43 protein-coding genes and 1 tRNA gene are annotated in these 49,737 nt (G+C 42.0%); 29 read left to right on the top strand and 15 right to left on the bottom strand.

The genetic code is table 11. From position 1 onward, the window contains the following. Positions 1–426 precede the first annotated feature (426 nt). From RMZ42_RS12080 to RMZ42_RS12115, 8 genes are all read left to right on the top strand, one after another. The gene (locus tag RMZ42_RS12080; protein WP_322671663.1) at positions 427–2,403 is read left to right on the top strand and encodes a CHASE3 domain-containing protein; all 1,977 of its coding nucleotides are present in this window, start codon (positions 427–429) and stop codon (positions 2,401–2,403) included. Beyond that, on the top strand, positions 2,372–3,919 hold the full coding sequence (locus tag RMZ42_RS12085; RefSeq protein ID WP_322671664.1) for a sensor histidine kinase: 1,548 nt from the start codon (positions 2,372–2,374) through the stop codon (positions 3,917–3,919). Before RMZ42_RS12080 ends, RMZ42_RS12085 begins: the two co-directional genes overlap by 32 nt. A gap of 198 nt (positions 3,920–4,117) precedes the next feature. Continuing rightward, positions 4,118–4,561: a response regulator gene (locus tag RMZ42_RS12090; protein ID WP_322671665.1), complete on the top strand. Its 444-nt coding sequence runs from the start codon at positions 4,118–4,120 to the stop codon at positions 4,559–4,561. Positions 4,562–4,625: 64 nt separating this feature from the next. Further along, positions 4,626–7,418, top strand: coding sequence for a response regulator (locus tag RMZ42_RS12095; protein WP_322671666.1), 2,793 nt, complete (start codon positions 4,626–4,628; stop codon positions 7,416–7,418). A gap of 251 nt (positions 7,419–7,669) precedes the next feature. Further along, the gene (locus RMZ42_RS12100) at positions 7,670–8,437 is read left to right on the top strand and encodes a class I SAM-dependent methyltransferase (RefSeq protein WP_322671667.1); all 768 of its coding nucleotides are present in this window, start codon (positions 7,670–7,672) and stop codon (positions 8,435–8,437) included. Between the two features lie 479 nt (positions 8,438–8,916). Next, positions 8,917–10,002, top strand: coding sequence for an ABC exporter membrane fusion protein (locus RMZ42_RS12105; protein WP_322671668.1), 1,086 nt, complete (start codon positions 8,917–8,919; stop codon positions 10,000–10,002). After that, positions 9,999–11,207, top strand: coding sequence for an FtsX-like permease family protein (locus tag RMZ42_RS12110; RefSeq protein WP_322671669.1), 1,209 nt, complete (start codon positions 9,999–10,001; stop codon positions 11,205–11,207). Before RMZ42_RS12105 ends, RMZ42_RS12110 begins: the two co-directional genes overlap by 4 nt. A gap of 26 nt (positions 11,208–11,233) precedes the next feature. Further along, positions 11,234–12,370, top strand: a complete 1,137-nt coding sequence (locus RMZ42_RS12115; protein ID WP_322671670.1) for an ATP-binding cassette domain-containing protein — start codon at positions 11,234–11,236, stop codon at positions 12,368–12,370. A gap of 41 nt (positions 12,371–12,411) precedes the next feature. On the opposite strand, the gene RMZ42_RS12120 is transcribed toward RMZ42_RS12115, so the two are convergent. Further along, on the bottom strand, positions 12,412–13,377 hold the full coding sequence (locus RMZ42_RS12120; protein WP_322671671.1) for a class I SAM-dependent methyltransferase: 966 nt from the start codon (positions 13,375–13,377) through the stop codon (positions 12,412–12,414). Between the two features lie 369 nt (positions 13,378–13,746). On the opposite strand from RMZ42_RS12120, the gene RMZ42_RS12125 reads away from it, so the two are divergent. Together RMZ42_RS12125 and RMZ42_RS12130 are read left to right on the top strand one after the other, a co-directional pair. Further along, the gene (locus RMZ42_RS12125; RefSeq protein ID WP_322671672.1) at positions 13,747–14,445 is read left to right on the top strand and encodes a glutathione binding-like protein; all 699 of its coding nucleotides are present in this window, start codon (positions 13,747–13,749) and stop codon (positions 14,443–14,445) included. Between the two features lie 59 nt (positions 14,446–14,504). Next, entirely contained in the window at positions 14,505–15,080 is a 576-nt protein-coding gene (locus tag RMZ42_RS12130; RefSeq protein WP_322671673.1) for a GNAT family protein, read from the top strand. A gap of 99 nt (positions 15,081–15,179) precedes the next feature. On the opposite strand, the gene RMZ42_RS12135 is transcribed toward RMZ42_RS12130, so the two are convergent. Together RMZ42_RS12135 and RMZ42_RS12140 are read right to left on the bottom strand one after the other, a co-directional pair. Further along, the gene (locus RMZ42_RS12135; RefSeq protein ID WP_322671674.1) at positions 15,180–16,532 is read right to left on the bottom strand and encodes a cytochrome P450; all 1,353 of its coding nucleotides are present in this window, start codon (positions 16,530–16,532) and stop codon (positions 15,180–15,182) included. Between the two features lie 108 nt (positions 16,533–16,640). Further along, entirely contained in the window at positions 16,641–17,537 is an 897-nt protein-coding gene (locus tag RMZ42_RS12140) for an AraC family transcriptional regulator (RefSeq protein WP_322671675.1), read from the bottom strand. A gap of 204 nt (positions 17,538–17,741) precedes the next feature. Here RMZ42_RS12140 and RMZ42_RS12145 point away from each other — a divergent pair, with 204 nt between their 5' ends. The 4 genes from RMZ42_RS12145 (at position 17,742) to RMZ42_RS12160 (ending at position 22,686) form a co-directional block, all read left to right on the top strand. Continuing rightward, positions 17,742–19,046, top strand: a complete 1,305-nt coding sequence (locus RMZ42_RS12145; RefSeq protein WP_322671676.1) for an O-acetylhomoserine aminocarboxypropyltransferase/cysteine synthase — start codon at positions 17,742–17,744, stop codon at positions 19,044–19,046. A 248-nt stretch (positions 19,047–19,294) separates the two neighbouring features. Then, complete coding sequence (gene metX, locus RMZ42_RS12150; protein WP_322671677.1) at positions 19,295–20,374, top strand: homoserine O-acetyltransferase MetX; 1,080 nt, start codon at positions 19,295–19,297, stop codon at positions 20,372–20,374. Between the two features lie 447 nt (positions 20,375–20,821). Continuing rightward, positions 20,822–21,397, top strand: coding sequence for a nuclear transport factor 2 family protein (locus RMZ42_RS12155; protein WP_322671678.1), 576 nt, complete (start codon positions 20,822–20,824; stop codon positions 21,395–21,397). A gap of 8 nt (positions 21,398–21,405) precedes the next feature. Continuing rightward, positions 21,406–22,686, top strand: a complete 1,281-nt coding sequence (locus RMZ42_RS12160; protein ID WP_322671679.1) for a glycosyltransferase family 2 protein — start codon at positions 21,406–21,408, stop codon at positions 22,684–22,686. Positions 22,687–22,885: 199 nt separating this feature from the next. Here the strand turns inward: RMZ42_RS12160 and glmM are convergent, their stop codons facing one another. Next, positions 22,886–24,358 carry a phosphoglucosamine mutase gene (gene glmM, locus RMZ42_RS12165; protein ID WP_322671680.1) on the bottom strand — a complete coding sequence of 491 codons (1,473 nt, stop codon included), beginning with the start codon at positions 24,356–24,358 and terminating at the stop codon, positions 22,886–22,888. Positions 24,359–24,929: 571 nt separating this feature from the next. Between glmM and RMZ42_RS12170 the strand changes: the two genes are divergently transcribed. From RMZ42_RS12170 to RMZ42_RS12195, 6 genes are all read left to right on the top strand, one after another. Continuing rightward, positions 24,930–25,646 carry a heme oxygenase (biliverdin-producing) gene (locus RMZ42_RS12170; protein WP_322667120.1) on the top strand — a complete coding sequence of 239 codons (717 nt, stop codon included), beginning with the start codon at positions 24,930–24,932 and terminating at the stop codon, positions 25,644–25,646. Between the two features lie 385 nt (positions 25,647–26,031). Beyond that, positions 26,032–26,205, top strand: coding sequence for a hypothetical protein (locus RMZ42_RS12175; protein WP_322671681.1), 174 nt, complete (start codon positions 26,032–26,034; stop codon positions 26,203–26,205). 114 nt (positions 26,206–26,319) lie between these two features. Next, positions 26,320–27,417 (top strand): dimethylsulfone monooxygenase SfnG, encoded by a 1,098-nt coding sequence (gene sfnG, locus RMZ42_RS12180; protein WP_322671682.1) that lies wholly within the window; start codon positions 26,320–26,322, stop codon positions 27,415–27,417. A gap of 151 nt (positions 27,418–27,568) precedes the next feature. Then, positions 27,569–28,777, top strand: coding sequence for an SfnB family sulfur acquisition oxidoreductase (locus RMZ42_RS12185; RefSeq protein ID WP_322671683.1), 1,209 nt, complete (start codon positions 27,569–27,571; stop codon positions 28,775–28,777). Between the two features lie 478 nt (positions 28,778–29,255). Then, positions 29,256–30,296 carry a cobalamin biosynthesis protein CobW gene (gene cobW, locus RMZ42_RS12190; RefSeq protein ID WP_322671684.1) on the top strand — a complete coding sequence of 347 codons (1,041 nt, stop codon included), beginning with the start codon at positions 29,256–29,258 and terminating at the stop codon, positions 30,294–30,296. 111 nt (positions 30,297–30,407) lie between these two features. Next, a complete protein-coding gene (locus RMZ42_RS12195; RefSeq protein WP_322671685.1) occupies positions 30,408–30,878 on the top strand; it encodes an ABA4-like family protein in 471 nt (156 codons plus the stop codon). A 68-nt stretch (positions 30,879–30,946) separates the two neighbouring features. Here the strand turns inward: RMZ42_RS12195 and RMZ42_RS12200 are convergent, their stop codons facing one another. The 3 genes from RMZ42_RS12200 to RMZ42_RS12210 all read right to left on the bottom strand — a co-directional run bounded on the left by RMZ42_RS12200 (position 30,947) and on the right by RMZ42_RS12210 (position 32,125). Beyond that, positions 30,947–31,162: an acetyltransferase gene (locus RMZ42_RS12200; protein ID WP_322671686.1), complete on the bottom strand. Its 216-nt coding sequence runs from the start codon at positions 31,160–31,162 to the stop codon at positions 30,947–30,949. Positions 31,163–31,439: 277 nt separating this feature from the next. Continuing rightward, positions 31,440–31,748 (bottom strand): DUF3181 family protein, encoded by a 309-nt coding sequence (locus RMZ42_RS12205; RefSeq protein WP_322667128.1) that lies wholly within the window; start codon positions 31,746–31,748, stop codon positions 31,440–31,442. A 119-nt stretch (positions 31,749–31,867) separates the two neighbouring features. Further along, positions 31,868–32,125, bottom strand: coding sequence for a hypothetical protein (locus RMZ42_RS12210; RefSeq protein ID WP_322667130.1), 258 nt, complete (start codon positions 32,123–32,125; stop codon positions 31,868–31,870). Between the two features lie 128 nt (positions 32,126–32,253). Here RMZ42_RS12210 and RMZ42_RS12215 point away from each other — a divergent pair, with 128 nt between their 5' ends. Continuing rightward, positions 32,254–32,925, top strand: coding sequence for a Uma2 family endonuclease (locus tag RMZ42_RS12215; RefSeq protein WP_322671687.1), 672 nt, complete (start codon positions 32,254–32,256; stop codon positions 32,923–32,925). 161 nt (positions 32,926–33,086) lie between these two features. Here RMZ42_RS12215 and moaC read toward each other — a convergent pair whose 3' ends face one another. Next, positions 33,087–33,593 carry a cyclic pyranopterin monophosphate synthase MoaC gene (gene moaC, locus RMZ42_RS12220; RefSeq protein WP_322671688.1) on the bottom strand — a complete coding sequence of 169 codons (507 nt, stop codon included), beginning with the start codon at positions 33,591–33,593 and terminating at the stop codon, positions 33,087–33,089. Positions 33,594–33,627: 34 nt separating this feature from the next. Between moaC and RMZ42_RS12225 the strand changes: the two genes are divergently transcribed. After that, positions 33,628–33,701, top strand: a tRNA-Arg gene (locus RMZ42_RS12225). A gap of 32 nt (positions 33,702–33,733) precedes the next feature. On the opposite strand, the gene RMZ42_RS12230 is transcribed toward RMZ42_RS12225, so the two are convergent. The 3 genes from RMZ42_RS12230 to RMZ42_RS12240 form a co-directional block, all read right to left on the bottom strand. Continuing rightward, positions 33,734–34,987, bottom strand: coding sequence for an MFS transporter (locus RMZ42_RS12230; protein WP_322671689.1), 1,254 nt, complete (start codon positions 34,985–34,987; stop codon positions 33,734–33,736). Positions 34,988–35,220: 233 nt separating this feature from the next. After that, positions 35,221–36,234 (bottom strand): glycosyltransferase family 2 protein, encoded by a 1,014-nt coding sequence (locus RMZ42_RS12235; protein WP_322671690.1) that lies wholly within the window; start codon positions 36,232–36,234, stop codon positions 35,221–35,223. Between the two features lie 14 nt (positions 36,235–36,248). Further along, positions 36,249–36,977, bottom strand: coding sequence for a C40 family peptidase (locus RMZ42_RS12240; protein ID WP_322671691.1), 729 nt, complete (start codon positions 36,975–36,977; stop codon positions 36,249–36,251). Positions 36,978–36,986: 9 nt separating this feature from the next. Here RMZ42_RS12240 and RMZ42_RS12245 point away from each other — a divergent pair, with 9 nt between their 5' ends. Beyond that, complete coding sequence (locus RMZ42_RS12245) at positions 36,987–37,919, top strand: serine hydrolase (RefSeq protein ID WP_322671692.1); 933 nt, start codon at positions 36,987–36,989, stop codon at positions 37,917–37,919. Between the two features lie 369 nt (positions 37,920–38,288). Here RMZ42_RS12245 and RMZ42_RS12250 read toward each other — a convergent pair whose 3' ends face one another. Beyond that, positions 38,289–39,929 (bottom strand): metallophosphoesterase family protein, encoded by a 1,641-nt coding sequence (locus RMZ42_RS12250; protein ID WP_322671693.1) that lies wholly within the window; start codon positions 39,927–39,929, stop codon positions 38,289–38,291. A gap of 162 nt (positions 39,930–40,091) precedes the next feature. Between RMZ42_RS12250 and RMZ42_RS12255 the strand changes: the two genes are divergently transcribed. The 4 genes from RMZ42_RS12255 to RMZ42_RS12270 are packed head-to-tail and all read left to right on the top strand — an operon-like array spanning position 40,092 to position 43,088. After that, entirely contained in the window at positions 40,092–40,238 is a 147-nt protein-coding gene (locus RMZ42_RS12255) for a hypothetical protein (RefSeq protein ID WP_322671694.1), read from the top strand. Continuing rightward, positions 40,208–40,960 carry a sterol desaturase family protein gene (locus RMZ42_RS12260; protein ID WP_322671695.1) on the top strand — a complete coding sequence of 251 codons (753 nt, stop codon included), beginning with the start codon at positions 40,208–40,210 and terminating at the stop codon, positions 40,958–40,960. The genes RMZ42_RS12255 and RMZ42_RS12260 overlap by 31 nt, the downstream gene beginning before the upstream one ends. After that, on the top strand, positions 40,957–41,565 hold the full coding sequence (locus RMZ42_RS12265) for an acyl transferase (protein ID WP_322671696.1): 609 nt from the start codon (positions 40,957–40,959) through the stop codon (positions 41,563–41,565). The genes RMZ42_RS12260 and RMZ42_RS12265 overlap by 4 nt, the downstream gene beginning before the upstream one ends. After that, positions 41,565–43,088, top strand: coding sequence for a GH3 family domain-containing protein (locus RMZ42_RS12270; protein ID WP_322671697.1), 1,524 nt, complete (start codon positions 41,565–41,567; stop codon positions 43,086–43,088). The genes RMZ42_RS12265 and RMZ42_RS12270 overlap by 1 nt, the downstream gene beginning before the upstream one ends. Before the next feature lie 114 nt (positions 43,089–43,202). On the opposite strand, the gene RMZ42_RS12275 is transcribed toward RMZ42_RS12270, so the two are convergent. Both RMZ42_RS12275 and RMZ42_RS12280 read right to left on the bottom strand, forming a co-directional pair. Further along, a complete protein-coding gene (locus RMZ42_RS12275) occupies positions 43,203–43,550 on the bottom strand; it encodes a hypothetical protein (RefSeq protein WP_322671698.1) in 348 nt (115 codons plus the stop codon). An 80-nt stretch (positions 43,551–43,630) separates the two neighbouring features. Beyond that, complete coding sequence (locus RMZ42_RS12280; protein ID WP_322671699.1) at positions 43,631–45,115, bottom strand: CIA30 family protein; 1,485 nt, start codon at positions 45,113–45,115, stop codon at positions 43,631–43,633. A gap of 238 nt (positions 45,116–45,353) precedes the next feature. On the opposite strand from RMZ42_RS12280, the gene RMZ42_RS12285 reads away from it, so the two are divergent. Continuing rightward, positions 45,354–46,154 carry an RMD1 family protein gene (locus RMZ42_RS12285; protein ID WP_322671700.1) on the top strand — a complete coding sequence of 267 codons (801 nt, stop codon included), beginning with the start codon at positions 45,354–45,356 and terminating at the stop codon, positions 46,152–46,154. Positions 46,155–46,357: 203 nt separating this feature from the next. Next, a complete protein-coding gene (locus tag RMZ42_RS12290; protein ID WP_322671701.1) occupies positions 46,358–46,879 on the top strand; it encodes a type IV pilin-like G/H family protein in 522 nt (173 codons plus the stop codon). A 283-nt stretch (positions 46,880–47,162) separates the two neighbouring features. Here the strand turns inward: RMZ42_RS12290 and RMZ42_RS12295 are convergent. Beyond that, positions 47,163–49,737 (bottom strand): ATP-binding protein (locus RMZ42_RS12295; protein ID WP_322671702.1); only part of this gene is annotated, 2,575 nt, incomplete at its 5' end.

Consider the following 49,737-nt stretch of genomic DNA (forward strand, 5'->3'; position numbering starts at 1 on the left):
TGGAGTACCTCAACACGACTTTGGAGTACCTCAACACGACTTTGGAGTACTTCAACACGACTTGGGAGTACCTCAACACGACTTCGAGGTATCTGTTGCTTATATAGCAATACAGTTCAGTTAAGCGTTTCTTCCTTCTCTTTGCGTTCTTTGCGTCCTTGGCGGTTCGTTAAAAAAATTGACTTTGGCAAAAAAGGATTTTAGCCTTAACCCAAGCGTATTGGCTTATATAGCAGTCCTAAATCATTCGTGAGAATTTGAGATCGTTTTAATCCCCCTGCCCTTAGTAAAAGGGGATGGTCTACCACTTCTTCTAAGATATAAAGTTAAGTTGAACGCAACACGAACAAGGATCGAATGTTGGGTTTCGTTCCTCAACCCAACGTACAGAATATTATAGTGTTTAACCTAACCTGATATAAGTTAATGCTGCAAATTACTCAAGTTGCATTCAGGCGTAGGCTGATAGGCGCGATCGCTCTGCCAATTATCCTGTTATTGTCATTGTCAGGAGTTTCAATCTGGCAAATTAACCGCCTGCTCAAGGCTATGCAATGGGTCGATCACACTAATCAAGTCATTGCCAGAGCAAATGGCTTACAAAAACTGTTACTGGATCTAGAGACAGGAGTACGTGGATACCAGATTACAAGTAAGCCAGAATTTCTTGAACCTTATCAGCAAGCTAACTCTACCATTAATAATACTTTTGATGAGTTGGGTGATTTAGTTTCAGATAATCCCCAACAAAATCAACGCTTAAGGCAAATCAAGGCAGAGGAAACAGGCTGGAAGAACTCTATTTCTCAAGCGATCGCCCGCAAACAAAGAGGTGAAGCTGAACCCCTATCAGCAATTGAGGTTCGCAAACAGCACATGGACGTGATGCGAAATCAAATTACCGATCTTATTGCTACTGAAGAGCAGCTACGGTATCAGCGCAACCAAGCAGTCCAACAGACTACTGAGCGAGTCATTTTTACTAGCATAATCCTGTCACTTGCTGCTGGTGGCATCCTTGCCTTTTATATTCGGCGGCAAATTTCCCATGTGTCTGACAATTATGAGAATGCTCTCAAAACTGCCCAAGTACAAACTGAAAATGTTCAGCTTTCTGCCCAAAGACTTGCTGCTTTACATAATATTGACCGGGCAATTCTAGCAGCTGAGTCGATCAAATCTCTAATCCGAAGTGCGCTGACACAAATGCGTCAGTTAGTACCCTATGAGCAAGCATTTGTTGCCTTGTTTAATTTTGAGGCAGGTACAGCTGAGATTGTCGCAGGCAGCAGCACTAGAGAATTACAACCGCTTGAAGGCACAAAGATGTCAGTATCAGACTTTGCGCCTGAGCAAAGCTTACGGCAAAACCTTAGTTATGTTAGAGACTTGACAAATGTTGAGCTTTACCCACCTGTTTTAGCACGGTTGCATTTGGCAGGAATGCGTTGTTGTCTGCGGATTCCGATGTTAGTTGAAGAAACGCTGCTAGGAGAACTCAACTTAGCGGCGACTCAGACAGCTGTTTTTGATGCTCAAGCACAAGATGTTGTGGTTGAGGTGGCGGCTCAGTTAGCGATCGCTATCCAACAATCTTTGCTACGGGAACAACTTCAAAATTACGCTTTGGAACTAGAACAGCGTGTTGCCGAGCGCACTGCACAGTTGCAAGAAACCAATCAAGAGCTAGAAGCCTTTACTTACACGATATCGCACGATTTACGCGCACCGTTACGTACTATGCAAGGCTTTGCTCAGGCATTGCAAGAAGATTACACAGACAAACTAGACTCGGTTGGGCAAGAATACATTCAATATATTACAGAGGGTGCAGTCCAAATGGACACCCTAATTTCCGATCTGCTGGCATACAGCCGCCTCAGCCGTTCCCAAATTCAAATACAAAAAGTTGATTTAACTAATGTTGTCGAAGAAGCTTTAAAACAACTCAGCAAACAACTTCAAGAACAGCTTGCACAAGTTACGGTGGCAAAACCTTTGCCGCTAGTGATGGCTCATCGCTTTACGCTTGTTCAGGTAGTAACCAATTTACTCAGCAATGCGATGAAATTTGTGCAGCCTGGAATACACCCAAAAGTACATATCTATGCACAGGAACAGCAAGATTCGATCCAATTATCGATTGTGGACAATGGTATTGGCATTGCGCCAGAACATCAAGAGCGCATTTTTCGGGTGTTTGAACGACTACATGGCGTTGAAATCTATCCAGGTACTGGTATTGGTTTAGCGATCGTCCGCAAAGGATTAGAGCGAATGAACGGTCGAGCCGGAGTAGAATCGCAATTAGGTACTGGTAGTCGCTTTTGGATTGCCCTGCCAAAAGCCCTTCCTCACAGTAATGATACGAATGACGCAAGTACTACGCATTCTGATAATTGATGATAATCCAGGCGATCGCGCCTTAACGATCCGAGAACTGAGGCGAGAATTTCCGCATTTTCAACCTCAAGAAATTCGCGAAGCCTCTAGCTTTGCTAGTGCAGTAGCAGCAGGTGAATTCGATTTGGTTATTACCGACTATCAACTGGGCTGGAGTACTGGATTAGAAGTTTTATATACAATTAAGCAACAGTATCCAAACTGTCCAGTGATTATGTTTACTAATACAGGTAGTGAAGAAATTGCGGTAGAGGCAATGAAGTCTGGGCTAGATGATTACGTCCTCAAGTTACCCAACCGCTACATTCGCGTACCAGCTGCTGTGCGACTTGCATTAGAACGAGCAGAAATCAAACGACGAGCTACCTTACTTGAAATCCGTCTTCAAGGTTTGCTCAACCAATTAAAACTAGGTATATTTCGTATTTATCCAGATGGAAATTTTATTGAGTGTAACCCAGCGTTTCTAGAATTGTTGGGGCTGGATTCATTATCACAAGCCTCAGCGATGAATTTATTGAACATCCATCAATACTACTCAATACTACAAGAACTGCCGCCACCTCAACAGCAAGAGCAAGAGATTCAATTACAACGAGCAGATGGAAGACCGATCTGGGTAGGATTAAGCATAGCCCTGAATGTCTTTGAGGGACAACAGGTACTAGATGGCTTAATTGAAGATATTACATCTCGTAAACAAGCTGAAATTGAAATTCAGCAACTCAACCAAACCTTAGAAGAGCGAGTCAGGGAGCGCACTGCTGAATTAGAAGTAGCAAATCGAGATTTAGCGCAGAGAAATCAGGAATTAGCAGTAGCTAATCAAGATTTAGAAGCATTTAGTTATTCAATTTCCCACGATCTGCGAGAACCATTACGTGCTATCCAAGCGTTTGGTTCAATCCTCTTAGAGAACCAGGATAGTGAATCTAACCTAGAAAACCAACAAAACTATTTGCAGCGCATTATTACAAGTACACAGCAAGCAGACAAGCTTGTTCAAGATTTGCTTGAATACAGTCGCCTTAGCCGGACTGAAATGCCATTACAATCTATTAACTTATCTTTATTGATGATACAAATACTGAGACAGCTAGAATTAGAGATAACACAGCGACAGGCGAGAGTGCAAGTTGAAGAGCCTTTAGCTGAAGTTACGGGAAACCCTACTATTTTGATTCAAGTAGTTACCAATTTGCTAACCAATGCGATTAAATTTGTTGCACCGGAAGTTCAACCTCAGTTACGGATATGGACTGAAAAACGTAATCAATTGGTTCGCTTATGGGTACAAGACAATGGCATTGGTATTGAGGAAACACACCATAAACGCATTTTCAATGTTTTTGAGCGCCTACACAGCTATGAAGTTTATCCTGGTAGTGGTATCGGTTTAGCAATTGTCCGCAAAGGAGTCGAACGTATGGGTGGACAAGTTGGTGTAGAATCCCAACCTGGACAAGGAAGCCGATTTTGGATAGATTTACCTATAGTTATAGATGTAAATCCCTAAAATTTTTCAATCCTCTTGATTACGGGCAAACATAAAATTCTTTCTACGGTCTTAAATATTTAGTGCAAAACCCTTGCCCTACGCTCTGGGGCACACAGTAAGTTTTGAAAAACTGTCTTTCCCCCTGCCCCCTGCCTCACTTCGGCTACGCTCAGTGACCACCTGCCCCCTGCCTTTGCCTTTAATGACAAAAATTTCATGAGTAAAGAGCAAGACACTATTTTACTTGTAGAGGATAATCACAAAGATGTGCTTCTGCTGCAACGCGCGCTCCGCAAGGCTAACATTGTCAATCCAGTTCAAGTTGTAAATGATGGCGATGCAGCAGTGTTGTATCTGTCTGGGCAGGAACCTTATGGCGATCGCACTCGTTATCCCTTGCCTGTACTAATCTTGCTCGATCTGAAACTCCCCCGCAGATCCGGGGCTGAGGTTTTGATGTGGTTACGGCAGCAACCAGAACTAAAGCGCTTACCGGTCGTAGTTCTCACCTCATCGAGGGAGTACGCCGACATCAATCATGTCTATGACATAGGTGTAAATGCTTACATAGTTAAACCAGTTATTTTTAACGAATTAGTAGAAATTGTTATAACCCTCAATCTCCACTGGATTATGTTTAACGAAAGACCGCAATTTTGAGCTGTTTGAACGTTTTTTGGACTTTCTTATCACTGCTATCCTTACGTAAATATAATTAAATTAAATGTTACGTATTCTTCTAATTGATGATAATTTGAACGATCGCCTACTGGCGATTCATGTACTAGAGCAAGAGTTTTTTGACCTCCAGTTTCACGAAATTGTTCAAGCAAAAGACTTGGAAGAAGCACTGGAGAAAGGACAGTTTGATTTAGTAATAACGGACTATCAATTACGCTGGAGTGATGGCTTAACCGCGATTCGGGCAATTAAAAACCGTTATCCTGATTGCCCAGTAATAATGTTTACTAGTAGTGGTACTCAGGAAGTTGCCGTTGAGGCGATGAAATCGGGATTGGAAGATTACATCATTAAGTCTCCTAAGCACTATGTTCGATTACCCGCAGCAGTCCGCCGAGCAATAGAGCGGACTGAAGCTCAACGTAAAGCAGTCAGGCTAGAATCACGCTTTCAAACTTTGCTGAATAATTTAAATGTAGGAATTTATCGCTTAACGGCAGATGGTATTTTACTCGAAGGTAATCCGGCATTTCTGCGGCTGTTAGGTTTAAATTCTCTAACTGAAATTCCAGCAAGTCAAACCCTTGAGCCTTATTTCCAACCATTGGACTATGCCCAAGTTCTCAACCAATTAAAGCAAAATAGCGAAATCCGCGATCGCGAAATGCAATTGCGACGAGCGAATGGTAGTTTAATTTGGGTGCGAATTAGTACAACTTTTACCCAAGTAGATGGTACAACCGTTATTGACGGCTTAATAGAGGATATTAGCGAGCGTAAACAGGCACAAAAAGCTCTACACCAGAGTGAGGAACGCGCACAGCTTGCCATTAACATCAGTCGGCTTGGGACTTGGCATTATGACCCCAGTACGAACCTCGTCGAGTTTGACAAGCGGATGCGCGAGATTTGGGGCGAACCGGATGACACCGCGCTTATCCCTTTGCCGATGGTAATAGAGCGCATCCACCCAGACGATCGTGAGCGTGTAGTCAACACCATCAGCAATGCGCTCGACCCGATGTCGTCAGGTACTTATGAAATTGACTATCGGATCGTGTGGAAGGATGGAACTGAGCGGTGGCTATTCGCTAATGGGCAGGTGCAATTAGAGGGAGAGGGAGTATCCAAGCAAGCCGTTGGGTTCCTGGGAACCGCACTCGACATCACCGAACGCAAACGAGCAGAGGAACGGCTGCATCTGCTGTATGAAACGACCAGTGATTTACTGGCCACAGAACATCCCATGTTGTTAATGAATAACTTATTTAACAAGCTCTCAGCCCAGCTAGAGTTACATTCTTACTACAACTACATGGTCGAGGAAAAAGACAACCAGCTAATGCTGCATCTGAACAATTATGAAGGGATCTCTGAGGCAACAGCTCAATCGCTGGAATGGATTGAATTTGGTCAAAATCTTTGCGGACTGGTGGCACAAGAGCGGCAGCAAATTGTCCTCGATCGCTCGCAAATCTTCACGCATCCCAACGCGCAGCTTGTCAACTCAATCGGCATTACGGCTTTTGCTGGACAACCGTTGATTGTCCAGGGACGGTTACTGGGGACGCTCTCCTTTGGCAGCTGCACCCGCACCTGCTTTACTCCCGAAGAAATCGATCTGCTGCAATCCACTTGCGAGCAGATGGCGATCGCTATTGAGCGGGCAAATCTGCTGGCTTCAATTCAGCAACAAGCTCAACAATTGCAACAAGCTAACCGAATTAAAGATGAGTTTCTGGCAGTATTATCCCATGAGTTGCGATCGCCCCTTAATCCAATTCTGGGTTGGTCTAAGTTGCTCCAAACCTGTAAGCTTGACGAAGCCAAGACCGCTCATGCCCTGAGTGCGATCGAACGCAATGCCAAGTTGCAGTCCGAACTGATTGAAGACTTGCTGGATGTCTCCCGAATTCTGCAAGGCAAACTTAGCCTGAATGTTTGCCCAGTGGATCTAGTATCGATCGTTCAAGCTGCAATGGAAACTGTACAGCTGGCTGCTGAAAGCAAGTCTATTCAAATTCAGGTGAGGCTTGAACCAAATGTAGGGCAAGTTTTGGGCGATCCAAATAGGTTACAGCAAGTGATTTGGAATCTCCTGTCGAACGCGATTAAGTTCACTGATGTCGAGGGACGAGTGGATATCCAACTCAAGCAAGTTAGCTCTTTTGCCGAAGTCACTGTTATCGACACAGGTCAAGGGATTCACCCTGACTTCCTCCCTTATGTGTTTGAATACTTCCGCCAAGCAGATGGTGCTACAACCAGAAAGTTTGGTGGACTGGGATTAGGGTTGGCGATCGTCCGTCACTTAGTTGAGTTGCATGGCGGAACTGTTCGGGTAGAAAGTGCAGGTGAAGGTCAGGGAACAACCTTTACTGTAAGACTTCCGCTCATGGCAACTCCATCCCAGAAGAACGCGGACAGTAAACCGTCTGAGCCATCCTTAAATTTGCATGGCATCAAAGTTTTGGTGGTAGATGATAACACAGATACACGGGAGTTTATTGCTTTCATGCTAGAGATGTATGGAGCAAATGTAACAACTGTCACCTCAGCCGTTGAAGCTCTCGCTACTTTAACCAAGTACAGAGCAGACGTGCTACTCAGCGATATTGGGATGCCAGAAATGGATGGCTATATGCTGGTACGCCAGCTGAGAGCCTTGCCGTACCAACAGGGCGGGAAGATTCCAGCGATCGCCTTAACAGCATTTGCTGGAGAAATTAACTATCAAAAGGCTATAGAGGCAGGTTTTCAACGGCATGTTCCGAAGCCTATCGAGCCAGTAAAGCTGGTTGAGACGATTACCGATTTGGTTAAACAGAGCCAGTAAGGGGGGTAGGGGGCAGGGGGAGAAATAAAAGCTTAACCCAAGCGTATTGGATCTACAATAGACCTCTTGTAAAAATATATTTTTGCAAGACAGGGAAAAGGGTAAAGGTTAAAGGGAAAGGATTTTGAGTTTCTTTACCCTTTTCCCCTTTGCCTTTACCCCGACTTTTGCAAGGACATGGAAAATAGAACTACATCCGTGGGTAGAGAACTTCTAGCCTAGACAATTGTTACAAAAATAGTTTTGTAGGTATGAAAATTGATTTTGGTGCAACTGCTACTGATTATGCAAAACACCGCGCTGGGTTTCCTAGTTCATTATTCAACAAATTGTCTGAATATGGTATAGGTTTACCAGGGCAGAATATTGTTGACCTTGGTACGGGAACAGGGACACTAGCGCGGGGGTTTGCTGATAGAGGTGCTTATGTAATTGGCCTAGATCCATCAGCCTCACTTTTAGAACAAGCCAGACTGTTAAGCGAAGCTTTGCAACTTAAAGTAGATTATCGAGTTGCAAGTGCCGAGAATACCGAGTTACCAAACGCCAGTGCAGATGTAGTGACAGCTGGACAGTGTTGGCATTGGTTTGATCGTCCGCGTGCTGTCAAGGAAATTACTCGCATATTGAGAGTAAATGGCTTACTGGCGATCGCACATTTTGATTGGATACCCTTAAAAGGTAATGTAGTTCACGCAACGGAACAACTGATCCAGGCTCATAATCCCGCGTGGAATTTGGGCGGCGGTAATGGTTTGTATCCCCTGTGGTTACAGGATATTGGCGAAGGAGGATTCCGAGAAATCCGCACATTTTCTTACGATGTATTTGTATCTTATACACACGAAGCTTGGCGGGGGCGAATTCGTGCTAGTGCTGGCGTGGGAGCCAGCTTAACACCAGAAAAAGTAGAAATATTTGACCAAGAATTGGCGACATTACTCGAAACAAAATATCCGACACCAATTCTTCAAGTTCACCATAGAGTTTGGGCAGCGATCGCCAAATCACCGCTATGAAAAAGTATATATATAGTTATAGATTTATTAGCAATTGCTTCACAATGGGATCTTAAAACCATTCGGTTAACTTGTTTTTCAAGGGGAGATACCCCCAACCATTGGTGTCAACTTAAGGTGAAACCCTTATAAAGGCTTGATATTGAGTCTACTCATATCATGTCCGCATAATTAGTTACGATTCCCATAGTCATTGCACCCCACCCCCAACCCCTCCCCGCAAGCGGGGAGGGGAGACAAAGCACAGCTTTGGCGGGGTGGGGTTCTTCGCGTTTAATAAGCAATCAAGCGGACACGATCTGACTCAGTTTCTTGCAGAAGTCAGTATATAGCGATTGGCAGTAAAAATGGGAACAATATATATTGTAAGGATAAAAACTTTACCAGATAATTTATGCTTTGATTTCTTACTTTATCAAGGTGAAGTTGACTTATATTCTATATCTAACAATAGTTTTATACTCCAAGCAGGAAGAACTATGACACATTTATTTACTCGGAATGACAATAGTAGAAATACTATATTAACCGTATTTTTAACTACAGTATTTTATGGTGGAATCGCACTTAGTGGAGCGATCGCATATCGGATGATGGGGACGAGTGAAGCAGTTAAACCTCAGCCAGTGGTTGTAACTCCAGTGGTGCAAGCGGTGACGGCTTTGGGGCGTGTGGAACCTGAAGGAGAAGTAATTCAAGTGTTTCCGCCTTCTTCAACGGAATCAGCCCGCATTCAACAGCTACGCGTGCAGCAAGGGGATTGGGTGAAGGCAGGGCAAGTGCTTGCAGTGTTGGATAATTATACTCGTCGTCTGGCAACTGTGAATATGGCGCTAGAAGAGGTGAGAGTAGCCCAAGCGCGATTAATGCAGGTACGAGCTGGGGCGAAACAGGGAGATTTACAAGCTCAACAAGCGGCGATCGCTCGTTTGGAAGCGGAATTGAAAAATGCTCAGATGGAGGAGTCACGGTATCGCAGTTTGTACCACGAGGGAGCGGTTTCGGCTTCCCAGTACGATAGCAAACGCTTGGGGATGGAAGCGGCACAACGACAGGTGAATCAAGCCCGTGCTTCTTTGAATAGTTTGGCAGAAGTTCGTCCGGTAGATGTGCAGTTGTCTCAGGCAGAAGTGAAACAGGCAAAGGCAAAGGTGATGCAGGCTCAGGCGGAATTAGCCTTGAGTGTGGTGCGATCGCCCCGAACTGGACAAATCATTAAGGTGCAAACCTTTCCCGGTGAAATGGTGGGGACGAAAGGCATTGTGAGTTTAGGCAATACGATGCAAATGGTGGTAGTAGCAGAGGTTTACGAAACAGACATCCCCAAAATACATCTAGGACAAACAGCAACGATTACCAGTCCCAGTCTCACTAAACCGCTCTTTGGAAAAGTATCTCAAGTGGGTTTAGAAATTGGTAAACGCGATGTTTTAGATACAGATGCCGCAACAGATGTGGATGCTCATGTGGTAGAAGTGAAAATTAATCTGAATCGGGAAAATAGCCGTGTTGTAGCAGGAATGACAAATCTCAAAGTTGATGTATCAATAGGACTTAAAGAATGATTCGACGTTTTGTAATTGAAATTCAAAAAATTCCCATTGCTTGGTTGCAATTGAGATATCAACGCAATCAAACTATAGCGGGAATTGTAGGAATTTTTTGCATTACATTTCTCATTTTTATGCAGCTTGGGCTGAGAAATGCCTTTTTAGAAGGAGCGTTGCAATTACCTTTGAATTTTAATGCAGATATTGTTTTAGTTAGCTCTCTCTCTTCAACTGTATTGCAACCAGTAACGTTTTCCTCCAGACCTTTATATCAAGCACTAGCGTTAAAGAACGTTGAATCTGTCGCACCACTTTATATTACTTCAACCCAATGGTACGACAGAAATCAATCTCTTTATCGTATTAGAGTGAATGTTATAGGCATTCCTTCTAATATACAAACACTAAATCTTCCCGGACTTAAAGAGAATATTGAAAAACTAAACAAGCAAAAATTCGCTTTATTTGACCGTAATGCCAGAAATGAATTTAGTCCCATCATTACTGAATTTAACGAAACAGGAAAATCATCGGCAGAAGTTTTAGCAGGAGCTAATGGATCGTTGCAACAACTTAGAGTTGTTGGACTTTTTGAGTTAGGGGTTAATAATGCTTATGATGCTAGTTTTATTATCAATCCAACAACTTTTAGTCAATTATTTGGGCGGAGCCTGACAAAAATAGATGCTGGCTTAATTAAATTAAAACCAGATGCTAATTCAGATACCAATATAGAGCAAACTGTTGAGCAATTAAGAAAATATCTTCCGGCAAACATTAAAATATTTTCTAAATCAGAATTAATCGCCAGAGAAAAGATATTTCATGAAAGCAACTCACCGATGGGTTTTATCTTTCGGTTTATTTTGATTATTGCTATCATTATTAGTATTTTTATTTTATACCAAATACTTTATGTAAAGGTTACGCATAATCTTGCCAATTATGCAACGTTAAAGGCTTTGGGTCTTAACCACAATTCTTTAGTTTCTATAGTTTTTCAAGAGGCAATATTTTTGGTTATTGCCGGATATATTCCAGGTGCAATAATATCATGCTTGGCTTATGATTATCTAGTTAAAACTACAAAAATATTTATCCAAATGACTGTAGAATCAGGATTATTTGTTTTAGGATTAGTCTGCATGATTTGCATAATATCAGCAGGACTTTCCTTACTAAAGGTTAAAGATGCAGATCCAGTGGATGTTTTTAAGTAAATTTAATTCCTTAATTTTATAGGTTTATGAATCAGGTTATAGCCATTAAAAGGCTGAATCATTATTACCGAGAAGGCAGAAGTCAAAGACAAATCTTATTTGGAATCGATCTGGATATTTACCCAAAAGAAGTTGTTATTTTAACTGGAGCATCTGGTTCTGGGAAAACAACACTACTATCTCTAATTGGCTGTATGCGTTCTGTTCAAGAAGGCAGTCTCAAAGTCTTAGATCGTGAATTGAAGGGAGCCAACGAAATCCAGCGAATGCAAATACGGCGAGGAATCGGCTATGTTTTTCAGCATTTTAACTTACTGGATTTTATGACTGTCCAGCAGAATGTGATGGTTTCGCTGGAACTACAGGATGATTTCACGCCTCAAAAAGCAAAAAGCCAAAGTTCGCAAATTCTGAAAGCGGTGGGGCTAGGGCAGCACTTGAATGCTTACCCAAGGGATCTTTCTGGCGGGCAAAAACAACGTGTGGCGATCGCCCGCGCCCTCGTTCACCGTCCTCGATTACTTCTGGCCGACGAGCCTACATCCGCTTTAGATCGGCAAACAGGGCAAGAAGTCACCGAACTAATGACCACACTGGCGAAAGAACAAGGAAGTGCGGTTTTGATTGTTACCCATGACAGTCGGATCTTTGGCGCTAGCGATCGCATTGTGCGTATGGAAGATGGCAAACTGGATGTGGACTATGAGGGTCAGGTATCTGTTACTTTACCAACCTTAACGGATAAGCAATTAATTCAGTTGATTCCCAGGCTAAAAATGTTGACCTTCCAGCCCGGTGAAATTGTTATCCGCCAGGGTGATGTGGCTGATAGATTTTATATCTTGATTGAAGGGGAAATAGAAATCATTCAAGAGTCTTCAGGTTCAGAATCAAAATTATTAAAAACATTGGGGCCTAATAACTCTTTTGGTGAAATAGGATTACTCCAGCGAAGCAAGCGCACAGCAACAGTACGTGCAGCAAATGACGCAGCGATCAAAGTTATTGCCATTGAGCGTTCTGATTTCTTTGAAATGGTTGTCAATTCAAAAATGACTCATGCACTTTTAGACTACCAGGCAATACAATTGCTCCATCAAGACGAGCAACTGAGGCATGATGAATCGAAGCTCTATGTTTCATCTACAGAAAGCCATGACTAGCAACACATAGACAGTTGCTAGTCATGGCTGATAATACAAAGCTAATTGCCCTTGATAGGTTTGATTCTGGCGATCGCTAGTAGTAACATTTTTGGCAGCCAAAAAAGATAACAATATATTTGTTTTGCCTGACTATAAAGCGAGAATAACTTTCTTTCACTCAATAAAGTAAATGGTCGAACTGCTCTGAGAATTTCTGCAAATTTATCTTCCGTCGCAGATTCAACTGAACCACTTACAAAATAACCTTGTAAATGTGGAGGTAAGCGCCAGTTAATATTAGGATCTGGCTGATGTATTACAGGCTCAACATTTCCCCGCCATGCAACTCCCATAATTTGCATAGTTTGATAAACCATTGTGTTCCATCCTTTCTCTTTTAAGTAGTCCAAACCTTGGCCTACGTCGGGAGAAGCCAAATCATGAAATAAAATTAAAGCATCTGCTTCTGCAAGTTGTTCGCAAATAATTGTATCATTGAGCGGTGCTGGTGCTTCGTGATTACCATCTATAAATATCAATGACCATTTACGTTGAAATTTATTTGCTATTTCTTTTACTTTCTCAGGGCTACATCCTGGTATTAGATTTACAGATTCCTTAACGCCTGCTGATTTTAGTGACTCTGTAACGCTTTCATTAAATAATTGTTCAGATAGCATCGGATCGATTACATCTAACTCTACTCCTCCTAGAGCCAAATGACAAGCTGACCAACCCATCCAGCAACCTATTTCTAAAGCTTTTTTTCCTCGAAATTTTAAGGCTGTATTATATAGAATATGAGCTTCATCTCGGCTTACAAAACCTACCTTTTGCCGTCGCTTATCCACATACCAGTTATGAGTAATATCCCGCCGCAAGTAAAGCCAAAAAGAATCATATTTATTTCCTAAAGTTATATTGGGAAAATATGAATCTGCCTGAATAGTGGAAAATCCTGACGAAACATAATCTCCTTTTGGCAATAAGTTTGCTTTAATCACGCTTACTGTTTTTTCACTCATAAGTTACTCTCTAAGTATTTGAAATTCTAGGTTTTGGGGTGACAATGCAACTTCACCAACTTCTCGAAAAGCGTCATCGTCTCTACAGATGAACTAGTTAATTTTTTTTAAGCATTACGTCTTTTTTTGTAATGCAAAATCATTAATAGCCCAGCAAAATAGTCCAGTATGGGGCTATAGCTCCATTCTGAAAGCGATTTTCCATCTTACCTCTAGGACAATACTTTTGGGTATAAAGTGCTAAAATGCTGACTGTATATACATTTTTGCAGCTTTCGCCCTCTTATTTTCAGGTTTTGTGAGAAATCCGAAAAAGCTGTCTGCACTATTGGCTTAAAAAACAATCGCACAATTTTAGGGAAGATAACCATGATTGAGCTTTATTATTGGACAACCCCAAACGGTCATAAAATCACAATTTTTTTGGAAGAAGTTGGCTTACCTTATACCATAATTCCTGTGAATATTGGGGCTGGAGATCAATTTAAGCCGGAATTTTTAAAGATTTCTCCTAACAATCGTATGCCTGCGATCGTTGACCACGAACCAGCAGATGGAGGTGCGCCAATTTCGGTATTTGAGTCTGGGGCAATCTTGCTATATTTGGCAGAAAAAACCGGGAAATTAATCCCCCAAGATTTACGCGATCGCACTAAAGTTTTAGAATGGTTGTTCTGGCAAATGGCAGGACTGGGGCCAATGGCAGGACAAAATCATCACTTTAGTACTTATGCTCCTGAAAAGATTGAATATGCGATTAACCGCTATGTGAATGAGACGGGACGCTTATATGGAGTGCTGAATAAGCAACTAGCAGATAGAGAATTTGTGGCTGGTGATTATTCTATCGCCGATATTGCTGCCTATCCCTGGATTGTACCCTATGAACGCCAAAGTCAGAATCTAGAAGATTTTCCTCATCTCAAACGGTGGTTTGAGGCAATTAAAGCCCGTCCAGCAACAATTCGCGCCTACGAGAAAGCAGAAGCATTGCAAACTCAGCCGCTCGATCCAGATAAGTCACGAGATTTGTTATTTAACCAGTCGGCAAAGACTATTCAGCCTTGAGCCTAATGAAATTGTCTTGTTACTGTGGCGATCGCTAAGTTAGCTCTAAAGGAGCAACTATGAGCAACAATTTCTCACTATCTTCCTTTCCTGAATTAGAAACAGAAAGGCTCCTTCTTCGTGAGACAACGTTGCAGGATGCTGAGGCTATCTTTGCTGTATTCTCCGATCCAGGCGTGACTAAGTTTCACGATCTTGATACCTTCACTTCTATTAAAGAAGCGATCGCTGTTGTTGAACGTAGAGCCAAACGCTTTGAGCGAGGAGATGCAATTCGCTGGGGAATTGCTCGTAAGCAAAACAACGTTTTGATTGGTTCTTGTGGATTTACGTGGAACCCACAAGAACACTCAGCCGAAGTCGGTTATGAGCTTGCCAGTACTTTTTGGAGGCAAGGCATTATGACGGAGGCAGTGAGTACTATCTTGCAATTTGGGTTTCAAAAAATGGATTTGCGTTTCGTTGTTGCCCAAGTCATGCTGGAAAATATCGCTTCTAAAAAGCTGCTAGAAAAGTTAGGTTTTCACAGTCAGGGTGTAAAGAAACAGAATGGCTTCTTCAAAGGGCAATATCACGATCTGGAGCAATTTATGCTTAAAAATAATACCAATTTGGAAAAACAATGCGACAAATAGGCCATCTGTAAAGACGCGATTCATAACATCTTTACCCAAGAATATGTTGCAACCATTAATTGAATTAGTATTAGCAACGGATACAGGATGATGTTGAGCTTAGTTTCTCCGTTCGAGGTTGCTGACTTGCGCCTGTAATTTTCCTTCTACTTGAAACGGTAGTTGATAATAGTTGTTAGGTTCATATTCTGGTGTCACTTTCCAATCATATCGTTGCAGCAATGTTGCCAAAAAAATCTTCATTTCCATCTTGGCAAACTCTATTCCAATGCATATATGTTCGCCACCACCAAAACCAATTAAAGCAAAGGAGTCTTTTTTATCTTCTTCGCGGGGAGGGGCAAAGCGTTCTGGAGCAAAACTTTCTGGGTTAGTATAAATCTCGCTCATGCGATGCGTTAATCCTTGAGCAACAATCACCACCCAACCGGGAGGAATGCGATAACCTGCGTATTCAATTTCTTTTACAACTCCCCGAAACAGCACTACACCTGCGGGATTGTAAAGTCGTTCTATTTCCTTGAAAAAATAAGTCATTTGATTTAGTTGCTTGAGGTGTCCCAAGTTCAAAGGTTCATCTTTGACAACTGTTGTAAGTTCTTGGCGGAGTTTTTCACGCCATTGCGGACGCGCTGCCAATTCAACCATTGCCCACGTTAAGGATGTAGCAGTAGTGAAATGCGCTGCATTTAATAAGTGTATCAATTCGTCTACGATCTGTGACTGGGCTAAAGCATTTCCCTCTTCATCTAATGCTGCCAAAAATAATCCTAATACATCACAAGATTCTTCTAAGTTGCCTTGAAGTTTACGTTCGTTGATAATTTTTTGTAAGAAAGCTTTCAACTGACGACGAGCATTTTGGGAACGACCATATTTTGTGAATGGTATATCTAACCGTAATAGCGCCAATGCTCCCTGCGTCAAAGCGTTATACAACTGTTCGACTTGCTCAACATCGCTTTGTAGTCGAACACCTAATAATAACCGAATTCCAATTCGCAATGCTAACTGATTAAATTCATTCTTGATGGAAGTTGGACTGTTTTGCACCCAGTTTTCTAGGCATTTGTTAACTTCAGTTTGCATGATGTCAAAATAATTAGCAATGGCTTTACTATGAAACGCTGGAGCCATTAAACGACGAGTCCGGCGATGTTCTTCACCATCCTGAAGCATCATAGGCCGCCCAAAAATATGCTCCATAGCCACTTTCCATCCTAAGTAGGAAGATACATAATCGGCTTTTTCTTGCAAAATTAGTCGATTTGCTTCTACCCCTACCAAAACTGCATATTTCTTTCCTAAAATGCTAGTTTTAAAAACAGGCCCGTAGCGTTCGTAGTTCTTCGCCAGTCCCCATCCTTGGGTAGCAAATAATCGGAGAGTTTCACCTAAAATCGGTAGCCCAAAGCTACCGGGCATTTCTTCGGCTGGTTTTAGTTGTGTCATTTTTTGGACTATGGACTTAAAGTGTGATGACAACTATTGAGTCTAGCTTTAATAATATCGTGCTGTCTCACGCAATCTTCCGAAAACTAGCGTTATCTTCCGAAAAATTCAGTGTAGCTTCTTAAATGCTTGAGGAGTGATGCCGATATATTTGCGAAAAACCTTGGTGAAATGACTTTGACTTTGAAATCCTACTAGTTGGGAGACTTGTATAACTGATAGTTCTCGTTTTACAAGTAAATATTTTGCTCTTTCAACTCGGCATTGAGTGACATATTGATGGGGTGCTATTCCCATTGATTGCTTAAACAAGCTAGCAAAATAATGCGGACTTATCTGTGCGATCGCAGCAATTTCTGCAAGTGATAAGTTTTGGTCTAAGTTATCGTTAATATAAGCGATCGCTTGTTTTAATTTATGTTTTGGTAATCCACCTGTGTATTCTCGAATGATAAATTTCTGCGTTGAGTAACGTTTCAATAAATGCACTGCCAGTAGATTTGCTGCTGACTCCATATACAGGGAACTATCAAATCCACTAGTTTCTATTTCGTGCTTAAGTGTCAGTCCAATTTGTTGAATCAATGGATCGTGCGTTTGCAGTTGTTGGACAATTTCAACGGTATCAGCATTTACTGATTCGTAGGCAACGCGAGTAATCATCGCTGGTTCAAGGCCAAAGTGAATAAACCCTAATTCCTGTTCAAATTGTACTGCTGGCGAAATTTGATCGGCAGGAAAAATCCCTACATCGGTTGCTGCATAAGATTTACTTTGCCAGTGTCCGTTAATTTTTAATTTTGCCTGAAACTCTCTACTGTAAATGGTAATAATGTGCTGAAAAGGCGATGTCTCAGGAAGTTGATAGTTTGACTGGCGATGATAGGCAAAATAAAAACCATTGCAACCTGTAACTGGGCTGGAAATAATTAAAGGTTTGGGAAGAAATTGTTTTAGTTTGTCTGGTTGGGCAGCATTAATTCTAAAAGGCTGATCTATTTGCATGACGACTCACACGCTTTTTTGTAAATATAAATTAAGAGGTGTTAATTCCCATTTTCTATTTTCCAACTTGTTGTGCTAGAGATGAGGAATCTTAGATGCAAACAGGTAAAATACGGTAAGCCCTCCAAATTACCGTTGATTTATCCAAAACAACGCTCAATTATTGTTACTTGTTTGTATAATTGGAAACTCAAATAACTGCTTATGTCAGAACAATATCGTTTTGAAACCCTGCAAGTTCATGCTGGACAAGAGCCTGCTCCTGGAACTAATGCTCGTGCTGTACCGATTTACCAAACGACTTCCTACGTTTTTGACGACACCGACCACGGAGCGCGGTTATTTGCTCTCCAGGAATTTGGTAACATTTACACCCGCATCATGAACCCGACGACGGATGTATTTGAAAAGCGGATTGCTGCGTTAGAAGGGGGTGTAGCAGCATTAGCAACCGCTAGTGGGCAAGCGGCGCAATTCTTGGCAATCAGTACCATCGCTCAGACTGGGGATAATATTGTTTCCACTAGTTTTCTGTATGGGGGAACATATAACCAGTTTAAAGTTTCTATACCACGGTTAGGTATTAAAGTCAAGTTTGTTGAGGGAGATGACCCAGAAAGTTTTCGTCAGGCGATCGACGATCGCACCAAAGCCTTATACGTTGAAACCATTGGCAATCCTCAATTCAATATTCCCGACTTTGCCGCTTTAGCTCACATTGCCCACGAAAACGGCATTCCTTTAATTGTGGATAATACCTTCGGTGCTGGTGGTTATTTAGCTCGACCAATTGAGCATGGTGCAGACATAGTAGTAGAATCTGCAACTAAATGGATTGGTGGGCATGGTACTTCTATTGGTGGTGTAATTGTCGATTCGGGTAAATTTGATTGGGGTAACGGCAAATTTCCTCTATTTACTGAGCCAGCACCCGGCTATCGTGGGCTAAATTTTCAAGAAGTGTTTGGCCCTAGTGGAACATTTGGCAACATTGCCTTTATTATTCGCGCTAGAGTCGAGGGGTTACGAGATTTTGGCCCATCCTTGAGTCCATTTAACGCCTTTCTGTTACTGCAAGGATTAGAAACTCTCTCTTTGCGTGTAGATCGTCATGCGAGCAATGCCCTAGAATTGGCTCGGTGGTTAGAACAGCAAGAGCAAGTATCTTGGGTTAATTATCCCGGACTTCCCAATCACCCGTATCATGAACGAGCGAAAAAATATCTTCGGCATGGCTTTGGGGGAGTTTTAAACTTTGGTATCAAAGGTGGACTAGAGGCGGGTAAAGCTTTTATTAATCATGTGAAATTAGCGAGTCATTTAGCAAATGTTGGTGATGCGAAAACCCTTGTTATTCATCCCGCTTCTACAACCCATCAACAGCTAAGTAATGACGAACAGCTTTCAGCAGGTGTGACACCCGATTTGGTGCGAGTATCAGTGGGAATTGAACATATCGACGACATCAAAGAAGATTTTGAGCAAGCATTCGAGCAAGTTAGGATTTAGTTTTTAATTGGGCATTGGGCATGGGGCATGGGGCATGGGGCATTGGGCATGGGGCATGGAGCATTGGGCATAAGAGGCAGAGGGGCGGGGTGCTGCTCTTGCTGAGGGGAAAACTCTTCTCCCTTGCTCCCTGCTCCCCTCCTCCCCTGCTCCCTGCTCCCTGCTCCCTGCTCCCCTGCTCCCTGCTCCCCTGCTCCCCTGCTCCCCTGCTCCCCTGCCCCTCTGCTTCCCACTCCCCACTTCTAGATATGATCTACTCAGACTTCATCTCACCGCAAACCCAGTTTTACCAGATGACTGTGCCATTTCCACTTGAAGGCGGCGAAGTATTAATTGGGGTTCAGATTGCTTATCGCACCTGGGGACAGTTAAATGCTCAAGGCGATAATGGGGTACTGATTTGTCATGCCTTAACTGGTTCTGCTGATGCTGATGATTGGTGGGAACCTTTATTTGGTTCAGAGAAAGCCTTCAATCCAGAACGCGACTTTATTGTATGCAGCAACATTTTGGGAAGTTGTTACGGCACAACTGGGTCAACTACTGTCAACCCCATAACGGGAAACCCTTATGGCGTATTCTTCCCTAAAATTACAATCCGAGATATGGTTTACCTGCAAGTTGCACTATTAGAATACCTGGGTGTTCAATCTCTGCGGTTAGTAATTGGTGGCTCGCTCGGTGGAATGCAAGCACTGGAGTGGGCGTTGTTATATCCAGAAAAGGTGAAAGCGATCGCACCCATTGCTGTTTCTGGCAGACATTCAGCTTGGTGTATTGGATTAAGTGAAGCCCAAAGACAGGCAATTTATGCCGATCCAAACTGGCAAGGAGGGAAGTATACTCTGGATGCGCCGCCTAACCAAGGACTAGCAGTAGCGCGGATGATGGCGATGTTTACTTACCGTTCTTGGGATAGTTTTACAAGCCGCTTTGGACGCGAGTATGATGCATCTGAGCAGTTTACTATAACCAGTTACTTACAGCATCAAGGTCAAAAGCTAACAGAACGATTTGATGCCAACACTTACATCACTCTCACCCATGCAATGGATCGCCACGATATTGCACGCGATCGCACCAGTCCTGATTTGTCAGATTATGAATCTATTCTGCAAAGCATCCAGCAACCAACTTTAGTTGTCGGCATTGATTCTGACATCCTCTATCCTCCAGTCGAACAACAAGAATTGGCAAATTTAATCCCTAATGCTCAACTGGCGTGGCTGAATTCAACCCACGGACATGATGCATTTTTAATTGATATGGCTGCATTGAATCAACTGCTGATCTCTTTTCGGCAAAGTTTAGATTTCTCAGCCTCCTAACTCGATAATCTGATTTTGTCGTTTTGTAGGGTGTGTTATCGCGTCAGCGTAACGGACGTTAGAGATTTGAGAGTTAGGAATAATATTATGTCTGCTTGATTACTTATTAAACCCGAAGAACCCCACCCCGCCAAAGCTATGCTTTGTCTCCCCTCCCGAAGAGCGGGGAGGGGTTGGGGGTGGGGTGCAATGACTGTGGGAATCATAACTATTTATCCGGACATGATATAAATTCCACAACGCACCTTATTAAATAAAAGCTTGTGTATATGGAAACAATGTAAAAATTATTTTAATTAGTGCCAGTCAACAGAAGTGGCAAAATGTGGGTATTAAGATTAAAACAATTATCAGTAAGCGTCACCCAATCTACAGGTTTTATAGCTCATGAAACAGAGACAAGTAAGCATATACAAATGCACTCAGCGACTTTGGAGTGTTTTGTTAATGTTAGTAATTTGGAATCTACCCCAATACGCTCTAGCAGATGTCAACCCACAGGAGATAAATGCAATTATTCGCACGCGGGATATTGCCCTGCAAGCTCTAAACACTCGCGATTTTTCCAAAATACAGCCTTACTTGCACCCAAACTTCACAATCACAACAGTTGATAATCAGATATTTCACAAAGTTCCTGAGTTGGAACAGTACTGGAATCAGCAGTTTTCCAGTTCCATTAAAGATATCAAAATGCAACTAAAAGGAGATAGTCTTAGAACATTTCTCACTCCAGAAATCGATGTTGCCTCTGGAGAAGCGATCGCATCTTTCTTTTTCAAAGATGGCAAAGCGGCTGATATGGCCTTGCGATGGACAGCTGTGCTGCAAAAATTCCAAGATAAATGGACGATTCAATCGCTACATTTCTCCTCCAATCTGTTGAATAACCCAGTATTGAATGCTGCTCAACAATTAGGGCGGATTCTAGCAGTTGCAGCAGGAGTGGGCGGTTTCCTTTTGGGAGCAGTGACGATGCTATTATTACGTCGCACGACTAAGCCACGAACCGAAAGGATATAGCAAATAAAGTGGGAAGTATTTATCAGTCCAGTAAAAATATTAGCTTTCATCGCCGTCTCAAAGCAACCTTAGTAGTTTTATTAGTCTGGAGTGGCGTGAGTTTACTGCACTGGCTACCAGAAACACAATGGTTGATGCTGGGATTAACGGCAATCCTGACTGTGCAAACGTTACGGATGCTGTTAGCTAAACCAGCGGCGGCGGTGATGGAGAGTGAAATTTATTTACCGTCAGTCTCGATTTTAGTTCCGGCTAAAAATGAAAGTCCAGTGTTGGCTAATCTAGTTTACAGCTTATGCCAACTTAATTATCCCAGCGACTCCCTAGATATTTGGGTTGTTGATGATGGTAGTACCGACGAAACCCCCAAGGTTTTGAAAGAGTTACAAACTCAATTTCCAGCTTTACAAGTTCATCGACGGGAATCAAAAGGTGGTAAATCAGGCGCATTGAATGCGGTGTTTCCCTTTACTCAAGGGGAGATTATCTTAGTCTGTGATGCGGATGCTCAGTTAAGAGCTAATTTTCTCCAGCAAACAGTACCTCTGTTTCATAAGCAAGCGATCGGTGCAGTGCAAGTACGAAAAGCAATTTCTAATGCTAATACCAATTTCTTAACCCATTGCCAGCAGATGGAAATGAACTGTGATAGCTTTCTACAAACCCATCGCATTGCTATTGGTGGAATGTCTGAACTGCGCGGTAATGGGATGTTAATTCGTCGGCAATTATTAGAAAAGTGTCAAGGTTGGAATGAGAACACTGTCACCGATGATTTGGATCTTTGTTTCAAACTCTATTTAACAGGTACGCAAATTGAGTTTGTTACAGTTCCATCAATTCAGGAAGAAGGTGTAACTACTTGGGAAAAACTTTGGAATCAACGCTGTCGTTGGGCTGAAGGTGGCTATCAGCGTTACCTAGATTATTTTCCGCAAATTTTTACTTTAGGTTGGGCAAAAGAAATTGATTTACTATTGTTTTTTATATTGCAATTTCTTCTGCCAATTGGACTAATACCCGACTTACTTTGGACAATTTTTTATAGCCATAATCCAGTTCTGTTTCCCCTCCAGACACTACTTAGCATCATTCTGACAATTGCCTTTATTGCTGGACTTTACCAATTTCAAAATTTACGAGGATGGTCTTTGGTTTGGGCAACAATTCAAGGGTCGTTATACATGGTGCATTGGATTCCTGTGATGATTGTGACCACTTCAAAGATGTGTGTGCAAAAGGAGCGATCGCGCTGGGTAAAAACTGAACATAGGGGAGGAATTAATTGAAGGAAAAATTATTTAGTAAAACAATGTTGTATCTCTGAATTTTAGTATATTTTCATCAACAATCCTTAACCGAAACGTATTGGATAATTCGGGTTTAATAAGCAATCAAAATGTCACAGCTTCTAGACATAACCAAGGGTGATTAATTCGTAGAAGCTGTATTGGCGTTTTTTGAAGCTGAGATGCGATATTAGCTAATTTAATCCATCAGATGCTGCTGTACTTTGGAAACTAGTTCATTTGTCCAGTAGTTGGTGAGTTCGGCATTGGCTGCTTCCACCATTACTCTAATGACTGGTTCTGTGCCAGAGGCGCGAACCAAAATTCTGCCGGAATCGCCCATTGCAGCTTCAGCAAGAGCGATCGCTTGTTGCACAGGTTGGCAATCTTGCCATCCCAAACGGCGATCGCGATCGACAACGCGCACGTTCCGTAATAATTGTGGATAGGTTTGGAAGCTTCGATCTACTAATTCGCTCAAGGGAACACCCGCCTCTCTCACCAAAGATGCTATGTGTAATGCGGTTAACAAGCCATCTCCAGTGACGGCATAGTGACGGCAAAGAATATGCCCTGATTGTTCGCCACCTAGCATTCCCCCAGTGCGCTGCATTTCGGCTTGTACGTATTGGTCGCCAACTGCGGTACGAATTAAGTTACCACCAATTTGCTGCCAAGCTTTCTCAAAGCCTAAGTTGGCCATGACTGTAGATACAATCAAGTTGTCTGGCAATTGTTGGTTTTGTTGTAAGTGTCGTCCCCACAGGTAGAGAATGTAATCGCCGTTAACTTGCCTGCCTGTATTGTCTACTGCTAAGACGCGATCGGCATCGCCATCGAAGCCAAAGCCGATATCGGCGTTGTGTTCTTGTACCGTTGCTGCCAAAATGTCCAGGTGCGTGGAACCGCAGTTAACATTAATGCGATCGCCATCTGCTTCGTTATGCAAGCAGATTACCTCCGCTCCCATTTGGGTAAATACTGATGGTGCTAACCCAACTGCGGCTCCCCACGCCAAGTCTAAAACAATCTTCATTCCCTGAAGATTCAAGACACCGTTTAAGGGCTTTTTCAACGCCGAGCTATAGTCTTCCACTAACTCGAAACGTGAGTAATGCCGTCCGCAATTACTGACTCTAGCGATCGGTGATATCTTGCCACGCAGTCCCGCTTCAATTTCTGTCTGCAAGATTTGCGGCAACTTCCCACCATTGGCAGCAAAAACCTTAATTCCATTGTCTTCTGGAGGATTGTGGCTGGCAGAAATCATCACTCCGCCAATGGCATCACTGATACTGGTGAGATAGGCAACGCAAGGAGTGGGACATAATCCCAAATACCAAACCTCTAACCCTGCTGCTGTTAACCCTGCACTCAAAGCCATTGCCAGCATATCGCTGGAGTTTCTAGAGTCCTGTCCGAGAATGACTGGCCCTACTTGAGCAGCATGGTTACGTAAAACAATCCCCGTCCAAAAACCAACTTGCAATGCTAAAGGCGCATTCAGTAATTCTCCGACTCGTCCGCGAATCCCATCTGTGCCAAATAAGGGATTTGCTGGTAATGGGATTAAATTCAGTCCAAAACTGCTCTCAATCCCTTTGCCCAATCCCTCAACTTCAGAAGTAGAACCCCCAGAAATGCCCGATGTCCGAGTTATAGATGAAACCATATTTTTAAACACTCCACACAATCACACTGAAAAATAAATAGCACTTAAGACTTTATTCAGCAATTTTGACATGCTTTTTCTCTTTATAAATTCATTTTAGATCGAGTCATCTTTACGTAATAATACTGAATTTTCCTTTCTAAAATTGTAAATCTTTGATAAAGTCAGTATTGGTTTTTACTTTATTAGTAAAGTCTCCACATCTTAGCTGATTATTCCTTTTCTGCCGACAATTTTCGTTTTGATTTTTATCTGTATTAGTTCACACTTGATAATGCTATTACCAAATAAGTATGTAATAAATATTACTTTTGGTAAATCGCAAAATTTTTCATCCAAGCTGAGAATGAAAGCAAGATTCAGCTAATAACAACAAAAAATCAAAATCTAAAATCTAAAATTCTGTTCTCTTAGCCTTATCGCTGTGTAAAAAACTACAAAATCATTGCAGCTTAAAAAATTTTAATATAAATTCTCATCAAATAGTTTTAAGGTAACGTTTTAATGGCCTTTTTAGCCGTTAGTAAATCAAAACTCCGGCAGTAAACTTTTTAAAGTTGAGAAATTTAGCATGAGCAGCAATTTAGCAACCAAATTACGTGTAGGCACTAAGAAAGCCCACACAATGGCAGAAAATGTTGGTTTTGTCAAGTGCTTTTTAAAAGGAGTAGTGGAAAAAAACTCTTACCGGAAACTTGTTGCTAACTTCTACTTCGTCTACTCAGCGATGGAAGAGGAAATAGAAAAGCACCGCCAGCACCCAATAGTTTCTAAAATTAACTTTCCTCAGCTAAACCGCAAGCATAGCTTAGAGCAAGACCTAAGTTATTACTTTGGTGCAAACTGGAGAGAGCAAATCAAACTATCTCCCGCAGGTGAAGCTTATGTACAGCGCATCCGAGAAATATCTGCTACAGAACCGGAATTGTTAATCGCCCATTCATACACTCGTTACATAGGTGACTTATCCGGGGGACAAATTCTCAAAAATATTGCTGTAACAGCGATGAATTTGTCTGATGGACAAGGAACAGCCTTTTATGAGTTTCCAGAAATTCCTGATGAGAAGGCATTCAAAACCAAATATCGGCAAACTTTGGATGAATTACCCCTTGACGAGGCGGCAACCGATCGCATCGTTGATGAAGCTAACGCCGCCTTTGGCACGAACATGAAGCTGTTCCAGGAATTGGAAGGTAATTTGATCAAGTCGATCGGTGTGATGCTGTATAATAGTCTTACACGGCGTCGTACACGTGGTAGTACTGAACTCGTCACAGCTGAGTAATCGTGTTGAGATTGCGGAGTATGGTGTGTGGAGTCATAAATTCAGATAGCCTGATGAAGGATAATTCATAGGTGTTTCTGACAAAAGAGCGATCGACGCTCAAAATATTTAGGGGCAATAGCCTTGTGACTGCTTTTGAGATGTGAAAGTAAGCATGGGGAGATTGCCCCTCAATTTTGATTGGATTGGGAATTGGGAAGATAAGTATCTGGATTCAAAATCCCAACCAAATTTTGAAATATTTTCTAGTTTAGTAGTTTACACTACCACATTTATCAGTACCGATGCTTTGTCGAGTTCTGACTGAATCAGGCTGATAACCAGCAAATATAAAATAATAAAATACTCAGTAAAAGTCGGCAGTATTCCAAAATGGAATACGGAAATGGAATTTAAGTATATCGAGTCACGACATCGAAAAAATTGTCGCGATCGAGTCCGATTAATTAAAAACTACGGTAATACGATCGAGTTGTGGTATATTACCACCATCAGAAAATTGTCTACTTGTAAACTCAGAATAGTTTTCAGCCGCTCTCAAGCTTTCGATTTTGACTAAAATTTTGCCCGATCGAGTTTTAGCTGATTTGTTAGCGATGACAAATTAGGCTTTGTTACATCACTTGCAAAGTGAGAAAAATAACCAAGCAGTTTCAATTACAAACGCACAATTATGGTAGATATTAAGTTCGCATACTGGATTCCCAACGTTAGCGGGGGGTTAGTTGTGAGTAAAATTCCCCAACGCACAGATTGGACTTACGAATACAATGCTCAACTAGCTCAGACGGCTGAAGAAGTTGGATTTGAATATGCTCTAGCACAAGCCAGATTTATCGCTAGCTACGGCGCTGAGTACCAATTAGAGGCATTAACAACCGTGTCGGCTCTAGCTCCTGTCACCAAGAAATTGAAATTGATTGCAGCAGTTCACCCTGGATTGTGGCATCCGGGAGTAGTTGCCAAAATGGGTGCAAGTATTGATTTTCTCTCTAACGGCCGATTTGCTTTGAATGTAGTTAGTGGCTGGTTCAAAGATGAATTCACTATATATGGTGAACATTGGTTAGATCATGACGAACGCTATCGTCGTTCAGAGGAATTTATCCGCGTTCTCAAGGGTTTGTGGACTGAGGATGAGTTTCACTTTAAAGGCGACTTTTACCGCATTAACGGCGGTTGGGTGAAGCCTAGACCAATTAATCAGAATCCTCACCCGGAGATATTCCAAGGTGGTAACTCCAAAGCAGCGCGGCGCATGGCTGGCCGCGTCTCTGATTGGTATTTTATGAATGGCAATACCATAGAAGGCGTGAAAGAGCAGATTGCAGAGGTGTCTGAATTAGCGAGTCTTCAAGGACGCACAATTAAGTTTGGTTTGAATTCCTTTATCATCGTGCGAGATACGGAAGCAGAAGCGCATGAAGTATTGCGCGATATTATTGCCCAAGCTGATGTGGAAGCGGTGAAAGGATTTGGCGAAGCAGTGAAACAGGCGGGAGCTTCAACTCGTGAACGTCAGGGAATGTGGGCGAATTCCAATTTTGAAGACTTGGTGCAGTATAACGATGGTTTCCGATCGGGGTTGATTGGTACGGCTGAACAAGTAGCTGAAAAGATTCGCCAGTTCCATGAAGCGGGAGTCGATCTAATTCTTGGTGGCTTCTTACACTACACAGATGATTTACCAGCATTTGGTAAGACAGTAATACCAATTGTGCGCGAACTTAAATCTAATCCTCGGACAGCTGATGAGTTGGTTGGAGTGTAGATTAACAGCAACATACTTTGTCGGAGCGGGTTTTGTGGATTGAAGCTGTTGTAGATAACAGCTATATCTGAACGGCACTAAGAAAAATCCAAAGGCTGTCTCATAGTAGTGGCGATTATGAGTCACTCAATCACAATCAAGGAGTTTTACTATGACATCAGTAATTGATGCTGACCAGAAGGCGCATATTATTCAAGATGACAAAGAAGCGATCGCGATCGCTCACGAATTAGCAGCTGAGTTTGCCAAGGGAGACTCAGAACGCGACCAAAATCGGCGTTTACCTGCTGAGGAAGTAGAAAAGTTCTCCCAGAGCGGATTGTGGGGAATTACAGTCCCGAAAGAGTATGGCGGTGCTTTTGTATCGAATGCCACCCTCGCAGAAGTAGTTAAAATCATCTCCGAAGCCGACTCTAGCCTCGGTCAAATTCCCCAAAACCATCTCTATATGGTGGAAGCAGTCCGGTTAGATGGTACAAATGAGCAGAAGAAGTTTTTCTTTGATTTGGTTCTCCAAGGTAAACGCTTCGGTAACGCCTTCTCGGAAATTGGCACTAAGTCTGTGACTGATGTCCAAACAAAATTAACACCAGATGACTCTGACTTCGTACTCAACGGACGTAAATACTACTCTGCTGGGGCACTATTGGCACATTGGGTTCCCGTGATTGCCAGTAATCCAGATGGTAAGACAGTGGTGGCATTTGTCGAAAGAGATGCCGAAGGATTAACCCTACTCGATGATTGGACAAGCTTCGGACAGCGTACCACTGCTAGCGGCACTACGATTATTGAAAATGTGAAAGTTAAGGCAGAACACGTGATTCCGCACTACTTGGCTTTTGAAAGGGCAACACCAATGGGTGCGATCGCCCAAATCATCCAAGCCGCCGTAGACGTGGGAATTGCTAAAGCAGCAGTCCGTGACACCATCTACTTTGTCCGCAACCATACTCGTCCTTGGGTTGACAGCAATTTAGAAAAAGGCTACGAAGACCCCCTGACGCTCTATAACTTAGGCAATGTCCAAATTCAGGTTCACGCTGCGGAAGCATTGCTGCGACGTGCAGGTGAGTTTATCGACATCGCCAACGAGTCAGGCTTAGAAGAACCCAAGGTAGTTGAAGCATCAATTGCAGTTGCCGAAGCCAAAGCCTTAGCCACCGAAGCATCACTACTAGCTACCAACAAACTGTTTGAACTAGCAGGTACTAAATCCACATTAGAAGAATTCAACTACAATCGCCACTGGCGAAATGCTCGTGCTCACACACTGCACGATCCCGTCCGTTGGAAATACTACGCTGTTGGTAACTACTTCCTCAACGGCGTCTATCCCCCGCGCCATCCTTGGTTGTAATTGCAGCATTTTCTACTGGGGTGAAGCTTTCAGAATTAACATTTACCAGAATGCTTTACCCCTGATAAGAGACTTCCAAATAAAAAAATATCCCATCGCTTTGACGGCAGGGGGGCAGGGAGCAGGGGGAGAAAAAATCATTTTGACTCAGTGAAATTGGATAATTTATTTCTTGGAGTCCCTAAATTTATTGATTTGTCATCCCGTTCAATCAAACTCCGCCAAATATTAGCGGGTTCTTCATAATTTTTCACTTATTCGGCAGATGTTGCTTTTTGTTTCAACTCCTCTACCGTTTGTGCAACACTGATTTCAGGAATTAAAGCCAAGCCTAAACTCAACAATAACGGGAATATTTTCCGGCTTACCATAGACTTTCAGCTTAAAATAACTAAGTCAATCTTCAAACCAAGCTTAATCTCAGTATTTAAGTTTGTAACCTGTAAAACTTCTCATACTGAGTAAATCAGGCAAAAATATGGCAACGAAAATTCCTGTCACAGTGATTACAGGCTTCTTAGGTAGTGGAAAAACCAGCCTAATTCGCCACCTGCTACAAAACAACGAAGGACGGCGTATTGCCGTTTTAGTCAATGAATTTGGCGAACTCGGTATTGATGGCGAATTGTTAAAATCTTGTCAAATTTGCCCCGAAGATGGTGAGGGCGACACTAATATCTTTGAATTAACTAACGGTTGCTTATGCTGCACTGTGCAGGAAGAGTTTTACCCGACGATGCAAGAGTTAATCAAGCGACGAGATAGCATCGACTGCATTTTGATTGAAACTTCTGGTTTAGCTTTACCAAAACCACTGGTGAAGGCTTTTCGCTGGCAAGAAATTCGTAACGCCGCCACTGTAGATGCAGTGATTACCGTGGTAGATTGTGCGGCGGTTGCAGCCGGGACATTTGCTAGCGATCCAGATGCGATCGCAGCCCAGCGACAAGCAGATGATAATCTAGAACACGAAACACCTTTGCAAGAACTGTTTGAAGACCAACTTGCTTGTGCAGACTTAGTGGTGTTGAATAAAATTGACTTGGTAGATGCCGAGACAAAAGCCAGAGTTGAAGAATTGATTAAGCAAGAGTTGCCCAGAGTGGTGAAAATTGTTGAGAGCGATCGTTCTCAATTAGACGCATCTATATTACTAGGATTCCAAGCCGCAGTCGAAGACAATTTAGATTCTCGTCCTAGTCATCACGATACTGAAGAAGACCACAATCACGATGAAGAAATTACTTCAGCTAATTTAATTTTGGATCGTACCTTTGACCCCGAAAAGCTGCAACAGCAGTTGCAAACATTGGTACAACAACAAGAAATTTACCGGATTAAAGGCTTTGTCGCAGTACCTAATAAATCCATGCGCCTAGTGATGCAAGGCGTGGGAACCCGATTTGATAAATTTTACGATCGCCCTTGGAAACCAGAAGAAGCTAGGCAAACGCGGTTAGTTTTCATCGGGCGTGATTTGAATTCTTCAGAAATTGAATCACAGCTTGTAGCTTTATAAGTATACCCTGATTCCTGACTTCTTTGAAAAGTCGGGAATCTATCTCTTGAAGTTAATTCAAAACGAAAGCAATAATAACTTCAAATTGCTAACTCATCACTTTAGACAAATATGACGATTTCTCAACTATTTAATATTGCCAATCTTTTCGTATTGCCATTTTGGGCATTGATGATTTTATTGCCTAACTGGAAAGTCACACGGTCGATAATGTCATCATATTTACCCTTTGTGCTGTTAGCTGGGGCATATTTGTATTTGTTTATCAACAGCATTACGCCAGAAAATGCTCAAGCTTTATCGAATCCTCAATTAGCTGATATTGCACGATTTTTTGCAGACGAAACAGCTGCGGCAACAGGTTGGATTCATTTTTTAGTGATGGATTTATTTGTCGGTCGCTGGATTTATTGGGAAGGACAGAAAACAGGTGTTTGGACAATTCACTCTCTAGCTTTATCTTTGTTTGCTGGGCCTTTGGGGTTACTATCTCACATCTTGACTGACTGGATTACTAAGACATTTTTTCCGAAGTTTCAGCAGAATGAAGGAGTGACGGCAGGAGAAAAAGCTGCGTCATAATCTTACACATAATAGGGTAGCACTGCTGTGCTACCCTATTATTTAGTAGTTACCTGATTTTAAAATCATTAACCGTTGTCGTGTCTATAGTCAGCATCTAACCAACAGCGTGGTAAAACTTCACCTGAAGGAAAAACGAGATTTTCTTTTTTAAAGCTTTCAGGTTGCTGTTCTTCTTGACCTTCTTGGTCTTTTGCGCGAACAACATCATTATTCGGGTCAATTAATTCCTGAATTTCAACAATTTTTACCAATTCGCCACTATCTTTGACTTGTAAAAGCATAGAAATTGCCTCAATGAGTTTGCATGAAAGTTCAAAGCGAGTCTCAACATAAACTCGCTCAAATCTAAACTGATTTTGAACGCGGAGATTCCTTAATTGTTAAAGGAAATTTTTATCAGACCACACAGAAATTACACGAGATTCATTCTATGTGTATCTGTAGAGTTAATATTTATAAAATTGATACTGCAAACATATTCCTCATTCACAAGAGAAACTCGAATCAGGAAATGCTGATTAACAAAATTGTCTAGCCAAGATAAGTTTGTTTTATCTATTAGAAATCGCGTTGATATTTTTCCAAAATATCAACTAATGTTACCTGGCATTGTAGGGGTAGTAAATCGATTAAAGGAACTTCACGTTTCCCGCCGCCAATTTTTACTGGAATCGCTCCCAAGACTTGTAAAACTCGGTCTTCATTGACAGCGTTGGAAGTAATTAAGGGATACAGTTGCTCGGCAACAACTGTATGCAGTTTGGCATTAGATAAATAAAGATGCCATTTGGCAACATCTATATAGACGTTTTCGCCAATTTCAGCTGCTAGGGCTTCTAGTAGTTCTGTGGTGTTAGTCTTAGCCATAAAAATAACCCTACATTAAGAAAAAGTGCGAAATCTCAGGCTTTTTTATATTATGGCTCAATTAACAGGCTAATCCTACTACCAGAAGTTACAATCGCCCTAGCATGAGTAATCCATCTTCAGGTGGATTTTGGTGGAGTTTCGGTGTAGTTAGCGATCGCACTAATATAAATCAGATGTGCTAACACTATTCCCGTCCAACTTAACGTTACCAAAGGCAGCCACTCCCAAGTAGTGTCTTTCAAAATGTGGAAAAACCACAACCCGGAATTAATACAAGCAGCAATCGCCACATGGATAGCAAAATTCATCCGGTCATCAATCTTGCGGTAATCAGGGTCTTTGCGATCGGGTTTGCGAGGCCAACGAGGAGGCATAAATATTTGTTACAGATTTAAATACACCCTACTCATTCTAAGGTTTTTGGTGCAGTCGTTGCTATTAGACTTCTAGAAGCAGTCATAATTGAATTGCAAGTCAAGCACAGCTAGCTGGGTTAAATCCTATGACTATCTTTGGGCAAATAGACTCCGATCTGCTTTATCCCGATAGTGACGGCAAACCAATGGCAGAAAACACAGAACAGTATCGTTGGATTGTCTTAATTAAAGAGAATTTGGAGATTCTGTTTGCTAATAATGACAATATTTTAATTGTAGGCGATTTACTTTGGTATCCTGTCCGTTCCCAGCTGATTACACCGACTGCACCTGATGTGATGGTTGTCTTTGGTAGACCAAAGGGCAAACGTCGTTCCTATCGTCAATGGCAAGAAGACAATATTTCACCGCAAGTAGTCTTCGAGATTCTCTCCCCTAGCAACGATGCCAAGGAAATGGATCGGAAGTTAGAGTTTTACGATACTTATGGTGTTGAAGAATATTATTTGTACGACCCTGAAAGTTTTCAACTAGATGGCTGGTTGCGGCAAAACAACCATTTGAATAAGCTATGGCAAATGGATGGTTGGGTCAGTCCCCGTTTAGGAATTAGATTTGATACGGGGCAAGGAGAGTTAGTAATTTACCGTTTAGATGGACAGAGATTTTTGAACTCCCTGGAACTCAATCAACGGGCAGAACGGGCTGAGTTTTTATTAGAACAAGAACGCCAACGTGCTGAACAGTTAGCAGCATATTTGCGTAATCTCGGCATCGATCCTGATAATCTTCCGTGACTGGGGAGCAGAGGAGCAGGGGGGCAGAGGGGACAAGGGGACAAGCTGACAAAAGTTTAGAACTTCCAACAAGTCTTTCCCCTTGTCCCCAAGTCCTCTTTCCTATGCCCAATACTTCGACTTCGCTCAGTACAAGTGCCCAATGCCCAATAGCTAGCTTATTACTCTGCCGACGAATAATCTCCAGATTTACCGCCACTCTTACTTATTAAACGAATTGATTCAATTTGAATCGATTTTTCTAAAGCTTTTGCCATATCGTATAAAGTCAAAGCAGCGACAGAAACGGCAGTTAAGGCTTCCATTTCTACACCGGTTTCAGCTTTGGTTTTGACTGTGGCTTGAATTTGATAACCCGGTAGTTGGGAATCGGGTATGATTTCGACTGCGATTTTTTGCAAAGGCAACGGATGACACAGAGGAATTAAAGTGGCTGTTTGCTTGGCTGCCATAATTCCAGCCAATCTTGCAGTTGCCAACACATCCCCTTTTGGCACATTTCCGGCTTGAATGGCAGCGAAGGTGGCTGGCAGCATCCGCACCTGAGCAGCTGCTACTGCTTGGCGAATGGTGGGTGCTTTATCAGACACATCAACCATCTGTGCCTGTCCTTGGGGATCTAGATGGGATAAGGAAGCAAAATTAGCTGGAAAATTATCTTGCGCCATTTGGTTAGAACGTGTTAATATAGATTGTCGGTGAGGGCGTGTAGCTCAGTGGACTAGAGCACGTGGCTACGGACCACGGTGTCGGGGGTTCGAATCCCTCCTCGCCCGCTTTTAAAGAGTTGAAAGTTAGGAGTGATGAGTTAAATTTCATCGCTCCTAACTTTTAAGTTTTTCAAGGCGTAGGCATCTGGAGCTAGACCTAGTGCAAAGCGCAGTGAGTTGGATAGGTTTTTGCTTGAATGGGTGAGGAAGAGGATAAGTGCTAAAGAAGTAATTGCAGCACCGTAGCCAAACATATCGCGGTAGCCTACAAGTTCTGCGATAATACCCAAAAGAGGAGCAGCGATCGCAACTCCCAAATCGAGTCCAGCTATGCAGATAGCAAAAATTTTCCCCCGTTCTTGCGGCAGTGAGCGATCTGCCATCATAGTAACCATCATCGAGAACAGTGTACCACCACCAGCACCTTCAGCGATCGCAGCCAGTAAGAAAACGATCGGGCTGTAAGCCTGCCACAGCAGTATTAACGCTAAAACGTAGCAAAAAATCCCAAAGGTAATAAACAAACCCCGCCCTAAGCGATCGCTTGCCTTACCAGCAAATATCCTAATACTAAAACTAGAAATCGCCGCAGCTGTAAAAAACAGTCCGCCATTGAAGTCCACTTCAGTGGATTTGAGGAACAACGACACAAAAGTATGTACAGCACCAAGGGACAAACCAACCAGCAACATAACTAAAGTTGGAACTCTCACCCGTGGACTGACCAAAATTTGCCAAAAGTTGCGAGCTTCTCCCTCTGTCTGCTCCTGCGTTTGCACTGGCGGATTCGTAACTTGTAAAATCCCTAAGAAGGCGACAAAACCCAATTCAGCAGATAACAGAAATAATATCCCGTAACCACTTGTAGCTTCTAAATACCCTCCTAAGGCAGGGCCAATTGCTAAACCAATGGGAGTTGCTAGGGTCATGTAACCAATGATTTCACCACGAGTTTCAGTGGGAGCTAAATCTGCGACTAAGGCACTGTAGCCAGTGGTAAAAGCGGCAACACTAATGCCGTGAAAAATCCGCACCAAGATTAATAACCCAATAGATCGGGTTGCCAAGTAACCAAAGGGTGCGATCGCAGCTACGATCGTACCAATCAACAAGACAATTTTGCGATCGCGTTCATCGGCTAACCGTCCCAGCATTGGGCGAGAGAGCAATAAACCAATGGCGAAACTGCCCATGACAATCCCAATTTCTTGCTTGCTTGCGCCCACATCATCGATGTAAAGCGGTAGAGTTGGTAAAAGCGAAGACATACTTGACCAGAATAATAAACCTGCCGTAAATAAAATCAGCAGGTTACGCCGCAGTTCGGCATTAAATGTATTAAATGCTTTCAAGGTAGATGCAATTTAACTAGTTTTTTGTCATTTGTCATTTGTCATTTGTCATTTGTCATTTGTCATTTGTCTAGAGTCAACCAATATTTACTGTTAATTATTTGCTAATGACCAATGACCAATACTTCGACTTCGCTCAGTACAAGTGCCCAATGCCCAATGCCCAATGCCCAATGCCCAATGCCCAATGACCAATGACCAATGACCAATGACCAATGACTACTATTGTTACCTTACTTAACATTTTTTGCTACCACCTCTCGCACGCGATAGATAGGCCGTCCTTGGGATTCGTGATATGTACGCATGAGTAATTCTGCCAAGAGACCGAAGCAAAACAACTGCACTCCTGTTAGTAGCAGGAGAACTGCTAAAATCAGCAGAGGGCGATTGCCAATCATCTGGCCTAAAGCTAATTTTACGAAAGTCAAGTAAATTCCGATCGCAGTGCCCGAAAACATTGAAATCAAGCCCAATAACCCAAAAACGTGCATCGGACGGGTGAGGAATTTTTTCATAAACAGAATGGTTAACAAATCCATCAATACCCGGAATGTCCGCCAAATTCCATATTTACTACGACCAAAGCGGCGGGCGTGATGACGTACAGGTATTTCGGTAATTCTAGCTCCTTCGATGTACGCCAAAGCGGGTAAAAATCGGTGTAATTCTCCGTAGAGGTTCATATCTGCCAAAAGTTCTGCACGATAGGCTTTCAGCGAACAACCATAGTCATGAATATTCACGCTAGTGGTGCGGCGAATTAGCCAATTGGCAATTTTGGAAGGAAGTAATCGATTTACAGCCCCATCTTGGCGTTTTTGCCTCCAACCACTCACCAAATCGTAACCTTCGTCCAGCTTTGCTAATAACATCGGGATATCAGCCGGATCGTTTTGGAGATCGGCATCTAAAGTAACGATCGCTTTACCGACTGCATAATAAAATCCAGCAGCCATCGCCGCCGTTTGTCCGTAGTTGCGACGCAAAATCACCGCCTTTAAATCAGTACGAACTTGCGCCTGTTCTTTGAGAAAATCCCCAGAACCATCTGTAGAACCATCATCTACACAAATGATTTCATAATTTACCTGACTAAAAGATAAAGTAGAGGCGATCGCTTCTAGTAAAAGCGGCAAACTCTCCACCTCGTCATGTATTGGTACTACCACCGAAACATCTGGGACAATTGCTGAAATCGCCCCATTTTCCCCCATTACCCCTTGATCGATCAACCCACTCCTCATAAGCCTCAGCATCCTCAGCGTCTCTGTGGTTCGTAACTCTTAAAAACTCTACCAGCACCTCGCAGCTGCTGATAGTACGACTGACTAACCGCATCTCCCTGTTCCGAGAGAATATCAATTCCGATCCCATTCCGTCCCTGTTCTTTTCCAGAACTATGGATATAATAACCATCGGCCAAATAAAGCCCGACATGGGTGGCTTTTTGGCTAGTTCCAAAAAATACTAGATCCCCGGCTGCTAATTCTGCAATCGTAACTGGTTGAGTGAATCCTTCCTGTTGATAGGCATCTCTAGGTAGCCAAATACCCACCGAAGCAAACGCCGCCTGCATCAACCCAGAACAGTCATAATTTGGCCCAACCGTACCACCCCAAAGGTAATAATTTGATTGTTGCATCGCTTTTTGGGTAAAGGCGATAATCTCTGCTAGGAGTTTTTTAATCTCCGATTCAGAAAATGTTGCAGCCTGATAAGGTACAGTAGCAGATTGTAATGAATCAAAATCTGAAACAGATACCCATCCCGGATAGTCATCTTCACATAAATACACCTCAACCGCCAAATTTTGATGATTTGATGTTAGCCACAAATGTCTCCCAGATGCAGCTTGAGTTGCTAAACGCGTACATTCAGGAGAATCATATAAATTCAGATCAGCTAAACACTGATACTCCCCTGGTTGTGGATTTTGGACTTCGGCTTCGCTCAGTCGAATCATTTTGGATTTTAGATTAAAGGACATTATCAGAGAATGATTTTTTTTAATAAAGACGAACAACTCGAAAATCTTGGGTTAGGCATTTTAGATGCAACTTGGGCAGCATTTCCAACCTTAGCGCGTAACCAAATTGCCTTGACTTGGGTTGTTTACGATCCACCAGTGCGAGTCAATACTGGTGGGGCGCTGACTCCTAACGCTTTTTGGGATCACCCAGTTCGTGGTTTCACTTATCGCGGTGTTGAGCGGATTTATCCTGCTAGTGTAGTCAAGCTATTTTATCTGGTAGCGGTAAACGAATGGCTAGAAAAAGGCATGAGTCAAATCTCCAAGGAGTTGGAGCGAGCTTTGCAGGATATGATTGTCGATTCTAGTAACGATGCTACCAGCTTGGTTGTGGATATTTTGAGTGGTACCACATCAGGGCCAGAATTACCAATCGGCCCCTTTGAAACCTGGAAATATCAGCGTAATATTGTTAACCGCTATTACCAATCTTTGGGTTGGGAAGAAATGGAGACGATTAACGTCTGTCAAAAAACTTGGGGTGATGGCCCTTATGGACGGGAACGGGCGTTTGTGGGGGAGTTACTAGAAAATCGTAATATGTTAACCACAAATGCGATCGCTAGGTTACTGCATAGTATTGTAGGTGGAGTGGCGGTTTCAAGTACGCGATCGCAATCAATGATGGCTTTACTGAAACGTCCTCTCAAAGATTTGTCCTCTGACGGCGAGGAAAATCAGGTGACAGGTTTCTTAGGCGGTGGACTGCCTGAAAATGCTCAAATTTGGTCAAAGGCAGGTTGGACAAGTCAAGTTCGCCATGATGCAGCGTATATTGAATTACCAGAACAGCGCCCTTATCTTTTAGTGGTATTTACTGAAGGGAAAGCCCAAGCTAAGAATCGGGATATTTTGCCTTTTGTTTCAGGGCGAGTTGCCGATGCGATCGCTAGTCTATGATTTTAGGATTTACGCAGAAGAGATACCCCATTTTTTACTTGTCGTTAGCCATATTTTTGTAACAGTCAAAGTATTGCGCTCACCCGATATCCCGCCCAGAACTTCAGTTCTGGGCTGATAGCTAAAGTCCACTCAAGTGGACTGAAATTCTCTATTTTAGATATGATAGCCATCTATATGGCTGGCTAAAAATTTGGCTTTGCCTAATTGCGGTATGAATCCAGATGTAGAGACGTTGCAATTGCTAGTCTCTACAAGAATTTTAATATCATGCAAAATCATTTTCATACATGAAATCATTTAGTCCTCTTGAGAGGACTTTAGCTATTAGCCTGGGAATTTATTCCCAGGCGGTAAGGGTAAGGATGACTATTTCAACTTAAATTCGTCAAACTTTAATACTTCCGAATCAAGCTTACGAGTATCAAAACGATAACTACTTATCGTACCTGCCCCCGTATCAAAAATACTGAAAACCGTAATCTCATTACTCGCAATATAAGGCATCGGCTTGCCATCTTCACCCAGTAAAGGGGCAATTGTTGGCACTATCGGTTCTAACCCATTGGGATCGCCAAGCTTAACATAATCCTCTTGATATCCAATTGGTACTTGTCGTTTTCTATCACCCCAAGCAGCACCGTAAGTATTACCCACATTAGATGTCTCCAGAAAGTGCATTCCACTGGGACTAACAAAGCGGTTCCACAAATGGGAATGCCCATAGAATACCAATTGCACATTAGCTGCTTCAAGTATTGGGACAATATCGCGAATAATATAATCTGCGTCTTTGGGATACTCGTAACGCACTGCTTTGATTTTGCCGCCATCCCGTTCAATTATTTGAACTGGCTCTGTATAAGCAGGAACTATATTATCACCCAAAGTATGGGGTGGATGATGGAACATCACAACTTTGTATTTTGCTTGTTGAAACTCAGGGCTGTTAAGTTCCGACTCTAGCCAATTATATTGTTTGCTGCCTTTAGCAAGTGGCTCATAAATTACCTGTCCATAACCCCAATCTTCAGGATTATTTAAATCCTTTTCTGCTTCTCGATATCTACCCTTAAACTTTCCATCTAATTTGGGAGTCCGCCACATATTCGTAATGTAAAGTACCACCAAACGCGTATCACCAAAACTAACTGCATAATACCTTTTTCCACCCTCTTTACTTTTTGGTAAAGAGAAAATCTCTTCATAGGTATTAGTATTAAAAGAATTATCGATTAAAGATTTATCTGGGTAGATTCTTTGAGCAACGACACGGGGAATTGTATCATCAAATTCATCATTTAAACTCCCTGTCCTAGCAAACCGCCCCATCACCTCATGATTGCCAATGCAAGTAAACATGGGTGCATGTTGAATTATTTGTCCACCAGTGTAGGTTGTTTTAACACCATCATGCGTCATTTCATATTTAGCACGACCTTGTAAACCAGGAAACAATGCACCGCCACCATTATCATCAAACCATTCTGAGGCGCGATCGCTAACATTGACCAAATCGCCGGCAAACCACACGCCATCAACTCGCCCCACTGTTTCTACCATCTTTTGCAGATTTGCCGCTGTCATCGGCTTTAATTGATGATCTGAGGTCAGTAGAATTTTTAGTGGTGTATCTGATTTGGGAGTAGCTGCAAGGCTGAAAACACCACTGTCTACACTTTTGCCATCTTCTTTCACACTCGTGACACGATAGTTAACCCGCACACCAGGAGTTAACCCAGTTACCTCAGCCTCATGTCGCCAAATGTCTCGCTGGACGGGTTTTTGATAAACTTGTCCGTCTTGGGTTTGGTTTGCAACTCTTGATTGTTGGTCTTCACGTGTGCGACTGAGTTTGGTAGTACTTGCCCTAGCAGTTTGTTTGAGATTTTCGCCGTAGGTTACTGTGTGATTAACACCAGCAAATTCAGTAAACCAAACTACTTGCACTGAAGTTGCAGTTGGCAATTGCAAAAATGGGTCGGTGAGCAGTTGGGGTGCTGATGTCATAATTGTTTGCCCAAATGAACGCACACCTACCAGAGTAAAGCATATAACAAGCATAAGTATCGCTACTGAGGAAATTGTTAGGCTGCGTAAGCGTCTGAGCATGAGTAACACACCAAATTTTAGGGCGATCGCCGACTGAACGCATTTTATTATAAGAAATATGTGGAAAATCCCGAACAATTACTCCAGCAGCTACCGGATTTATTAAACCGTCAGCAGCAAGTAAACCAGACAGGGCAATTAGTTGCTAAATTCAATATCAGTGTGAGTAATCAAAAGTGGAAATACAAACTTTTTCCCAACTACTAATTTTTGGCTCTTTTATCGGATTAGTTGGTTGGACTATTACCAATCAAATTGGCAGAACTCAACTTCAAGTTAAATGTCATGAAGATTGGTTGCTAGATGGTACAGGGCTAATGATTCAAGGAATTTTGATTCCTTTATTACAAGCTACTTTCGTTTATTGGCTTTATCAAAATTTATTACTAACTCAGCAAGGAGATTTAAAATTATCATTAATTCCGACTTTTCTTATCAGTTTTGTTGTCGTTGATTATTTATATTATTGGAATCATCGTTTATTACATACAAAATATTTCTGGAAGATTCATCAAGTTCATCATACTGTTACTCAGATGGATGTATTAGGAACTTCTCGCAACACACTTTGGACAAGTTTGTTAATTATTTATTTATGGATACACACTTTATTTTTGTATCTTTTAGCCGATCCTACAGGTTATGTACTTGGAGTGAGTCTAACTTCTGCCTTAGATTTATGGCGACATAGCCGCTTGATAATTCCTGAAAATAACCGATTTTATCAATTTTTATCTTCTTGGTTAATCTTGCCACAGGATCATGCTTGGCATCATTGCCGTGAAATCCACAATTATAACTATGGAGCTAATCTGAAAATTTGGGATAAGTTACATGGGACATATTATGAAAGCCAAAAAATGCCATCTATAATCGGAATTCCTAGTTCATTAAACTTGTTCCAAAAACTTTTATTCCCATTTTCATGACTGTTCTAAGTAAAATACTTTTGTTTTTTCCCGGCTTTATATTATTGCTAACTGGAGCAGCAATAGTTTATCTCGCATATTCACCCAACATCTTCAGCATTCTGGGGGTATTCCTGTCTATTTATGGGCTACCAGTGCTAGTTTACCGCTTGCATGAATGGGTTTATCCTGTGCGGGAAGGTATTAGTTATCTACAAAATAAAGAATATAATTCCTGGTGGGGTAGTCATCAAATCCAAGTAATTTTTATTGCAATTCCAGTGTTGGAAGCAGTGTTGCGGTTGATTCCAGGGGTGTTTTCCTGTTGGTTGCGATTGTGGGGTGCTAAAGTGGGGCGAGATGTATATTGGACACCAAGTTTAGAAATTGCCGATCGCAGTTTATTAGAAATTGGCGATCGCGTCGTTATCGGGCATCGTGTCGGTATCTATTCTCATGTCATTAAACCCCGTAAGCAAAATTTAATGTTATATGTTAAAAAAGTCAAGATTGGCAGCAATGTTTTTGTGGGAGCCGGATCTAATCTTGCTGCTGGTGTAGTCATTGCTGAGGGTTCTTATGTACCAGCAGTCAGTAACCTTTATCCTAATCAAAAGGTGCAATAATGCGTCCGATTATTCAGCTTTTTGGGCAAATTATCGCACCAACGGCGAGACGATTTTATCAAGCTTTGGATAACCCAGAGTTAACGCAGACATTTGTACAAAAGGAAATTTGCGATCGCCTAATCAAAAGTGAGTATGGTAAAACTTTGGGGATTCATTCTGTAAACGATTGGCAGCGTGTACCAATTGTAGATTATGATACACTTGAACCTTACTTAAATCAAAAACAGCAGCAAATTTCCCTGACACCAGAACCCATTTTGTTCTATGAAAAAACCTCTGGTAGTAGTGGAGCAGTAAAATGGATTCCTTATACTCAATCTTTGCGGCGATCGTTTAATCAAATGTTCTGTGTATGGGCACACGATCTGATTGTACATGGGCCGAAATTTTCCACAGGCAAACTTTATGCTTGTATCTCGCCGCAATTAAATGTAGCTGATAGCCAAACTTTACAAGATGATTTAGATTACTTAGATGGCTGGTTGCGTTGGTTTTTGCGTCCTTGGTTGGTGATGCCAAATAAACTTAATCGGCTACATGATGTGAACTTGTTTAAACATCAACTAGCTTTGGCATTATTAGAGGCTGAAAAACTAGAAATTATCTCTATTTGGAGTCCTAGTTTTCTACAAGTACATTTAAGATATATTCAAGAAAATCAGAATTTATTGCGAGGAGAATTACACAACCGGATTTCGCATCATCGCTTGCAACTCCTCACTGAAAGTAATATTCCCTGGATGCAACTCTGGCCAAATTTGAAGCTGATTTCTTGCTGGGATAGTGCCAATGCAGCAGATCAAGCGCAAGGATTACGTTTGCAATTTCCAGGTGTATTAGTTCAAGGTAAAGGACTACTCGCAACGGAAGCACCAATGACGATTCCGTTGATTGTAGCTGGGGGATGTGTGCCGGTTCTCGATGAAGTTTTTTTCGAGTTTGAGGATGAGACTGGTTGCCTACATGGTTTACACGAACTCAGCACTGGTAACGAATACACGGTTATTTTATCCCAAAAAGGAGGATTGTATCGTTATCGAATTGGCGATCGCATTCGGGTAACTCATTACTATCGCCACACTCCCTGTTTAGAGTTTCTCGGACGACATCAAGCCGTTAGCGATTTGGTGGGAGAAAAGTTGCAAGAAACCTTTGTAAATAATGCTCTGACTCTGCTGAACTTGCAAGAAACTAATTTTAAAAGCTTGATACCTATTGCCGATCCTCCACACTATATTCTATTACTAGATTCGGCAACACAAACCCCAGAAATTATTGCCGAACAGATGGATCTGGCTTTATCAGAATCGTATCATTACAAGAGAGCGCGATCGCTCGGTCAACTTGCACCACCACTAGTTTTAATTTCTAGTCAAATTCCTGAAATATTAGTTTCGCATCGTATGCGTACTGGAAGTGTCTGGGGAGGTATTAAACATCCAATTCTGGCAAAATCACCTATTAGCATTGAACTTTTACAAGAATTGAAGTTGAAAATCGCCGTCAAGACGAAAGACTGATTATTGTAGAGACGGCGATTCATCGCGTCTCTTGCCTTAAATAGTACAACAGTGTTCGTTTTTAATTTTTAATTCCGCCTTGCAGTACTAGCCTTTTAAAATTTGATTAAATATTTAGCGTGATTCTAATTTAGCAACTCGTTCCTCTAATTTATTAACTTGTTGCTTCAATTCAATCACCAAAGTTGCAAGCCGATCGAACATTGGATCTTGCTGTGATAAGTTCCTTCTAGAACCAGTTGATTGTCGTGGGGTAAGTGTTGTTCTTGAAGATGGAGACTGCCGAGTTCTACCTAGCTGAGACTCTAGCTGATTTAACCGCGACTCAACACGATTCAAATCCGCTTCCAGATTGTAGATGCGGGACTCTACTTGCTGCGATGAGGCAGTTTTAGAAAAAAAACTGCCCCAGATAATTGTTGCGAAAATCCCGGCGATTACTAGCACCTTGATTTTTTTCATACCAATAGCTGACTTGTGATAACAGCCTATCTAACCAAACTTTGTTGGGATAATCACAGACTTTTTAGTCTGTGGATATTTCATCTCTTATCTGGTTGTAAGTTAGAAAATAAACTCTGCCAATCGATATTGACAGTATTTTCTCCCTGTTTAACCTCAAATGTGACGTTAGATGCTGTTCCTAGTTCTAGCGCTTGCACGCAAAGTTCTGCCACATCCTCACGGCTGATTTTGCCTCGAATATTATCACCTTGCTCAAATATTAATTCCTTACCACCTATGTCTTCAGTTAAGGCACAAGGTCTAATAATTGTATAAGGAATTCCGCTTTCTCTTAAACTATCTTCTCCCTTCAACTTCCAAGTTAAAATTCCTCCCAATTGGTCATTTAATTTCACTGCTGGCGGTTCTTCATCTAAATTAATGCCAGGACGACCGGGACGAGTGACACCTGCTGAACTGACGAGGATAAATTGTGGTAAACTTGCCCCCCCATAAGCTTTAATTGATTCCAACTGGAAAGTAAAACCACCTGGGGAAAATTTGGGATTTAAAGCGCCATCATGTTCAAATTTGCTCAACATCAGTTGGAATGAACAAATTCTACTTTGCTCAATTGGCGGCGCATCTTTGACAACTTTTGCCCGAAATACAGGAATCAAATCTGCAAAGGGAACCTGAATATCTATCCAAGTATTAGCTACAGTATCGAAAGAATAGCTATAGCCAACACCATCCCATGTTGTATCTGTCCGCAGAAAGATTTTATAGCGTTGACCGTCACCTTTGACACGCAATTTTACACCTTCATAACTAGATAAGTTGAAGGGTGGATCAAAATTCTTAGTTCTGACAGAAGCAAATCCGCCAGAGTTAGCAGTGGAGACATTACCCGCAAATAAAGCTGTATTTTCTACTAATTGGATATTACTGGCACTCACGCCACCCATGACAACATCATCCAACGCTCCCCAGTTATCTTTTAATTCTGCTGATGGCTTGGTGAAATCAAATATTAGTTTTTCGTTTGCTTGAGGTAAATATTTTGCCGCCGCTTGGACTAAGTTTTTGACTCCTTGATATTCTACATTTTCGGGAGTATCACCAACAATTTCTGGCTGGTAAAATTTAACACCTTGATAATATTTAGCTCTGTCTGCTGTGTCTCCCTCAACTGGTTGTACGCGTACTGCTGTGCAACAAATTACAGCTTGGATATCAGAAAGAACTAAAGGAGTTAAAGTTTCTGGTTGCGTGATATCCGCAACTACTAAATCGATATCATTACCAAGAATTGACCGCGCTTTGTCAATATCTCGAACTAGAGCACGAACTTTATAACCTAGTTTACGCGATCGCTGCACTACTCGTTTACCGACACCGCCCGTTGCACCTGCTACTAATATTACACCCACATTTCTTCCTCCATTGGGTCTATATTGATTATCCTTAGGACGACCTTGGATTAATTGCTGTACCCAGTTAAGGAAAGGAATCACCTCAAAGTAAGTCAGGGTTTCGATAAACCTGCCTAAGTCCCATTGAGAACGATTTTTGTCAGTCATATTTGCGTCCTCATAACTTTATTCACTCTAACAATTTTGGGGGGAGTGACGAGTAATGTAATTCCATTACTTGAAAAGCGCTGTAATTTATTTAGAGCGCAAAAATATCAAAAACACGGTGTAGGCTGTAGGGGAAAGACGAAATGGTAAGCTGAAATTGTAGTTATCTCCGACAAAGGCATCAATTAGTATCGTTACCAGAGCAGTAAAGCAGGCAAAATATAGCTTCCGGGCAATAATGCAAAAACTCCTTTTTAATGACAAAGATAGATTTAGAGCGCAGGCCCTATTCCTTGGTAAAGGTATTAACTTACAGACGCTGGATAATTACGTTTCCTTGGCGAGTATGCCACTAATGATTAGAGCCGGTGAAGAAGGCTACGCAGTATTGTTGGCTTATGGTGCAGTTGTCCTGTTTAACCTTGAGCCTGGAGAAAAGGTAGCCTTTTTGACCAAACTATCCTCTCAAATCAGCGGCCCTTTTGCCGACCCAGAAACAGAAGAGGTAGAAGTTCATCTCAGTATTAGTGAGAGTGAACGAGCCAAAGAAGGAAAAATTTTACTGCATGAATTGAGTATAGAACGCTTGCAGATAGTGGCTGATATTCTCGCCAAGAGTGTTGTGTTGTCTCACTATGAAACCAGCCTAGCGACTGTATTCGATCAAATTGAACCGTTTGCAGCTAGTCTCCAGCGTGAAAACAGAAGTAGACAACAAAGCCGGGAATTACTGCGTCAACTTGGGACTACTCTATTAGTTCAACATAAGATTGTAGGTCAAGTAGAGATTATCGATAAACCAGAGTTGCTCTGGGAATCTCCACAGCTAGAAAACTTATATCTGCGCTTGGAGGATGAATACGAAATTCGTGAGCGTCACCATGCTCTGGAACGTAAACTAGAGCTAATTGCCCAAACCGCTCAAACGGTGCTAGAGTTCATGCAGCATAGCAGTAGTCAGCGAGTAGAGTGGTATGTGGTGATTCTGATTGTGGTAGAGATTCTGCTGTCACTTTATGACATCCTTTTCAAAAACTAATTTTAAATTTGGGGTTGTGAGATGGCGAGGGAGCGATCGCAACTACTCAAAATTCAGTGCGAGAAATCGCTCCTTAGAACGACACTATTAATAAGTTGCAAGCTTGGCTACGAACTGAAACTAGGCAGAAAACAGCAGCGATCGCCTTGCTTGATAATGCTAACTTGAAGTATCAACTCCTTCTCAAGTCGTATATGTTAAATATGACTAAGCTAAATGACCCTACCAAAATTAACTTTAAAAGAATCTTGTTGCTTGTTGGACTTGGAGGATTACCGCTTGGGATTTTAACTATTTTTATTCAAGTTCCACCAAGCTGTGGCTGTAATAATAGCAGTAAAATTACAATTGGAAGTTTTATTAGGGCACAACAAGCATATTTTTCTGAAAAATCAGTTTTTGCTCAATCGTATAGCTTGTTAGAGCTTGGAGATGGAGATAGACCAGCAGCTACAACCCACTATCGATATTCTGTAGAAATGGGTAAGAATAAGTCATTTATATATGCAACGCCGACAAAAGAGCTACCGACTGATTTATTGAAATTAGGTCTGACAAAAAAGGGTTTTAACAGCCTTGTAGGTGCAGTTGCTTACGATACACAAAACAAAACTACTGTTTCAATAATGTGCCGTTCCGAGAAACAGACTTTAGATGAACCTCCCAAACCTGTTTTCAAGCAAGATAAGTTTAGCTGCCCTATCGGTTTTCAAACTATCAACTAAGATGGGTTGATGAAAATCGCTAATTCTATTTTTTTATTTGTTATAAACTAATGAGTGATATCATGTCCGCATAATTAGTTATGATTCCCACAATCATTGCACCCCGCCCCAACCCCCTCCCTGCAAGCGGGGCTACCGTGTATACACAAGTTGAATTACCCCCCTTAATCCCCCCGATGCATTGGGGGGAAACCGGAAAATCCAGTTCCCTCCCCTTTGCAAGGGGAGGGTTAGGGTGCGGTAAAACCGATATTTACCACTACCCAGCAATGTTCTTGCTAACTTACTGACAAACTGGAATACGGATTTGAAACTCCGCTCCCTCGCCGGGTTCTGAAGTGCAAGAGAGTGAACCACCATGTTTTTCGGTAACGATTTGGTAGCTAATCGACAAGCCCATACCTGTTCCTTTGCCCACAGGTTTTGTGGTAAAGAAAGGATCGAACAGGCGACGGCGAACAGGCTCTGGTATACTCATCCCATTGTCTGCAATCCGAATTTCAATTTGATGAGCATCAATTTGTTCAGTGTGAATAGTAATGGTTGGAGTTGTAATTTGTCTTTGATTGTCCGTTAATGACTCTTCCAAAGCATCGATCGCATTACTCAACACATTCATAAATACTTGATTTAGCTGCCCTGCATAGCATTCCACTTGGGGCAAATTACCGTAGTGTTTAATAAGCTCTATACCGGGACGATCTGACTTGGCTTTGAGGCGATGTTGGAGAATCATGATGGTACTGTCAATGCCCTCATGAATATTAACAGCTTTAATTTCGGCTTCGTCCATGCGTGAGAAAGTTCGCAGAGAAGCGACAATTTGCCGAATTCGGTCTGCCCCAACCCACATAGAAGATAGTAGCTTCGGTAGGTCTTCTAGCACGAATTCTAGATCGATCGCCTCTGCTTCTGACTGAATCTCTGAATGGGGAGATGGGTAATGCTTTTGATAAAGTTCCAGCAGTCTTAGCACCTCTTGGGTGTAACTGTTGGCATGGGTCAGATTGCCAAAGATAAAATTGACTGGATTGTTGATTTCGTGAGCAACTCCAGCTACCAGTTGCCCCAAGCTCGACATTTTCTCGGTCTGCACAAGTTGAGCCTGAGTTTGTTGTAGTTTATACAGAGATTTTTCGATTTGTTCGGCTTTTTCTCGCTCTCGCGTTTCGGATGCTTGCAAAGCTTCATTTTTAGTTTCGAGTTCTTGTGATTTAGCTTCGAGTTGTTCTGAGTAAGCTTGCAAGTTGGTGTAAAGACGGGCGTTGTCGATCGCAATCGAAATTTGTGCTATCAACAGACTCAGCACATTCACCCGTTCTGGGGTAAAAGCACCAGAAATAAGATTATTTTCCAGGTAAATAATCCCAGTAAACTTGCCAGAGTGAATCAGCGGCAAACACAAAATTGACTTGGATTGGTAAGTGGTGATATAAGCATCAGCCACAAAACGAGAGTCTTTAACAGCATTGTCTAAAACCAGATTGTTTCTAGTTCTTTCCACATAGTTGCATAAAGCAACCGGGAGTAAGAATGAATTAGTTTTATCCTCTGTGTTTACAACAACGCTAACCTCCTTACCTATAACTATTCCCGTCGCTTCTAATATCCATTGATTCTCGTGCTTGGCAATAAAGTAACCTTGTTGAGCGCCAGCATTTTCGACGACAATCCTCATCAATTTTTCGAGCAGGTGATTTAGCACCATTTCTTCTGACAGCACCTGTGCAGCTTTCATCACTGTCATAAAGTCAAGAATGTGAGCGTTTTCTGTAGTCGTAGAGCTTGTTTGAAGAGTGTGTAGGTAATTCGTTTCTGTTTTTTCTGTGTTTGACCGCAAAATTAATTGCGGATAGCGTGCTTCTAAATCTTTGACTTTAGCAACAGCACCCCAATGGCTGTAGGCGTAGTAAGCATTTGTCATGTATGTTTGGGCGATCGCTTCTTTACGCCATGACAAATAGAATTTGGCTGCGAGTTCGTGGGCGATCGCTTCTTCGTTGATATACTCGTTTTCTTTAGCAAGTGCGATCGCCTTGTCATACATCTCAATCGCTTCGATTTTTTCGCCTAAAACCCGATGCCGTTCTGCCTCTACCAAATAGAATTTGTGTAAATGATTCATTGGGGCATAATCCGCCCATTTTTGGATTTTTTCTTGATTAGCTTGGACGCGATCGAGGATGGCCTTTTGCTCTGACTCTGAGCGATCGGCATATACTGCTAGCCGTACTAAAGAATCGTAAAAATTTAATACCGGAACAAAGGGCATTCCTACCACTACATCTAAATACTTCTGGGCTATAGCGAGATTCTCAATCGCTTCCGAGTAATTTTCAAACCAATAACAAAGCAAAAATTTGTTCAAATATATGTAGCCAACTCCCCCGTTGTCGTTTGCTTGCTGGTGCAGTGGCAACCCGATCTGTTCATCGCAGGCTTCACCCTTAAGCAGGCAGGGATTTTCACTTTTTCCCAGTAGATTTAAGGTAGCCTGCCAATAAATTTCTATATAATTAAGCGCTGTTTTTTGCTTAATTTTATGAATAGCATCTCTGTTTCTTGCTATTTCTCTTTCAAGAACAGTTAGTTCTTTACCGCTAAAGTAAGCTAAACAGGAGTACTGGAATAGACTATAGCCTGCATATTCTAAATCTCCTGTCTCCATTCCGCTAGAGTAACCTGACAGCAAAGGCTCTAAGCTTTCTTTCAGATGCTCTTTCCAGTGTCGGATAAATAGATTTACGATAAAAACTGTCTTGGCTTTGATTTCTTGAGCATTTAACTTTGACACTAGATTTAAAGGCGTTGCATAAATGCGGGATGAATCATGGAAACACGGGTATTTCTCTATACTT

This window comes from Nostoc sp. DedQUE05 (assembly GCF_034530955.1).
In the GTDB taxonomy this organism is placed as follows: Bacteria; Cyanobacteriota; Cyanobacteriia; order Cyanobacteriales; family Nostocaceae; genus Nostoc.

Coding starts and splice junctions, on each gene's coding strand:
- RMZ42_RS12090 (WP_322671665.1), top strand. CDS start 4,118: ATGAGTAAAGAGCAAGACACTATTTTACTTGTAGAGGATAATCACAAA.
- RMZ42_RS12290 (WP_322671701.1), top strand. CDS start 46,358: ATGACTAAGCTAAATGACCCTACCAAAATTAACTTTAAAAGAATCTTG.
- RMZ42_RS12125 (WP_322671672.1), top strand. CDS start 13,747: ATGATTGAGCTTTATTATTGGACAACCCCAAACGGTCATAAAATCACA.
- RMZ42_RS12155 (WP_322671678.1), top strand. CDS start 20,822: ATGTTAGTAATTTGGAATCTACCCCAATACGCTCTAGCAGATGTCAAC.
- RMZ42_RS12285 (WP_322671700.1), top strand. CDS start 45,354: ATGCAAAAACTCCTTTTTAATGACAAAGATAGATTTAGAGCGCAGGCC.
- RMZ42_RS12120 (WP_322671671.1), bottom strand. CDS start 13,377: ATGAGTGAAAAAACAGTAAGCGTGATTAAAGCAAACTTATTGCCAAAA.
- metX (WP_322671677.1), top strand. CDS start 19,295: ATGATCTACTCAGACTTCATCTCACCGCAAACCCAGTTTTACCAGATG.
- RMZ42_RS12145 (WP_322671676.1), top strand. CDS start 17,742: ATGTCAGAACAATATCGTTTTGAAACCCTGCAAGTTCATGCTGGACAA.
- moaC (WP_322671688.1), bottom strand. CDS start 33,593: ATGGCGCAAGATAATTTTCCAGCTAATTTTGCTTCCTTATCCCATCTA.
- RMZ42_RS12240 (WP_322671691.1), bottom strand. CDS start 36,977: ATGTCCTTTAATCTAAAATCCAAAATGATTCGACTGAGCGAAGCCGAA.
- RMZ42_RS12195 (WP_322671685.1), top strand. CDS start 30,408: ATGACGATTTCTCAACTATTTAATATTGCCAATCTTTTCGTATTGCCA.
- RMZ42_RS12105 (WP_322671668.1), top strand. CDS start 8,917: ATGACACATTTATTTACTCGGAATGACAATAGTAGAAATACTATATTA.
- RMZ42_RS12245 (WP_322671692.1), top strand. CDS start 36,987: ATGATTTTTTTTAATAAAGACGAACAACTCGAAAATCTTGGGTTAGGC.
- RMZ42_RS12250 (WP_322671693.1), bottom strand. CDS start 39,929: ATGACATCAGCACCCCAACTGCTCACCGACCCATTTTTGCAATTGCCA.
- RMZ42_RS12185 (WP_322671683.1), top strand. CDS start 27,569: ATGACATCAGTAATTGATGCTGACCAGAAGGCGCATATTATTCAAGAT.
- RMZ42_RS12115 (WP_322671670.1), top strand. CDS start 11,234: ATGAATCAGGTTATAGCCATTAAAAGGCTGAATCATTATTACCGAGAA.
- RMZ42_RS12235 (WP_322671690.1), bottom strand. CDS start 36,234: ATGAGGAGTGGGTTGATCGATCAAGGGGTAATGGGGGAAAATGGGGCG.
- RMZ42_RS12095 (WP_322671666.1), top strand. CDS start 4,626: ATGTTACGTATTCTTCTAATTGATGATAATTTGAACGATCGCCTACTG.
- RMZ42_RS12215 (WP_322671687.1), top strand. CDS start 32,254: ATGACTATCTTTGGGCAAATAGACTCCGATCTGCTTTATCCCGATAGT.
- RMZ42_RS12210 (WP_322667130.1), bottom strand. CDS start 32,125: ATGCCTCCTCGTTGGCCTCGCAAACCCGATCGCAAAGACCCTGATTAC.
- RMZ42_RS12085 (WP_322671664.1), top strand. CDS start 2,372: ATGACGCAAGTACTACGCATTCTGATAATTGATGATAATCCAGGCGAT.
- RMZ42_RS12080 (WP_322671663.1), top strand. CDS start 427: ATGCTGCAAATTACTCAAGTTGCATTCAGGCGTAGGCTGATAGGCGCG.
- sfnG (WP_322671682.1), top strand. CDS start 26,320: ATGGTAGATATTAAGTTCGCATACTGGATTCCCAACGTTAGCGGGGGG.
- RMZ42_RS12205 (WP_322667128.1), bottom strand. CDS start 31,748: ATGGCTAAGACTAACACCACAGAACTACTAGAAGCCCTAGCAGCTGAA.
- RMZ42_RS12280 (WP_322671699.1), bottom strand. CDS start 45,115: ATGACTGACAAAAATCGTTCTCAATGGGACTTAGGCAGGTTTATCGAA.
- RMZ42_RS12170 (WP_322667120.1), top strand. CDS start 24,930: ATGAGCAGCAATTTAGCAACCAAATTACGTGTAGGCACTAAGAAAGCC.
- RMZ42_RS12200 (WP_322671686.1), bottom strand. CDS start 31,162: ATGCTTTTACAAGTCAAAGATAGTGGCGAATTGGTAAAAATTGTTGAA.
- RMZ42_RS12140 (WP_322671675.1), bottom strand. CDS start 17,537: ATGCAAATAGATCAGCCTTTTAGAATTAATGCTGCCCAACCAGACAAA.
- RMZ42_RS12265 (WP_322671696.1), top strand. CDS start 40,957: ATGACTGTTCTAAGTAAAATACTTTTGTTTTTTCCCGGCTTTATATTA.
- cobW (WP_322671684.1), top strand. CDS start 29,256: ATGGCAACGAAAATTCCTGTCACAGTGATTACAGGCTTCTTAGGTAGT.
- RMZ42_RS12275 (WP_322671698.1), bottom strand. CDS start 43,550: ATGAAAAAAATCAAGGTGCTAGTAATCGCCGGGATTTTCGCAACAATT.
- glmM (WP_322671680.1), bottom strand. CDS start 24,358: ATGGTTTCATCTATAACTCGGACATCGGGCATTTCTGGGGGTTCTACT.
- RMZ42_RS12130 (WP_322671673.1), top strand. CDS start 14,505: ATGAGCAACAATTTCTCACTATCTTCCTTTCCTGAATTAGAAACAGAA.
- RMZ42_RS12110 (WP_322671669.1), top strand. CDS start 9,999: ATGATTCGACGTTTTGTAATTGAAATTCAAAAAATTCCCATTGCTTGG.
- RMZ42_RS12270 (WP_322671697.1), top strand. CDS start 41,565: ATGCGTCCGATTATTCAGCTTTTTGGGCAAATTATCGCACCAACGGCG.
- RMZ42_RS12135 (WP_322671674.1), bottom strand. CDS start 16,532: ATGACACAACTAAAACCAGCCGAAGAAATGCCCGGTAGCTTTGGGCTA.
- RMZ42_RS12100 (WP_322671667.1), top strand. CDS start 7,670: ATGAAAATTGATTTTGGTGCAACTGCTACTGATTATGCAAAACACCGC.
- RMZ42_RS12175 (WP_322671681.1), top strand. CDS start 26,032: ATGGAATTTAAGTATATCGAGTCACGACATCGAAAAAATTGTCGCGAT.